The following is a 57,671-nucleotide window of genomic DNA, read 5'->3' on the forward strand; positions in this document are numbered from 1 at the left end:
GCCCCGACCCCAGCAATCGATGCAGCGTGTACGACGTCTGCGGCAAACGCGCGGCGAGTTCGGGCGGCAGGTCGCCCGCGCGCGCGAGCAACGCTTCCTGCATCCGTTGCGCCGCCTTGCCGGTCGGCGCCGCCAGCGCGATGCGCAAATCGGCGCGCGCATCGAGCAGACACGCAAGCACGCCGACCACGGTCGTGGTCTTGCCGGTTCCCGGGCCGCCGCTGACGATCGTCAGCCGCCCCGACAGCGCCATCACGGCCGCGACGCGTTGCCAGTCGACGTCGTCGTCTCGCGGCGGACCGAAGTAGCGCAGCAGGCGTTCGCGCAAAGCGGCGGGGGCGGTGTCCGCGTCGGCCTTCGCGGTGCTCGCCTCGCCCGTCGCATGCGCGACCAGGGCGTGGGCCAGGCGCCGCTCGTAGTCGTAGTAGCGCGCGAGATAGAGACGCCCCTGCGCGTCGATCACGAGCGGGCGCAACGCCGCCGCGCCCGCCGCGTCCGCTGCGCCATCGCTTGCCATGCCGCTCGCGAGCAGCGCCGCGCGCACTTCGGCGCTCGACGCGTCGAAGCGGCGCGCGAGCGTCGCGAGCGGCACGCACACGTGCCCTTCGGCGGTCGCGCGGCTCGCGGCGAACGCGCCGCGCGCGGCCCACTTCACCACCTCGGTCGATGCGCCACCGCGCCGCGCGAGCATGCCGATACGGCGCGCGAACCCTTCGGCGAGTGCGATGCTGAAATCGGCCGGCGCGGGCAGGTTGACGCCGATGTCCTCGAGCCCGAGCGGCGCGGCCGCGCGCTCATCAAGCGTGCCGGGCGTGCTCATGCGCCACCTCCGATCATCGCCGCGTCGAGCAGCGCCACCAGTTCGAACGGCGCACGCCGCCTGTGCACACCGGCGGCACCGTCGACATCGCGCCAGTCGGGCCGCACGCCGCGCACGAACAGATACAGGTAGCCGCCGATATGCGTGTCATATGCATAGTCGCGCACGCGCGTCTTCAGATAGCGATGCAACGCGACCGTATAAAGCAGCGCCTGCAGGTGGTACGCGTGACTCGCCATCGCCGCTTCGAGCGGCGCGGCCGCGTAGTCGGCGGCGGTGTCGCCGAGATGGTTCGACTTCCAGTCGACGATCCAGAAGCGGCCGTCGTGCTCGACGATCATGTCGATAAATCCTTTGACGAACCCGCGCAGCACGCCGGGCTCGAGCGCGACGTCGGGATAGCCGTATTCGATCAGCAGCTCGCGCAGCGCCCGAAAATCCAGCGACGGGGCCGCGAACAGAAACTCGAGTTCGTTCAGGCGCCGACGCGGATCGAGCCGCGCGAGCGTCATGCCCGGCACGAGTTCGGTCGAGACGACGTCGGCGATCAGCCGATGCATCATCGCGGGCAAGCGCACGGCGAGCTCGGGCGCGGCCGGCGCCGGACGCTCGCGCAGCGCGCCGCGGATCGCGTCGGGCCAGGTGCGCGCCTCGGTGAAATCGGCGAGTTCGAACATCCGATGCAGGCAATCGCCGGCCGCCGCGCCGCGCGGGAACGCGAGGATGTCGTCGTCGGCATGCGCCGGGGCGCTCGACGCGGCGAGCGGCGTGAGCAGCGGCGCGGAGGGTAGCGCATCGGCGATTTCATCGTGGTCGGGCCGCACGTCTTCCTGCGGCGCGTGCGCATCCGCGCTCCTGCCGCCGGCCGCGATCAGCCCGCTGAAACTTGCCATGCGCCACTGATCGCGCAACGGCCGCCGATTCGCGCGCGCGTGCAGATGCGCGCCCTGATCCCGCAGACTTTCGAGCGGCACGCGGCGCGTCACTTCGGGCAGCGCCCGCAACGTGACCGGTCCGCCCGCGAGCGCCTGCCAGCTCGCCGCGAGCGCGGCTTCGTCGGGCGGCTCGGCGAGCCAGGCGTCGAACGTGTGGCCGCTGCCGCCGACGAGCCAGTTCAGCACGCTGCGCCGCGACTCCTTCGTCGAGCGCGACGACAGATACGTGCCCGCGACCAGGTAACAGCGATACACCGCGCGCGTGAGCGCCACATAGACGAGCCGCGCGCGTTCCGCCGCCTGCTCGCGCACCGCGTAACGCGAGGCGCGCTCGGCTTCCTCTTCGTCGCAACCGTAGTGCAGCACCGCGTCGCCGCTGTCGTCGTGATACTCGCGCGCATCGGGCAAGCCCGACGAGGGCGGCTCGCGCAAGCCGCCATCGTTCAGGAACGGACAGAACACGACCGCGTATTCGAGTCCCTTCGATTTATGGACCGTGACGATCTGCACGAGATTGCGATCCGACTCGAGCCGCAGTTGGGCCTCGTCACCGCCGCCCTGCTCGCGCTGCGCGGCGAGCCAGCGCAAGGTAGGCGCGATGCCGGGCTGGGTGGCCGCGCGCGCCTGCACGAGCTCGGCGAGATGGTTCACGTTAGTCAGCCGACGCTCGCCGTCGACACCCGCGACGAGCCGCTGCGCGACGCGCAGCTCGCGCACCAGCGTGCGCCACATCACCGCGAAGCCGCGTTCGTGCCACAGCATCCGGTAGCGCGAAAAACGCTCGACCCAGCCCATCGCGTCGGCGGCGTCGAGCGCCGGCGCGGGTTCGTCAACGGCCTCGGCCGCGGGCGCATCGGCGACCTGCGTGAGACGCCACAGCGCGGCGGCATCGAGCCCGAGCCAGTCGGTGGCGAGCGCGGCGCGCAGGCGACGCAGATCGCCGGGCGTGTCGATGGCGGCCAGCACGCGTTCGATCTGCTCGGCGTCGAGCGTCGCGAACACCGACGCCTGCGCAAGCTCCACGCTGCCGACGCCCCACGCCGCGAGCACGCGTTTGACGAGGCTGCCCTGCTTGTGCGTCTGCACGAGCACGGCGATATCGCCCGGTGCGAGCGGCTTGTCGCCGATCGTCACGACACCTTCGCGCGCCCCTCGCAAAAGCCGCACGATCTCGGCCGCGCACGCTTCGCTCGCGGCGCGCTGCGCGCTGCGTTTGTCCAGCGGCGTTGCGCCGCGCGGCAACGTCCAGATGCGGAAATCGCCGCCGCTCGCGTCGGGATCGGTAAACGGCGCGCGGCGCCGCTCGCCCGCACGCACTGGCTGATAGTCGAGCCCGTCGAGCACGAACGCCTGGCGGTTCGCTTCGAAGATCCGGTTGCACGCCTCGACGATCGGTGCGGTCGAACGCTGGTTGACCGCGAGCGTGTAGCACGCGGACGCCGACTCGCGCGCCGCGAGATACGTATGCAGATCCGCCGCGCGAAAACTGTAGATCGCCTGCTTCGGATCGCCGACGAGGAACAGCGGTCCCGCCGGCGCGAAGATGCGGCTGAAGATCGCGAATTGCAGCGGATCGGTGTCCTGGAACTCGTCGATCAGCGCGGCCGGATAGCGGCTACGCAATGCATCGGCGAGCCAGGCATGCGCGGCCAGTGCGCGATACAGATTCGCGAGCAGATCGTCGAACGATACGACGCGGCGCGTGCGCTTGCGCGCCACCAACTCGGCCGGCGCGTAGTCGAGCCATGTCTGCACCAGCGCGAGCCAGCGCGCGCGCTGCGCGGCCTCGGCGGCGACCACGGCCGCGGCCAGCGCGTCGGCATGCTCGAAGAACGGATGCGCGGGCGGCTCGAACTTGACCCTGGTGGCCTTCTTCAACGCCGACGCCGTCAGCTTCAGCGCGGCGCGCGGCGGCGGAGCATGGCAATCGCCCTGCGCGAAGTAGTCGGTCCACGCGGCGATCGCGGCGCTCACGTGATCGGGCTTGTGCGTGGTCTTGCTCAGGCGCTCCTGTGCCTCGGCCAGTAGCGCGACGATCGCGTCGCGTTCGGCCCGCCAGATCGCGCACGCGACATCGAAGCCGGCCTGCGGATCGGCGCTTGCGCCGGCCGCGTCGACGTTGCCCCAGCGCAATTGCGCGAGCGGCTTTTTCAGGCGCCGGGCCAGCTGCTCGTCGAGCGACGCGGGACCGGCGCGCTTGGCCACCAGCCACGCGGCGAACGCCGGATGCGCATGCGCGACCGGCTCGACCTGCTCGCGCCAGAAATCGGCGGCGAGTTCGAAACGCAGCGCCGCGTCGTCGGCTTCCATCTCGAACGCGAATGGCATCGCGGCCGCGAACGGCGCTTCCTGCAAGGCGCGCTGACAGAACGCGTGGATCGTGTGGATCGCGGCCTGATCGAACGTGCGCAGCGCGCGGCGCACGACCTTCAACGCGGCCTCGCGCTCGATACCGCGCTCCGGCGCGAGCGTCGTTTCGAACAGCCGGCGGATGAACGGATCGTCGCCGTCGTCGTCCATCTCGATCGCGCGATGCAGTTCCGCGAGACGGCCGCGTATGCGCTCGTGCAGCTCCGCGGTCGCGGCCTTCGTGAACGTGACGACGAGAATCTGATCCGCGTTCAGGTTCTTTTCGAGCAGCAGCCGCACGTACAGCGCGCAGATGTTCCACGTCTTGCCGGTGCCCGCCGACGCTTCGATCTGGTTCACGCCGTCGAGCGGACATGCGAACACGTCGAGTTCGTCGGCGGCGAGGCTTTGATGGCGCAGCGCGTCGCTCATGAGGCGCTCCGCAAATGCTGGATCAGTGGCTTGAAGACGATCGCGGCGAGGCTGCCGAACGGCTCGTCGAGCGTGAGCGGTGTGCCGCGCAGCGCGATGCGCAACGCGGGGTCGTCGGATTCGCCGCGCACGCGGTCGTTGACCCATACGCCTTGCGCCGCCGATTCGCTTTCGCTGAGCCGCGCCCATGCGCTTTTCGGGAAGAAGCGCAGCGGCAGCCGGCGGCCGGCATTGAAGAGCGCAGCCAACGGCGCGAGTTCGTCGAGCGGAGCCGCGACGGGCGCGAGCTCGAAGCTCTCGCCGCTGCCGTGCCATACGGTGCGGCGCGGCCCGTCCGGCTGCGCCGCGCAATAGACCAGATGCGCGAGCCACGCGGACAGATAGTCTCGCGCGCTGGCTTTGGCATAACGAAAGATCACTTGTCCCGTTCCGGTCAGCAGGTTCAAGGTGCCGCGCAAATGCAGCGGCGTTTCGGCGGACTCGCGCAACAGCGCGTCGTAGTCGCCAAACAGGGAGACGGCGCTGTCGGCGCCAGCGCCGCCTTGCGGCCAGCGCGGCGAGACGTCGAGCACGAACGGCAAACGCTCGACGCCCGCGGCCACTTCGCGCCGCACGCTTTGCGCCAACTGCCGCAGCGCGGACAGCTCGCGCGCGCGCCAGACCGCGCCGGTCGCGCCGCCGGGCAACTCGGGGCTCGCCTCGGCGACGCGCTGCACGCGGCTATAGATCACCTCGTCGTCGGTGCCGGCGTCTAGCAGGACCGGCAGCAGGCGCTCGGCGAGTGCGTCGCGGCCCGCATAGTCGAGATCGAACGGCTCGGTGTCGAGCAACTCGCCCTGCGCATCCGACAACGCGATACCGAGCCGGTCGCGCAGCAGTGCGCGCGCCGGATGACGCCAGAAGCGCACGAAGTCGTCGAACGCCACCTCGTGCATATCTTCCGGCGGCAGCGGTTGATCGAAGAACGGCGTGGCGGCGGCATGCTGCGGTTCGGCAAGCAGCGTGGCCAGTTCGGCGCGATCGGCGTCGTAGGTGAACAGATCGGGCTTCGCCGCGAAGTAGTCCGACGCGAACGCCTGCAACGGATGCTCGACGATGAACTCGCGCCGCGCGCTGTCGACCTCGGCCGGACTCGCGTCCTCGCCCGCCGACACCTGCGCGAGATGATCGAGCAGTTCATCGACGAGCGCGGCCGGCGGCAGCGGCGCGTTATCGCGAATGCTGCGGCCCGTGTAGGCGATGAAGAGCCGCTCGCGCGCGGCGAGCAGCAGATCGAGGAACAGATTGCGCTCGTCGTCGCGGCGCTGACGATCGCCGGCCTTACCGAACGCGGCCATCAGATCGAACTCGTCGGCACGCGCGAGCGACGGCAGCACGCCGTCGTCCATGCCGAGCAGGCAGACCACGCGGAACGGCAAACCGCGCAAGCTCGTCAGCGAAGAAAACGTCACGCTGCCCCACGGCACGCCGCCTCGTGCGGGGTCGTCGAGCGCTTCGGTGAGCGCGGTGCGCACCACCGACGCCGGCAGCAACACATCAGGCGCGCCGGCCTGCATCGCGGCGCTCATCGCATCGAGCGCGTCGCGCACGGCCGCGAGCGAATCGGCGAACTCGACGCCGCCGTCGAAGCACTGCCCGAGCGTTTCGAGCAGCAGTTGCGACCAGTCGGACGGCGTGCGCTCGATCGCGCAGCTCGCCGCGAAGCTGTCGATGTCGTCGACGAAACGCGACAGACGGCCGAGCAGTTCAGCATCGGAACCGCCCGCGCCTTCGACCGGCAGCCACGCATCGACCGGCTCGCCGCCTGCCGGCATCGCGTAGCCAAGGTACAGGCGCGTCAGCGCATCGGCGAACGTATGACGCGCGACCGGCACGTGTTCAGCCAACGGTTCGAGCGGCGCGAGCCCGCGCCGCGCGCCGGCGGCCGCGAGCCATTCCTGCGCGGCTTCGAGCGAATTCGCATCGATGCCGTAGCGCACCGCGACCGCATCGACGCGCAGCCATTCGATCAGATCCGGCGCGCCGACGCTGCGCTCGGGCAGCGCGAGCCAGTCGAGCAACAGACGCGCGACTGGATTGGCCTGCGACGGCGGCAAGCCGGTAATGCGGTACGGAATGCGGCGCGTGTCGCCGGCGGGCGTGGTGCCGAACACCGCATCGATCAGCGGACCGGCCGCCGCGAGATCGGACACCGCGACCAGCACGTCGGACGGCTGCAGATCGTCGAATTCGTCGAACCAGCCGAGCAGGCGATCGTGCAGCACTTCGAGCTGCCGGGACAGGCTATGACAGACGTGCACCTCGATACCGCGCTCGATAGGCAACTCGTCGGCATCGGCCTCATTGCGCAAAGCGAGGATGCCGTTCTGCACGGCGGCGAGCCAGCTCGGCTCCGGGTTTTCGGTGAAGTCGCCGGTCTCGGCCGATGCGGCGCTTTCGGTCAGCTCGTGCAGCATATGCAGCTGCGCCTGAGTCTGGCGGCCCCATTCGGCGAGCAGCGGATGACCGACTTCCTGATAGTCGAGCCGCCCCGCCGCGTCGAGTGCCTGCACGCGCCCTTCGCTGACCACGTCGAACCAGAACTCGCGGCACGGGTTCATCACGTACAGACGCACGTCGATCCAGCGCGACAGCGCGCGCAGCAACGCGATATGCAGCGGCGGCATGGTCGGCAGCGCGAACACGCTGACCGCCTCGGGCCATCGCGCGTTCGAGATCGCCTCGAGATCGAGCGCCGCGATTTCATCGAGGAACCGATACGCGGGCGGCAGCGCGGCCGCAGATGAGTGCGCATGACCGCCGGCTTGCGCGAGCTCGGCGAGCACCGCGCGCCACAGCGCCGCCTGCCAGCGCTCGTCCTCGCGCGCCGCGTCGCTCGCGCCGGTCAGACGCGGACCGGTGTCGTCAGCCGCGCCGCTCGCGAAGATCGAGCCCCCCTTGTGCCATTGCAGCAGCCATTCGGGGCGATAAGTCAGATAGTGATCGAGCACGGTCGCGACGCGCCGCGCGAGTTCGTAGCGCATCGACGCGTCGGCCGCATCGAGATAGGTGCGCAGACGCGGCGACGCGTTCCACGGCAGCGCTTCGTCTGAGTCGTCGAGCAGCCGGTAGCAGCGCCACACGAGCCGGTCCGGCGCGAACGGCGAATGCTTCGGCACCTCGATCACGCCGCCGATCTGCGCCCACAGCCATTGCGCGAGATAACCAAAGTTAACGTTCGCGCAGATGCCTTGGCGCGCGGCGATATCGAGCTCGAGCCGCCGGCGCACGGCCGCGCTCGGCACGATCACGGGCCGCGCGGTCCACGGGTCGGACGGCGCTTGCGCGAGGTCGCCGAGCAGCGCGCCCACCAGCGTCTCGTAGCGGTTCGAGTAGAAGAGCTGAAGCATGGATTCCAGATCACGTTTGGCACGCTGATGGCCCGCGAGCGATGCGCGCGAGCCATGGCGGACATTGAAGCGACAGCATAACAAACCCATCCCCAGGGCATAACCTGGCCGAATGGACGAGGTCAGAACGCGCGCAAAATCAGTTAGACTCGACGGCAGTTTCGCGCTGTCTTTCCAACTGCGGCTTTCTCAGTGAATGGATTCAGGTAGTCGATGCGCTATTCGGTCGAAATAAGAAAATTCCTTTATAGCCAGTACTTTTATGGCGGCCTGCGCATCGCGGTCGGCGTGTCGTTACCGGCCATCCTGTGCCTGATCGTGTTTCACAATCGTGACCTCGGCTTCACGATCGCGACCGGCGCGCTCGGCGCCTGCGTCGTCGACATGCCGGGCCCGCTCAAGTACAAGCACAACGAGATGCTGGCCTGCTCGGTGATCGGCTTTCTGTCCGCGCTCGCCACCGGCCTCGCCACCGTCAATCCGCTCGCGCTGTGGTGCACGGTCGTGCCGCTCACGTTCGTGCTGTCGCTGATCGTCGTGTACGGCAATCGCTGGCCGCAGATCAGCTTCGCGACGCTGTTCATGATGATCATGACGCTGGAGGAGCACTTCACGCCCTTGCAGGCGCTCGTCAACGCGTCGTGGATCCTGCTCGGCGGTCTCTGGTACACGTACTGGTCGACCTTCGTGAGCCGCTGGATGATGCATCGGATCGAGCAGCAGGCGCTCGCCGAAAGCGTGTTCGCGTGCGCGGACTATCTGCTCGCGCGCGCCGCCTTCTACGATCTCGACAACGATCTCGACGAGTGCTATCGCAACCTCGTCGACAAGCAGATCTCCGCGGTCGATCGCCAGGACGCCGCGCGCGACATGGTGCTGCGCAATCTGCCCAAGTTGAAGCGCGGCAAGCTCGAACCACGCCGCGCGATGCTCTACAACCTGTTCATCAATAGCGTCGATCTGCACGAGCTGTTCGTCGGCGCGCAAACCGATTACACGCTCGTGCGCAGCACGTTCGGCGGCTCCGATCTGCTGGTGTTCTATCGCGATCTGATCCGCAAGGCGGCCGAAGATCTCGAGGAGATCGGCCTCGCGGTGCTGCAGAACCAGGCGCCGCGCATGCGCGTGAACGTGAAGGCGGAATTGCGCGCGATCGAGTATGAAATCGAACTGATGCGCAAGCAGGAGCTGCCGACGCAGAACCCGGAGGCGTATTCGGCCGTGTCGTCGAATTTCCGCCGCATCTGGAGCGCCACGCGGCTGATCGACAAGATGCGCCGAAGCCTTACCACCGAGCCGAGCCCGACCGAAACCGAACTGCGCATCGACCAGGCGCTGAGCCGTTTCGTGTCGAGCCGGCGCGTGCCGTTCGGGCAGATCCTGTCGAATCTGACGATGGCCTCGCCGAGCTTTCGACACGCGTTGCGCGTGACGATCGCGGTCGCCGTGGGCTTCTGGCTCGGCCGCCTGCTGCCGCTCACGAACGCGTACTGGATCGTGATGACCACCGTGATCATTCTGAAGCCCGGCTACTCGCTGACCAAGCAGCGCAATGGGCAGCGGATCATCGGCACGCTGATCGGCTGCGCGGCGAGCATCACGCTGATCATCTTCGTGAAGGAGCCGCACATCCTGATGGTCGTGATGTTCGCGTCGATGGTGATGAGCTACAGCCTGCTGCTGTTCAACTACACGGCGAGCGTCGTGTTCACGTCATCGTATGTGCTGCTGCTGTTCCATCTGCTCGCGCCGGGCAGCATGCGCATCATCGGCGAGCGCGCGATCGACACCGTAGTCGGCTGCGCGATCGCGATCGCGGCGAGCCACCTGTTCCCGTACTGGGAGTACCGCTTGATGGGCAAGCTCGTCAACAACATGATCAGCGCGACGCGGCAGTATCTCGAAGCGAGCTGGTGGTGGAGCGGCAAACCGGCCGCGGCGGTGGTCGCGGCCGTGACCGAAGCCGGCGCGCGCGCGCCGGCGGCGGCGATGGCGGATCCGGCGATCGGCTTTGGCGGCCCGGCGCTCGCCGGCGCCGGAGCCGGTGCCGGTGCCGGTGCCGGTGCCGAAGTGGCGGGTGGCGTCGGTGCGCGCGGCGCTGGGCGTGCCGGCGTGGCACAGCCGGTCGCCGACGCCAATGCCGAGGCGAACGCGGGCGAGGTCAGTCATGACACCACCACGATCCGCAACGCGACCGCGCGGCCGGCAAGCGGTGCATCGGTCGCCGCTGCCGCCGCGGCGACCGCGCTCGACCGCGATTACCGTTATCGGCTCGCGCGCAAGAACGTTCACGTTGCGTTCGCGAATCTCGGTCAGGCGTTCCAGCGGATGATGCTCGAACCGAAGTCCGCGCAGAAGTTCGTGCCGGAGTTGAACGGTCTGCTGGTGCGCAGCCATGTGCTCGCGTCGCAGATCACGGCCGCCGCGCCACTGTTGCGCACTTCCGCGCAACAGCAGCACCAGGTCGAGGATATCTCGCTACAGCCGCTGCAGCGCGCTTTGAGCCTCGTGCGCGACAACCTGAGCGCCGCCGAAGCCGGCACCGCGTTGCCCGCCGAGCAGGGCGAGCAGATCAAACTGATGAGTCGCGAACTCGATGCGATGGTCGTCGAAACGGAGAAATCGCCGGACTATACGGCCGATGCCGTGCATGACACGAAGCTGCTCTCGCATCAATGCAAGCAGATGCTCGCGGCGTCCGCGCAGATTCGCAAGGACGCGAGCATGATCCGGCTGCCGGAGGAGTGAAGCAGGAAGCGCGCGGGCGTTATTGCGCGGCGCCGCTCGCCGGTTTCATCGCGGTGGCCGCCGCGGCTGCCTGCGAAGCCACTGGCGACACCTGCGTGGACTGGCTGTCGAACTCGTGCTTTTCGCGGATCGCGTTATAGAACAGCGTGGCAATCACCAGCAGGATCGCCACCACGATAAAGACGGAGATGCCAAAGGTCGGATTCTTCTTGCGCGGCGGTCTGGTCATGAAGCGGGCTCGGTTCGCGACGCAGTCGCGGATGGGTCGGAGAAGGCGGCATTCTACGCCCCGTGGGCTTGCACGCGGCTTGCAGCCGGGGGAGCAGTATGGATGCGCTGTGGCGCGTTTGCTGTCGAGGCAGCAAGCGGCGCTCCTGACGGCACCCGGTCTGCCTCGTGTCGCTGCTGGTGATTTTGGTCTGTGCTCTCCCGTCGCCTTAAATGCATCGACCACGTCGCCATCGTAGCGAACCCGTGTTCCGTTCGTTCGTCACCGCCCCATCGCATGTCGCGCGTTAGCCGTTATTTGTGACAGTCACAACCGGCCGCACCGGCAACGCCGTCGAATACTTGATCTGCTCCATCGCAAAGCTCGAACTCACGTCGTACAGCGGCACGGCCGTGATCAACTGTTTGTAGATCCGGTCGTAGTCGTCGATATCGGAGACCACCACGCGCAGCAGATAGTCGGTCTCGCCGCTCATCCGGTAGACCTCGACCACTTCCGGAATATCGCGCACCGCCTGCGTAAATGCGGCGGCCCATGTCTCCGTGTGCTGATTCGTCCGCACCGCCACGAACACCGTGGTTCCGACCCCGAGCTTGCGCGCGTCGCACAGCGCCACCTGCGCGCGAATCACGCCCGCCTCCTTCAGGCGCTGCAGCCGCTTCCAGCAAGGCGTCTGTGACAGGTTCACGCGCTGCGCGAGTTCGGCGATCGGCATCGTCGCGTCTGCCTGCAGCAATTCGAGCAGCTTCCGATCGATGATATCCATACTCATACCACCACCCCTCATAGGAAATTATTCTACTTTTCTGACGGTCGAGGGAATTATATGGAAACTCTTTCTCCGGGAAAACCGGTATAAATATCGATACCGAAAATTGCCGAACAGCAGCGCCCGCGCTGCAATAAAACCATGAGCGACGACCTTCGCGCCACCGCTTTCGAGCACCTTCCCGATTACCTGAAGTCGCTGCCGGACCCGGCCCGACTTGAAGCGGCCGCGTTACCGACACAAACGCTGGGCGAGATCGGGCGCACACCGCTCGAGCGCCTGTGCGACACACTCGACGCGATGTTCGAAGCCTGCGCGAAATTTCCGGAACCGTCGCATTCGACGTTCTTCGCGCGCACCATGCGGCTCGCGCTCGCCGAGGCGGCCGCGGACCCGGCGCTGCTCGCACCGATGCAACGCGAAGGTTCCGCCGAGACCTATCGGCGCCATCTGCTCATCGCCGACCCGCAGGGCCGCTATGCGATTGCCGCGCTGGTCTGGCAGCCCGGCCAGGCGAGCCCCGTGCACGCGCATCACACCTGGTGCGGTTACGCGGTGGTCGAGGGCAAGCTCAGCGAAACGGTCTTCGAATGGGACGACGCGCATCAATGCGCGAGCGCGCTGCGCGCTCAGACGCGCAAACGCGGCGCAGTGTCGTTCGTGCGCGGCGGCCGTGCTGCGATTCATCGGCTTGGCAACAGCAGTGATGCGCCGGCAGTGTCGCTGCATATCTATGGCGTCGAAGGCGCGCGGATCGGCACGCACGTGAACGACATCGTGCGCATGGACGACGCGGCGGAGATGGTTTGACGGTTGCACGGCCCCAAACACACTCCCGCCTCAATTCTTCCCACCCACATCACCCGCCGTCGGAATCTGCGGCGGAATCGGCGAGGTCTGTCCGGTCGTCGGCGGCGCCGGACGCGGTTCGTGCGACACGTCACGGGCGGGCGCAAGCGGCACCTGTGTCGACGCGCGCGCCGACGGGCCAACGACGCCCACCTCATACTCAGCTTCGCGCGGATACTCGTGCGCCGCTTCGCGGTCTCTTTCACGAGTGGGTTCATGCGCCCTTTGATGGGTTTTGCCGCGCTCGCCGTCCCGCGCCGGCTGCTGCGCCTCGCCATGCGCATGCCGGCTGTCATCGGCACCGGCATTCACAGGCGCGACGAACCCGGTCATCTCATCGTCGCGCAGCGGCTCGCCCTCGCTATCTTTCGACGACGTGTACACCCGCATCTGCGCGACCGGAATCTCGATGCCGGCCTCGTCCATCTTGCGCTTGAGCCGCAAATTGAACGCGCGCGCGACGCTCCATTGCTGCAGCGGCCGCGTCTTGATCTGCCCTTTGACGACCATCCAGTTCGGATCGAAGCGGTCGAGGCCCCACACCTCGATCGGCCCGAGCATCTCGCGCCGGTAGCGGAAGTCGGCCATCAGCTCCGCGCCGACTTCGCGAATCAGCTGCGTGATCTCGTCGACATCGGTCGAGAACGACATGCGCACCTCGAACACCGCGTACGCGAAATCGCGCGACAGGTTCTTCACGATCTTGATCTGCGAGAACGGAATCGCGTGGATCGCGCCCTGCCCGTCGCGCAGCCGCACGGTGCGGATCGACAGATGCTCGACCGTGCCCGCATGCCCGCCATCGACGTCGATCCAGTCGCCGACCGAGATCGTGTCCTCGATGATGATGAAGAGCCCGGTGATCAGGTCGGTCACCAGCGACTGCGCGCCGAAACCGATCGCCAGACCGATCACGCCCGCGCCCGCGAGCAGCGGCGTCACGTTGATGCCGAGGTTCGCGGCGGTGACGATCCCACCGATCGTCATGATCGTGACGAGCAACACGTTGCGCACCAGCGGCAACATCGTGCGGGCGCGCATGCTCGGGCTGCGTGCCTTGTTGCGCGGGCTGCCCGGATTGAGCGTCTCGGTGATCGCGGTGTCGACCAGAATCCACAGCAGCCACGCGATGAACACGGTGGCGACGATCGCCGTCATCGCATGCGCGACGCCGCGCGCCGCCACGTTCCTCTCGATCACCGCGGCCAGCGACACGCCCCACAGACGCGCCGCGGATTCGAAGAAAAACAGCCAGATGAACAATGTCAGCAACGTGCCGCAAAAGCGCAGCAGCCGCGTCAGATACGGCGAGCGGCGCCGCGCGCGGGCGCTGCGCGGCCGCGTCATGCGCAGCACGATCGCCGACAGGAAGAACGCCAGCACCAGCAGCAGCGCGGTGACGATCGAGATCTGCAGCACGTTTTCGCTGGAGCCGGAGCCGCCGAGCGTCGCGACCACCGACGCGGCCGCGAGCACCAGCACCGGCACGTGCCACAGCGCGGCGAGCACCTCGAACGCATCGGTCGCGGCCTTGTGGTCGTTGCGCTGTTCGTACGGCCGGTTGCGGATCAGATGCGCGACCGGCCGGCGAAACGCGAGCGCGAAATAGCCGGTCAGCACGGCGGCCGTCATGTTGGCCGCGGTCGAAATCAGCGCGGCGAGGTTGGTGCCGAGCTGATGCTCGACGTCGTAATTGACGGCTGCGTCGCCGAGCGCGCCGCACACGCCGATCACGAACAGCACGCGGCGCGCGTGATCGATCAAGAGGCGCACCGCGACGCGGCGGTGGCCCGAGCCGAACAACGAAAACATGATCAGACAGATCGCGGAAAACACCGCGCCCGCGACGATCGCATACGCGACCACCATGCCGAGCGTGCGGCCGAGCGAATCGGGCATCGCGCGCATGAACAGCAGCGCCGCGATGAACGCGATGATCCACGGACCGACGCGGCGCAACGCGAAGATCAGCAGCTCGCGCGTGGTGGGATTGGGCCGCAGCACCAGCTCGACACCGAAGCGCCGGTGCAGCCGTTGCTGCAGATAGATCAGCGCGCCGGCACAGGCGCCCCAGCCGGCCAGCATCCCCAGCATCGCCAACAGGATCGTGCCGACACCCTCGTGTCCCTGGCCCGAGACGATCGTGTACAGCTCGTTGCCGGCCGCGGTCACGCGCCCGCTCCAGTAGCGCACCGGCGTGCGGCCCTGATGCACGTCGGATTCGAACGACGCGATGCCCGAGGCGATCGCGCCGAGCAGGCCCGGGCTAGGTTGCGCGGACGCGGGCGCGGGTGGCCCGACGGTTTGCGCGGCGCTTTGCGACACGTCGCGCAGCTTTTTAAGCTGGGCAACGAGCGCGCTGCGCTGGCGGTCGTTGTCGAGCGTGGCGATCACGCTGTCGAGCGAACGCGCCAGCTCCGCCTGGCTCGCGGGCGACGGCGCCGACGCCGCCTCGGGCGCCGACGCCCCCGATGCCGCGGACGCCGGCGTCGCGTTCACCGTCGCGCTGTTGATCAGGCTCTGCAATGCCGGGATCACCGGCGTGCCGCCGCCGACCGCGGGGCCCGCGGCCTGCGCCATGCGCGGCAGCGCGCCGAGGCACAGAATCAGCGCGGCGCACAGCAGCGCGGCAAACCAACCGACGGCATCTGTGCTCGCGCGCGGGCGGGCGTCGCCGCTGGCAGTATCGCGAGCGGTGTGAGCGGAGGAGAGATGGGGGGCGCTGAGAATCGCCGGCTGCTGCCCGCCGCCAGACGGCGCAGCCTCGGACTCACGCCGCGACGGGCATGACTGCATGGCAATCCGTGAGAAAACGGCAGACGCCAGTGTAGCCGCAGTTTCGCCCGGCGCGGCCGAACATGCGTAACCGAATGTTAGTACGCTTGCGCGGCCGGCGAATTCGAACCGCCGCTCGTCAGTACGCGACCGTCGCGATCTGGCGGATGAAGCGGCCCTGCTCCAGTTCGTCGACGAACGCGATCGCGTAGTCTTCGGCCGAAATGCGGCTGTTGCCGTCCGCGTCCGCAATCAGCGTGTTCGCGCCCGTGCGGAACTTGCCGGTGCGCTCGCCCGGCGCGATCAGCGCGGCTGGCGCGAAGAACGTCCAGTCGAGATCGGTCACGCCGCGGTAGTACTCGAAGGCGTCGCGGTGCGCGAGTGCAATACCCTTGTACGCGTCCGGAAAGCCGTCGGTATCGACCAGTTGTTTGCCCGGTGCGACTTCGAGTGAGCCCGCGCCGCCTACCACGACGACGCGCTTCAGCCCCGCCGCGCGCACCCCCTCGACCAGCGCGCGTGTCGCTTGCGTCAGCGTGGCGAGATCGCCCTGCGGCGGCGCATACGCGCTTGCGACCACGTCGTGACCGCGCACCGCCGCGCCGACGCTCGCGGCGTCGAGCAGATCGGCCTGCGCCGCATGCAGATTCGCGACGCCAGCCGGCACGCCCGCCGGATCGCGCACCAGCGCCGTCACCTGATGCCCGCGACGCGCGGCTTCCGCGGCGATGCGCGAACCGATCATGCCAGTCGCGCCAAACAGGGCGATCTTCAGTTGCTTGCTCATATCAGCGTACTCCTCAGGTTGTCTTATATGTAACTTTTATAGTTACATATAACGAGAAAAAAAGCGGGGCGCTCACCCCGTTCCTTTGTTTGGCACGCGTGCCGGAATAGTTCGACCCGCGCCCTACGACACTGCGCTTCTATCGTTCGCCGCCGCCGAGTCTTGCGCGCGAAGACACGCTCAAGCACGGCGCTTGCGCTCGCGCTGCTTCTCCGAGCGGACCACGTCGGCAGTCGCGTCGGCGAGCGTGCGCGCGGCCAGCGTCGCTTCCATTGCCTGCTGCGCTTCGTCGATGATCCCGCTCAACACGCTCTGGATATTGCGCCCCACCATGCACGCTGGATTTGGCTCCTCGCGATGCAACGCGAACAACTGTGCGTCTTCCACCGCGCGATAGACCTCGAGCAACGTGATCCGTTCCGGCCGCCGCGCAAGCAACGCGCCGCCACCGGCGCCCATCTGCGAGGTGGTGAGGCCGGCGTCGGAGAGCATGCTCAGAAGCCGGCGAATGAGCGCGGGATTGGTGTTCACGCTGCCCGCGATCATCTCCGACGACAACGGCACGCCGCCCTGTAGCGACAACAGCGCGAGCACATGCACGGCAAAGGCAAACCGGCTACTCGTGTTCACGGCAGATCCGTCCCGAAACGACAATGTGTAACCATCGTAATTACATATGACGCTAATGTCAAACGGCGAAACCGGATCGAACGGCGCGAGTCATTTATCCATCTGCTTCTGCGCGTCGGCGGAATCGGTCGATGCAGTCGACGAAGCCGACGCGCCCGCATTCTGCGCCGACCACGCCTGCAGCTTGCGCCCCGCCGTTTCGAGGCCCTGGCCCGTGATCGACGCGGCCTTGCCGAGCTGCGCGTTGGCCGCGCTCGCCGCGTTCTGCAGGTTGGCCTGCGCGCTCGACGCGAGCGCGGCCGGGTCGATCTTGAGCGACGGCGCGGAGGCCGAGTCGAGGTTCTGTTGCGCGGCGTCCTTGGTCGCGTCGACCTGTTGGCCGACGTAGCTCGCGGCCTGATCGAGCTTCTGACCGGCAAGCTGCGCGGCGTCGTTCAGCTTGCCCGCGACCTGGCCGGCCGACGCGTCGTTCTTCTGACACGCGGCCAGCGCGCCGAATACGAGGGCCACGACCGCCGCGCGGCGCAATAACGATGAGGAAAGAGATGAAATCATGATCTGGAAGGAGCCGCGTCGGGCGGCTCGCACATGCGAAGACGTGCCCATGATACCGCCGTTGCGCCGCGCGGCCGCTTCGGATCGCCCCGGCGAGTTGGTCGCGGTTCTGCCGAACCTGATGGAGCTGATGTCCGCGCGATTCAAAAGGCGACCCTTTCCTCAACGATCGTCCTCGGCGCGCGCCTCTTGCCGCGGCAGTATTGCGAAGCCCCAATTAGCAAATAAAAGTTGATTATGTCGCCAATCATGTACGGCTAGTTTGTGTCAATCGCCGAGCTTACGATGGCATCACTTCATCACACACGTAGGAGAGACATCATGGCTAACGTTCAACAGGGTGGTTTCAAGCGGGTATGGTTCATCACCGGCGCATCGCGAGGCATCGGCGCATTGATAGCTGAAGCCGCGCTCGCGGACGGCAACGCGGTGGTGGCCGCTGGACGCAAGGTCGCGGCGATCAGCGAGCGTCTTGGCGAGTCGGCTGCGTTGCTGCCGGTGGAGCTGGACGTGACCAACGAGGCCCAGGCAAAGGCGGCGGTGCAGGCCGCGATTGAAAAATTCGGCCGCATCGACGTGTTGGTCAACAACGCCGGGTTCGGTCTCCTTGGCGCGGTGGAAGAATCCGCCGACGACGAGGTGCGTCGCATCTACGACACGAATGTCTTCGGCTTGCTCAACGTCACGCGCGCTGTATTGCCGACCATGCGCGCGAACCGCTCGGGCCACGTGATCAATGTTTCATCGATTGGCGGCTATCGTGCCGCGGCGGGCTTTGGCGTGTATTCGTCGACGAAGTTCGCCGTCGAAGGCATCACAGAAGCGTTGCATGCCGAGTTGAGACCGCTGGGCATTCGCGCGACAGTCGTCGAGCCGGGGTATTTTCGTACCGACTTTCTCGATGCGTCCTCGCTGGTCGTGGCGCCCGAGGTGATCGACGATTACGACGAAACCTCGGGTGCGGTTCGCCGCAAGGCCATGCAATTGAATCACAACCAGCCTGGCGACCCGACCAGGCTGGCGGCCGCGATGATCGCGCTGGTCGACGCGGCGTCCCCGCCGTTGCGCCTGCCGCTTGGGACGGACACGCTGGCCGCCATCGCTGCGAAAAACGCTTATGTGACGCAGGAAACGGAAACGTGGAAACAGCTGTCGTCTTCAACCGACTTCGCTGCCTGAGCGAGGAAAGCGGCGGTTCGGCATGGGTTGAGCCGCTGTTCTGGCATTGCGCCCGAACCCTGCGAGGATTGATGCAATCTGGCGAGCACATCGATGTACTCGCAGCTGGGCGGCACGCGGATCGCGCACCGAGCCCCGAGGCCAGGTGCAGCGACGAGCGTCGACTTGCAGCGGCGCTCGCCTCAACATCGTTCAACATCGCCCCACAATTCAGAATCTTCCGACAGTTGCAGGCGAAACACCTCCCTATAGTCGCGGCTCCTTTTGGGGAGTGCTGTTTCGATGAAACTGATCGACTGGATCGTCACCCTCGTCATCATGCTGATGGCGATCGTTTTTTTCTGCGCGCGCCGGCTGCCCACCTGGTCGCACGACACCCGCGCTCGGCATATGAAAGGGACCCGTTTGCTGATGCAGGCCGCGTGTGCACTGTGGGCGGCGCTGCTCGGTGTCACGCACGGCCTGTTTGCCGTCGAGGGTCTTGCCGGCATTCGGCCAACACCGGCCGAAACGTTCGCCGGCATCGCCGTGCTGCTGGCATGCGGTTGCTACTGGTCGGTGCGCGGCAGAAGACTGCTGAAGCCGCGGCGGATTTTCGCCGGTTGATGCGCGGGCGAGCGCCATCCGCGCCGCACGATCGAGCGCCCCCTACCGCGTGCTGATTCCTCGCACCGCGTCGATCGAACGCGCGGACGACCCGCCGCCTGCGCCCAAGCCTGGTCCCGCAGCGCCCGGCACACTCTCACGCGCACCGCGCGCCGCCGGAGCCGGACCCGCCGCGGCGAGCGCAGCCGCGCCAGCCGCGGCCGGTTTCGCGCCCGCAGCACCCGCCTCTGGCAGCGACAGATAGAACGTCGTGCCCACCCCCTCCTTCGATTCCGCCCACACGCGGCCGCCATGTCGCTCGACCATCCGCCGCACGAGCGCGAGGCCGATGCCCTCGCCGGCCGCGGCATTGCCGTGCAGCCGCTGGAACGCGGTGAACAGGCGCGGCAGCGCGATCGCCGGGATACCGAGGCCGTTGTCGCGCACGTAGAAGATCCGCAGCGAATGCACGCCCGGCGGCGCAGGCGTCGTGCCAATTTCGACGCGGCCCTCGCGCGCCGGGTCCAGATAGTTGACTGCGTTGCCAATCAGGTTTGCGAAGATCTGTTCGAGCGCGGTCGGATCGCCCCATACCGCGGGCAGTTCGCCGACCGTCACGCGGGCGCGCCGCGCACGGATCGAGCCCTGCATCGCATCGACGACACGTTGCACGATGTCGCGCACATCGACATTCTGGCGCCGGTACTCGACCCGCCCGACCCGCGACAGCCGCAGCAGCGCGTCGATGATGTGCGACGCGCGCAGCACCGCGGTCTGCAGATAGTGCAGCGCCTCGCCGATGTCCTCGTCGACGAGGCGCTCGATCCGCTCGCGCGTGCTGATCGCGAGCGACGAACCGCGCACCGCGTCGCGCAACTCGTCGCTTGCGCGAATCAGCTCCCTGGAAAATCCCTGCAGGTTCACGAGCGGCGCGCGCAGGTCGTGCGACACGCTGTAGATGAACATTTCGTTTTCCTGGGTCTGCTGGCGCAGCGTCTCGTTGCTGCGCGCGAGCTCGGCGGCGCGCCGCTCGAGGTCCGCGTGAAAGCGAGCTTCGATGCGCTCGGCTTCGAGCAGTCGGCGGCTCGTCTCGTGCAAGGTCAGATCGAGCCGCGCGATTTCATCGCTACCCGCGCCGAGCGGCGCGAGCGGCTCGTTGCCGGCGAGCCGGCCCGCGTTGTCGGACAGCAGCGCGAGCCGGCCGCGCACACCGCGCGTGAACATCCAGACGGCGAGCGCGACGAACACCAGCGAGCCCAACGCGGCCGCGACGATCAGCGTCTGTTCCCGTTCGCGCACGGCGGCGACGGCATTCGAGCGCGAGCTATCGAGACGGCGCTCCTCGGCCTGGAACGCGGTCACCTCCACACGGAAATGATCGAGCACGTCGGCCTGGGCGAGATCGTGGAAGCGCGCGAGAATCTCGCCGCGCCGCCCGGCGTGCAGCATGTCCTGGATCCGGTCGGACCACTGGCGGTACGTCTGCACCGCCTGGCGCACCTCGGCCACGCGCTTGACCTGCGCCGGATCGTCCGCGACGAGTTCGGCGAGCTCGTCGATGCGCCGGTCGACGTCTATCCATACCGTGATCGGGGTGGTGAAATGCGCGTCGTTGGCGAGCACCGCGCCCCGCAGCGCGACCGATTCGGCCAGCACCGGATCGAGAATCTCCGTGGTCTGGCGCAACACCTTCTCGCTATGGATCGCCCAGCGCTCGGCCATCGTCGCATCGGTCTGGGCCTTCACGACACCGGTGAGCAGCGCGAGTTCGAAAACGGCCGGGATCGCGATCAGAAGCAGGCCTTTAGTGGTCAGTCTCATGCGTGCCCATGGGAGGGGTTGGCCGGCGGATCGTGCACGGAGTCGGCACATTATGTCGGCGTTTGCGCGGGAAAAGAAAGAGGGGCACGAACGCGTCGACGGTAGCTTCTGCCGTTCGCGCACAGTGCGCCAGAAATGGGCATCGACGCGCCCGACCAGCATCTTGCTGCGTCAGGATTTCGAATCAAAATGTAATTTACATCGGATATTTCGCCCTCCTCTGGGTCAATCTGCGCAAGGGCGTCGATTTATGCACTTTTCTTGTGCTATTCCTCTCTGTTCAGGTGCATGACGCGCTCGGGCGGCGCATGGCTCAAAATCCATCGGATGCCCATCCCGGTGCCCGATTGCACCGTGTCGACGCGACCAGCACAGCTTTGGCCCGCTTCTTGCTGACATAGCGCACTTTTTTGGCATAAGCGGGACATATCGATGGAAAGTCTGAAATACGGCGCCGATACCGAGTTTCTTTTGATGGGCGCTGCCATGGTGCTGGCGATGCACGCGGGATTCGCCTTCCTGGAGCTTGGCACCGTGCGCAAGAAGAATCAGGTGAATGCGCTGGTCAAAATTCTGGTGGACTTCGCGGTCTCGACGATCGCGTACTTCTTCATCGGCTACACGATCGCATACGGCGTGCAGTTTTTCGACAGCGCGGCGACGCTCGCCCAGCACAACGGCTATGCGCTCGTGCGCTTTTTCTTCCTGCTGACGTTCGCCGCCGCGATCCCCGCGATCGTGTCGGGTGGCATCGCCGAGCGCTCCAAGTTCAATCCGCAGCTGTTCGCGACGTTCGTGCTGGTCGGTTTCATCTATCCGTTCTTCGAAGGCATCGCGTGGAATGGCCGCTTCGGCATCCAGGACTGGCTCACGCAGGCTTTCGGCGCGCCGTTCCATGACTTCGCGGGCTCGGTGGTGGTGCACGCGTTCGGCGGCTGGGTCGCGCTGCCGGCCGTGCTGCTGCTCGGCGCGCGCCACGGTCGCTATCACCGCGACGGCGGCATCGCCGCGCATCCGCCGTCGAACATTCCGTTTCTCGCGCTCGGCGCATGGGTGCTGACGGTCGGCTGGTTCGGCTTCAACGTGATGAGCTCGCAGACGCTCGACAGGATCAGCGGCCTCGTCGCGGTCAATTCGCTGATGGCGATGGTCGGCGGCACGCTGAGCGCGTGGTTCGCGGGCCGCAACGACCCGGGCTTCACGTACAACGGCCCGCTCGCCGGGCTCGTCGCGGTGTGCGCGGGCTCGGACATCATGCATCCGCTCGGCGCGCTGGTCACGGGCGGTATCGCCGGCGTGCTGTTCGTCTACATGTTCACCTGCGTGCAGAACCGCTGGCGCATCGACGACGTGCTCGGCGTGTGGCCGCTGCACGGGCTGTGCGGCGCATGGGGCGGCATCGCGGCCGGGATCTTCGGCATCCATTCGCTCGGCGGGCTGGGCGGCGTGTCGTTCGCCTCGCAGGTCATCGGCACGCTCGGCGGAATCGTCGTGTCGGGGCTCGGCGGCACGGTCGTGTACGGCGTGATCCGCATGACGGTCGGGCTGCGCCTCGACCAGGAAGAGGAATACAACGGCGCCGATCTGTCGATTCACAAGATTTCGGCAACGCCGGAGTGAACGAAGGCGGCGCTCGCGGGAAACGGGAGAGGCGCGACTCACGCGCCTGTCCCCAGATGCGCGCGCCGATGTTAGACTTCGCGGCTGGAGATGGCATTCTCCATTAACCGCCCTTGGGGCTGATGATGCCTGCTACGCCCGGTTATGCGGACGCGGCATCAACTCGCCCGCTTCAACCGGTCTGTCGACATTCCGGTTTCGATCCTCTTCCATGTATTGGTCTTTTCTCGCTGTCGCGATTGGCGGCGCACTCGGCTCGCTGTTTCGCTGGTTCCTCGGCATTCGACTTAACCCGGTCTTTAGCGACCTGCCGCTCGGCACGCTCGCCGCCAACGTGATCGCCGGCTACATCATCGGCGTGGCGGTCGCGGGCTTCGCGCGAGTGCCCCAGCTCACGCCGGAATGGCGGCTGTTCGTCATCACCGGTCTGATGGGCGGGCTGTCGACGTTCTCGACGTTCTCCGCGGAGGTCGTGCAGCGTCTGCAGGACGGCCGGTTCGGCTGGGCGGCGGGCGAAGTGGCGATTCACCTGAGCACTTCGCTGATCATGACGATTCTCGGCATCGCGACGGTTTCGTTGCTGGCGCGCTGAGTCGAACACGTTGACGAGGATCACGGACGCGGGCCCGAGCCGTCGGCAATCGGGCTAGCGCCCGTTTGCATCTGAGCTCGGTGCGAGCCAGCTCGACGATCTCGTCGCCGCGTCCGTTCAATATCGCACGCAGCATATAAAGGCTGAATCCCTTCGCATGGGCAAGTTCCACCTTCGGAGGCATGGCAAGCTCATGCTTCGATGTGACCACATCGACGAGTGCGGGACCGGGATGCGCAAACGCCTGCACCTGGCCGGCAGCGCGTCTCACTGTGTCTTCGGCACCGACGTCGCAGGCAGCGGCGCGGGCCGCGCTGCGTCCCAGCGACTCTTCAGCACGCGGCGCAGCCTGGTCCTGAGCGGCACCACGACCCGCTCCTGAAACAGCACCGACGCCACCAGCACCAGGATCAGATAGACCGGATAGGCGGAAAAATGCACGGGCACCTGGCTTGCCGCCGCCCGGCAAACATGCGGTCGATGCACGCATGACAACAGCGAATACGGAATGCCAAGCAGCTTCTGCACTTTGAGAAAGCCGATAAATAGCGGGTATTGCAGCGCGAAGATCGACAACGAAGCGTTGCCGAGCCGTCTCGTCCAGGCGCCCACGCGCGGCGACGCGTTTTGCAGTGCGCTCGCGCAAACAAAAATCACCGCGACTTGCGCGGGCAAGAGTGCGCCGTTGTGAAGAAGTACTTCCCACGAACGCATTCCCGCCGTAAACAGAAAAGTAGCGCCGATGAAAAGTGCCCCTGTAGCAGCGAATATGATCCATCGGCAACTCGCGATCATGCCGGTAATGCTTTCGACGTTCGCCTCGAATATCCCGTAAGCGAGAATACCCGCCAGAAACTCCGGAAGCCGCACCAGCGGATTGGTATGCAACACACCGATCGGCCACACCTGATACCAGCCGCCTGCAACGACGATCACGGCCGGCAACAGGCTGGCGCCCCACATCGCCATCAGCATCGTGGACTTCCAGCGCATCGACAGCAGGCGTGGCGCGAGCGCCGGAAACAATAAATAGAAAAAAAACAGCGTCGACAACGACCACGACGGAATGTTGAATGACAGATAAAAGGGATTCCAGGCCTGCAATAACAGGATCTGTAAAACCGCATTGACCGCCACTTCCGCACCGCTCATGGTGTGCACAATCGGTGTTGCTGAATCGAGGTTGCTCAGTTCGGTGTCGAAGGGATGGGAATTCACAGCCATTAATGCAACGCTCAGCGCTAACGTAATGATGTGAATGGGATAAATATTGCTAAAACGGTTGATAAAAAACTTCGATGCCGAAACCGTCATCGCTTCGCCAGTTTTCTTTTCCACCGAAACGTGCGATAGAATGAATCCTGACAGAATAAAGAAGATACTCGTCGCGCAGCCGCCGAATTTGAAGAAGTCGGCCATTGGCATCGCCCTCGCCTCGGGGTAAATGACGAGCGTGTGGAAGACGACCAGATAGCAGGCCAGCAGGAACCGCAGGACGTCCAGCCCCGGGAGCATCGCCTTCATTTTGTTTTCCTTTTTCTTACGTGGAAATATCTCTTCATTGCGTTTCCTTTCATTTTTATATTCTTTAATTTTTAAATTGAAAGAATTTACGCGGCTCGATATGCGGAGCATGATTCATGGAGGCGCGGCAACCGGTATGTGCGCTTCCGCACCAATTGCAGCTGCAAAAAAACCACTGTGTGCGAAGATCGCCCGAAACCAGCGCGCGCGTCTCCGCCCCATCCCGTTAATGAGAAAACGGTGACAAAATAAATGCGCAGAGCTGCGATGTAAAAAAACGCAACCAATAGGCGTGTCTCAGAACACGGTGGACGGAGCTTGGGCAATGCCGGTGAAGAGACGCCACGCTTCAAATCGCGCGGCGAGCTGTTTGCGATAGAGCGAGGCGCTCAGAAGATGACTGCGTGCGTTCGGACAAGCGAAACCCTCGCATCCGGCGCTCGCGTTCACGCGTGGGTTGATGGCTGTTTTCAGCGCGGTTGTTCGCGCGCGCAGGCCTTGACGAACACGTGCTTCACATTCGCCAGTTCAGGGATCTCTGTTTTCGCGGGCCATGTGCTGCCCGGCTTGCGACGGGCAGTCCTGACCTGATGCGCAAAACTGGCGCCGAACTTGTCCGTCCACCGCCGGATCGATTCGGCTGACAACCACGCCGCGCTCGAACAGTAGCTCCTCGATGTTGCGACGGCTGAGTTGAAAGCGGAAATACCTCCGAACCGCGTGGCTGATGACTGACGCCGGGAATCGATGGTCATGGTAGAGCGATTTCGTCTTCTTCATCACGTCATCGTAGCTGACCAGCGCGCGAACGTGACAACGCCCGGCGAACCAATCCTCACGCCCCGTTCGGAATCCCTTCAATCGGACACTCCGGCGTCCCTGGCGTCGGGCGCGTGAGTGCTTCGACGCGGCGGCGCGTGCCGTCGGGGTCTTCGATCCAGTCGCGATAGAACCCAAACGGACAGGCCGCCACGCCGTTCGCGCCGTCGCCCGAATTGATCGTGCCCGTGTACCCGCGGTGCAGAAGTTTGTATAGATGGTTCTGCGACTGCATCGTGCGCCGCGCGTCGCGGATCATGCTCAGCGAGAGCTCCGCGTACTGCACGCCCATCTCCTCCTCGCCGCACTCGCCGAGCGTGCGCCCGTCGAAACCCACGATCGCCGAGTGACCGAAGTACGAATACACGCCGTCCCAGCCCGTGGCATTCGCCACGGCGACGTAAGTGTTATTCATCCACGCCATTGCCTTAGCCACCATCACCTGCTGCTCCTTGGCCGGATACATGTAGCCCTGGCAGCGCACGATCAATTCCGCGCCGTTCATCGCGCAGTCGCGCCAGATCTCGGGATAGTTGCCGTCATCGCAGATGATCAGGCTGATCTTCAGACCCTTCGGCCCATCCGTCACGTAGGTACGATCGCCCGGATACCAGCCTTCGATCGGCGTCCAAGGCATGATCTTGCGATACTTCTGCACGATCTCGCCGCGATTGTCGATCAGCACGAGCGTGTTGTACGGCACCTTACGCGGATGTTCTTCGTGACGCTCTCCCGTGATCGAGAACACCCCCCAGACGTTGGCCTGGCGGCACGCCGCCGCAAATATTTCCGTCTCCTCGCCCGGCACCGTCGACGCCGTATCGAACATCTCCTGCCGGTCGTACATGATGCCGTGCGTCGAATACTCGGGAAACACGACGAGATCCATGCCAGGCAAGCCCTGTTTCATGCCGATCACCATGCCGGCGATGCGGCGCGCGTTGTCGAGCACCTCCGCCTTCGTATGCAGACGCGGCATCTTGTAGTTGACCACCGCGACGCCCACGCAATCGTTGCTGCTCGAAATATCGCCATGTCGCATGACATATCCTCCTTAAGTCCCTCAGATCGCAGGCGGACTTCGGTCCGCCCGCTCCGCTTCAGCACACACTCACTAGTGGCTGATCATCCATGGTCGTCCTTCCGGCCGTTTGAGTCCGTCCGAAGCCGATCCCGCGAGCTTCGCGCTGCCACCCGAGCAGCAACTGCATCCTGCCCGATGACGCAACGGCGCCCCGTCACCGGACTGGCGCGGCGCGTGCTGCGCGCGCTCGTTCGTTGCGTACGCGGAGCGCCGTGTATTCGCCATCAAGGCTAGCGACGGCGCGCTGATCACTCGGCCACTCTCCCCTCCGCACTCGGGACAGCGGCAAGGCTTTTCGCGGTCCGCCATGCGCCGCATGACGGAAAAGGGACCGCAACTCACGCATTCGAAGTCGTAGATCGGCATGACAAGCTCTCCTGGTAGCGTTGGCTCAGACGTTCGCCAGATCCGGCGAGCATGGCAAATCCACACCACCCTTGATGTGCTGGATGGGCCCATCGGCATTTGGGCGAATGTCGAAGTCGAAAATCTGTGTCGGCAGCCACAAGGTCGCGCACGCATTGGGAATATCGACCACGCCGCTGATGTGCCCCTGCACCGGCGCACAACCGAGCAACGAATACGCCTGCGCGCCCGAATAGCCGAACTTCTTCAGATACTCGATCGCGTTCAGACAAGCCTGCCGATACGCGACCGTCACGTCGAGATAATGCTGAGCGCCCTGCTCGTCGACCGAAATGCCTTCGAAAATGAGGTAATCGTTGTAATTCGGCGTGATAGGACTCGGCTGGAATACCGGATTGCGAATTCCGTATTTCGCCATGCCACCCTTGATCAGATTCACGCGCATGTGTACCCAGCCCGCCATTTCGATCGCGCCGCAAAACGTGATCTCGCCGTCGCCCTGGCTGAAGTGCAGATCGCCGACGGAAAGTCCTGCGCCATCCACGTAGACGGGGAAGAACACCTTCGAGCCGCGCGACAGATCCTTGATGTCGCAATTACCGCCGTGCTCCCGCGGCGGCACGGTGCGCGCCCCTTGCGCCGCCGCCTTGTCACGCGCGTCGCCCGTGAGTTGCCCCATATGCGCGGTCGCGGCGAACGGCGGATTCGCCAGTGGCGGCACGCGCTCCGGCGCGGTCGCGATCAGGCCGGTTTCGCGTGCGTTCCACGTTTCTAGCAGTTTCGGATCAGGCAGGCATCCGATCAGGCCGGGGTGAATCAGACCCGCGAAATTCACGCCCGGAATGTGGCGCGAGTTCGTGTAGACGCCGTGAAAATCCCAGATCGACTTCTGCGCGGCGGGAAAATGGTCGGTGAGAAAACCGCCGCCATTGGACTTCGAGAAAAATCCGTTGAAGCCCCACTGGCTCTCGGACTTCGCACCGATGTCGAGCAGGTCCACGACCAGCAGATCGCCGGGTTCCGCGCCATGCACGCCGACCGGGCCGGACAGAAAATGGACGATCGACAGATCGATGTCGCGCACGTCGTCGGCGCTGTCATCGTTCTTGATGAAGCCGCCGGTCCAGTCGTAGGTTTCGAGGATGAAGTCGTCGCCGGGCTTGACCCAGCAAGCCATCGGAATATCCGGGTGCCAGCGGTTGTGCACCTGCGTGTTTTCGTAGGCCGGCTGGTTCAGATCCACCTTGATGAGAGTTTCGGGCATTGCGTTCGCTCCATGATTCGAGGGTCAGTAAATGCGGTTCGGTGCGCCGCACTCATACCGAGAGGTATTCGCGGATGCGGTCGGTGTCGCCTGCATCGCGGGTGCTTTGATGTACGAAGCGGCCGCCTTCGATCACGAAGAGCCGGTCGGCGACGTCGAGCGCGAAGCTCAACACCTGCTCGGACACCACGATGGCGATGTTGCGGCTCGTGCGAATCTGATTGAGTGCCTTCGCGATGTCCTTGATGACGGACGGCTGAATGCCCTCGGTAGGCTCGTCGAGCAGCAACACCTTCGGATCGGTCGCGAGCGCGCGCGCAATCGCGAGCTGCTGTTGCTGGCCGCCCGAGAGGTTGCCGCCCTTGCGCCGTCGCATGTCGAACAGCACGGGAAAGAGCGCGTAGAGATCGTCGGGCACGAGCTGGCTGCGCGCCTTTTCGAGGCCCGTCTGGATGTTCTCCTCGACGCTCAGCGACGCGAAGATCTGCCGGCCTTGCGGCACGTAGCCGATGCCTTTCGCCACGCGCCGGTAGCTCTCGTCTTTGGACACGTCGGCGCCGCCCACCCGCACCGTGCCGCGATTGGCGGGCAGCATGCCGATTAGCGCCTTGAAAAGCGTCGTCTTGCCCATGCCGTTGCGGCCCATCACCGCGACGCTTTCGCCGTTCGCCACGGAAAATCCGATGCCGTGCAGCACCTCGCTCTGGCCGTAGCTGACCACGAGATCGTCGACTTCCAGCATGATGTGTTCTCCGTGTAAATTCAGTGGCCGAGATAGACATCGATCACGCGAGGATCGGATTGCACCTGCGCCATCGGCCCTTCCGCGAGGATCTTGCCTTGATGCATGACCGTGACCTTGTGCGCGATCCGCTCGACGAAGGCCATGTCGTGCTCGATCACGATCATCGAGCGATTGCGGCAAATGTGATCGAGCAGTTCCGCCGTGACTTCCCGTTCGCGCGCGCTCATGCCTGCAATCGGTTCGTCCAGCATCAGGAGTTCGGGGTCCTGCATCAGTAACATGCCGATTTCCAGCCACTGCTTCTGGCCGTGCGACAGCAGCCCGGCTTCGAGATCGAGCGAAGCGGCAAGACCGATCTCATCGGCTACCGCACGCACCCGGTCGGCCACTTCGGCATCCTCGCGATAGGCGAGCGCGCCGAACACGCTGCGTCCGCGCGGAAACGACACTTCGAGGTTTTGCGCGACGCTCAGGTTTTCGTAGATCGACGGCGTCTGGAACTTGCGGCCGATGCCCTTGCGCACCCGCCGGAACTCGGCGAGATTTGTGATTTCCTCGTTGCGGAACTTGATGCTGCCGGCGGTTTCCCTGGTCTTGCCGCAAATCAGATCGAGCAGCGTCGTTTTGCCCGCACCGTTCGGGCCGATCACGACGCGCAATTCGCCGCGCTCGAGATAGAGGTTCAACGAATCGATCGCCTTGAAACCGTCGAACGACACGCTCAGATCTTCGATCGCAAGCAGAAAGTCAGTGTTGCTCATGCGTCAGATCTCCTTGTTCGCTGCGCCGAGCCACCGGCGGATACGCGGCCGGGCATGCTCTTCGTAGAGACCCGCGAGCCCGTTCGGAAAGGCCATCACCACGCCGATGAACATCGCCGCCATCAGATAGAGCCAGAGATTAGGCAGGCTCTCCGAGAACCAGCTTTTGCCGAGGTTGACGAGAATCGCGCCATACACCGCGCCCACCAGTGACATGCGCCCGCCGACTGCGGCATAGATCACCATCTCGATCGACGGCACGATGCCGACGAACGACGGTGACATGAAACCCACCTGCAACGTGAACATTGCGCCGCCGACAGCCGCGAGCAGCGCCGCGAGGCAGAACGCGAACACCTTGAACATCGCGACGTCGTAGCCGGAGAAGCGCACGCGGTCCTCCTTGTCGCGCATCGCGAGCAGCAGCGTGCCGAGCTTGCTGCGCTGGACCCAGCGACAGGCGAGCAGCGCGCCGATCAGCAGCACCGCATTGACGAAATAAAGAACCAGCTTCGCATGGTCGGTGCGGATGTCCCAGCCGAGCAGCGTGCGCAGATCGGTGATCCCGTTCACGCCGCCCGTATATCCTTGCTGGCCGATGATCAGCACCGAAAGAATCAAGGCGACCGCCTGCGTGATGATCGCGAAGTACACGCCGCCCACCCGCCGCTTGAACATCGCATAACCGACGACGAACGCGAGAGCCGTAGGCACCACGAGCACGGCGAGGATCGAGAACGGTAGAGAATGAAACGGCCTCCACCACGTAGGCAGCGCGGTGAGCTGATTCCAGTCCATGAAGTCGGGAATGCCGGGCGTGGTCTGCGTGTGGGTGGCGGCCGGGTCGGACGCCTCAAGCTTGAGGAACATCGCCATCGCGTAACCGCCGAGGCCGAAGAACACGCCTTGTCCGAGGCTGAGCACGCCGCCGTAGCCCCACGCGATCACGAGGCCAATCGCCACGAAAGCGTAGGTGAGGTACTTGCCCATCAGGTTCAGGCGAAACGTATCCAGCACAAGCGGAAACACGACAACGATCAGCACCGCGAGTATCGCGATGCCCACGTAACCCGACGCGTCGAGCCGCATCGCGAGCGCGCGCCAGCCTCCCGGCGCGCTGGGACCGGATCGCGGGGAAACGCTCCCCGCCACGGCTTGGATGGGTTCCATGTCCATCTCCTACGAATTAATCGGTGAATGAGCCGTGCACGGCGCCCCGCACTCACACGCGCCGCACCTTCGACGCAAAGAGTCCCTGCGGACGCAGCATCAGGATCACGACGACCGTCAGCAGCGTAAGAACACGTGCAATCGAACCCGACAGGAAAAACTCGCTGATCGACTGCATCTGCGCGATGCCGAACGCCGAGGCCACGGTGCCGAGCAGGCTCGCCGCGCCGCCAAAGGTGACGACAAGAAACGAATCGACGATATAGAGAGAACCGCTGGTGGGTCCGGTCGAGCCGATCGCTGTGAACGCCGCGCCCGCCACCCCCGCAATACCGCAGCCGATCGCGAAGGTCATCCGGTCAGTGCGCCGCGTGTTGATGCCGGCAGCGTTGGCCATGGGCCGGTTGGCAACCGTGGCACGCACGCGCAGGCCCCAGCGCGAGCGGTAGAGCGCGAGCAGCAGTCCACCTGTCATGACCAGCGCGAGTCCCATCACGAACATGCCGCTGACTGGAATATCCAGGCCAGGCGCTGGCTCCCAGGAGCCCATCAGCCAGTCGGGCAGCGCAGGACTCACTTCCTTCGGCCCGAACGTCGAGCGAAACACTTGCTGCATGCCGAGACTCAGACCCCAGGTAGCGAGCAGCGTGTCGAGCGGACGGCGGTATAGATGGCGGATCAATGCCCATTCAGCGAGCCAGCCCGCCGCGAACGCGAGGCCGAACGCCGCGACGATCGCGAAGAAAAAGTACACCGGCGTGAACGCGTGCCAGACGTTCTGCGAGAACCACGAAAACATGTAGACGGTATAAGCGCCGATCGTCATGAATTCACCGTGCGCCATGTTGATCACGCCCATCTGGCCGAAGATCACGGCGAGCCCAAGCCCCATCAGGAGCAGAACGCTGAACAGGCTCAGACCGGCGAAGCCCTGCATCAGCGTGATGTTGAAAATGTCGGTGGCGGACATCGAGCGCTCCTCGCGCGGCGGCGCATTGCGTCGCCGCGCAGCTGCGGTTGACGGATTACATGTAGCCCTTCGGGAACGGATTCGGCTGGATCGGCTGGTCGGACTGCGCGACGACCTTGAATTGGCCGTCTGCCTGGCCCTGGCCGATCAGCGAGCGGCTCCACAGGTGGTGATTCGCATCGACCTTCGCATAGCCCTGCGGCGCATTGGCCACGTCGATGCCCGCCGACGACGCCACCACCTTGTCCACGTCGAAGCTGCCCGCGCGCTCGCAGGCGGCCTTCCAGATCCATGGGCCGAGATACGCGGCCTGGGTCACGTCGCCGATCACGGACTTCTGGCCGTAGCGCGCCTTGAACGCAGCGACGAACTTCTTGTTGTTCTCGTTATCGAGTGCCTCGAAGTATTTCATCGACGAATAGAAGCCCGCGAAGTTGTCGCCGCCGATGCCGAGCACTTCGTCCTCGGTGACCGACAGCGTCAGCAGGAACTGCTTCTGCGGAGTGATACCGGCCGCCTTGAGCTGCTTGTAGAACGCAACGTTCGAGCCGCCCACCACGCTCGCGAAAATGCAGTCCGGCCGCGCGAGCTTGATCTTGTTCATCAGCGACGCAAACTCGGTCGTGCCGAGCGGGTAATACTCCTCGCCGACGACCTTCGCGTGCAGATGCTGCTCGATATGACGGCGCGCGATCTTGTTCGACGTACGCGGCCAGATATAGTCGGAACCAATCAGGAAAAACGTCTTGGCCTTCTTCGTGTTCGACGCCCAGTCGAGCGCCCAGAGAATCTGCTGGGTCGCTTCCTGGCCCGTGTAGAACACGTTCTTCGACTGTTCGAGGCCTTCGTAGAAGGTCGGGTAATAGAGCAGCCCGTTGTCCTTCTCGAACACCGGCAGCACTGCCTTGCGCGAGGCCGAGGTCCAGCAGCCGAACACGGCCGCGACGTGATCGTTCTCGAGCAGCTTCTTCGACTTCTCCGCGAAAGTCGGCCAGTCGGAGGCGCCGTCTTCCTGAATGATCTGGATCTTGCGCCCGAGCACGCCGCCCATTGCGTTGATCTGCTCGATCGCGAGGCGTTCGGCCTGGATCGAACCGGTTTCGGAAATCGCCATCGTGCCGGTCGCCGAATGCAACTGGCCGACTGTCACCGTGGTATCGGTCACCGCGAGTCCGGTGGTGTTCACCTTCGCGGTGGGCGGCGTTTGAGCAAATGAAGTACGAGGCAGCCCCAGCGCCATCAACGGCGCGGCGGCGAGGCCGCCGATCAGTTTCCGGCGCAACGGCGACGGTGTGCGAGCATCATCATCGATTCGATCGTCTGCGGACATCACATTCTCCTTATCGGTCGCCCTGCGCTTCTTGCGAGAGCTGGTTCGAGGTTGGACGCAATGTAGAAAGCCAAATTGGCAACCGGAATACGTCGATTGACGTATTCCCCGCAGTCGCACTGGAATGTAATTTGCATCAGACACCGATCCGATCGTTTCCGCACCAATCCAGATCATCTCCATGCCCCAGAGTCACCCGTCAGTGGGCACGCCCAGTACCCAACGCATCGTCAAGGTGCGGCGCGACTACAATGCGTGGGTCGGCGACGAAACGCTCGAGGATTACGCGTTGCGCTTCACGCCGCGTTCGTTTCGACGCTGGTCGGAACTGCGCGTCGCCAACACGGCAATCGGCGCCGTGTCTTTTCTGGTGCTCGAAGCGATCGGCGGCAGTCTCGTCGTCAACTATGGCTTTACGAACGCGGTCTGGGCGATCGCGGTCGTATCGGTGCTCATCTGGCTCACCAGTCTGCCGATCAGCTTTTACGCCGCGCGCCATGGCGTCGACATGGATCTGCTGACGCGCGGCGCGGGCTTCGGCTATATCGGCTCGACGCTCACGTCGCTGCTCTATGCCGTCTTCACGTTTATTTTCTTCGCGCTCGAAGCGGCCATCATGTCGCTCGCGTTGCAACTCTATTTTCATATCTCGCTGGCGATCGCCTATGTACTGAGCTCGCTCGTCGTGATTCCGATCGTGATGTTCGGCATCACGCTGATCAATCGGCTGCAAAGCTGGACTCAGCCGCTGTGGCTGGTACTGTTCGCGCTGCCCTATGCGGCTGTGCTGTGGCACCATCCGGGTCTGGTGCACGAATGGACGACCTTTGCCGGCTTCGCTGCGCAAGGCCGCGCGTTCAGCGTGATCGCGTTCGGGCAGGCCTCGACCGTGGTGTTTGCATTGATCGTGCAGGTCGGCGAGCAGGTGGATTACTTGCGCTTCCTGCCGCCGCTGACTGCAAAGAACCACACGCGCTGGTGGCTCGCGCTGCTGTCGGCGGGACCAGGCTGGATCGTGCCCGGCGCGCTCAAGATGCTCGGCGGCGCATTCCTCGCCTTCGTCGCGATCCAGTATGAAGTCAGTCCGGCGGAGGCCACGCAGCCCACCCAGATGTACCTCGTCGCCTATCACTTGCTGCTCGATCCGTTTGGGCTCGCGAGCTGGGCGCTGCCCGCGATGACGCTGTTCGTGATCGTTTCGCAGTTGAAGATCAACGTGACGAATGCGTACGCGGGCTCGCTCGCGTGGTCGAATTTTTTTGCCCGTCTGACGCATAGCCATCCGGGGCGGGTGGTGTGGCTCGTGTTCAATGTGATGATCGCGCTGCTGCTCGTGGAAATGGGTGTATTCGATGCGATCGCCAAGGTGCTGTCGCTCTACGCAAACATCGCGATCGCGTGGATCGGCGCACTGTTCGCCGATCTCGTCATCAACAAGCCGCTTGGGCTTAGCCCGCGTCATATCGAATTCAAACGCGCACATCTGTACGACGTGAATCCCGTCGGCGTAGGCGCGATGCTGATCGCCGCCGCCGCCGCGATGCTCGCGCAGAGCGGCATGTTCGGCTTGCTGGCACAAGCCATGTCGTCGTTCATCGCGTTCGGCGTGGCAGTCGCCTGTGCTCCGGTGCTCGCGATCGTCACGCGCGGACGCTACTACATCGCGCGCGCCGCCCAACCCACGGGCAACGCCACTTCGCTTCGCTGCGCGATCTGCGAGAACGCGTTCGAACCGGAAGACACAGCCTTCTGCCCTGCCTACGGCGGCACGATCTGCTCGCTGTGCTGTTCGCTCGATTCGCGCTGCCACGATCGCTGCAAGCCGCACGCACGCTTCGCGTCGCAAGCCGATCGCGCGCTACATCGCGTGTTTCCCCGCGTGCGGCTCGGCCCAGCCGCGCTGCGTCTCATGCACTATGCCAGCCTCATGTGCGCGATACTCGCGGTGCTCGCGAGCGTGCTCTATCTGATCTGGTCACAGAGTGTGACCTCGCTCGCCGTCGACGGATCGTCGATCGACAGCGCGATCGGCCACAGTTTTCTGAAGATATTCTTCGCGCTTTCTCTCGTCGGCTGCATAGCGGCGTGGTGGTTCGTGCTGGAGCGCGAAAGCCGTCGCGTCACGCAGGAAGAATCGCAACGGCAAAACGAATTGCTGATGCAGGAAATCGACGCGCACCAGAAAACCGACGCCGCGCTCAAGCGCGCGACGGCCGCCGCCGAATCGGCGAATCAGGCGAAAAGCCGCTATGTGTCCGGTTTGAGCCACGAGTTGCGCACACCGCTGAACAGCATTCTCGGCTACGCACAGTTGCTTTTGCAGGCGAAAGAGGAGTTTTCGCCGACGCGCTACAGTGCCGTGCGAACGATTCACCGCAGCGGCGAACATCTGCTTGCGCTCGTCGATGGGCTGCTCGACGTCGCGCGTATCGAGGCGGGCAAGCTGGAACTGAACATCGCACGCGTGTCACTGGTGGATTTCGTCGCGCACGTCACCTCAATGCTGCGCCCGCAGGCGCTCGAGAAAACGCTCGCTTTCGACGTGCAGACCGTAGGCCGCCTGCCCGCCACCGTGCGTACCGACCAGAAATGCATGGGTCAGATTTTGACCAACCTGATCGGCAACGCGATTCGCTTCACGTCCACGGGTACTGTGACGCTGCGTGTGAGTCACGTGCTCGACACGTTGAAGTTCGAAGTAGTCGACACCGGCCCCGGAATTCCTCCGGCCGAGATGGAGCGCCTGTTCCTGCCGTTCGAGCGAGGCGAAGCGGCGCATGCGCACGATCACGGCGCGGGACTGGGGCTCACGATCTGCCGGCTTCTCACGCAGGCACTCGGTGGCAGTCTGGAAGTGGACAGCGAGGTCGGGCGCGGCACCCGCTTCATCGTGCGACTGTTCGCGCCAGCAGTGAACAGCGCAGCCGACGCGCGCACTGAACTCGCGGCGATCCGCGGCTATACCGGGCCGAAGCGCGCGATTCTCGTCGTCGACGATCTCGCGGATCAGCGCGGCATCGTCGTGCAACTGCTGACGCCGCTCGGCTTCGACGTCGCCGAGGCGGAGAGCGGCCCCGACGCGTTGCGCTGGCTGGCGACACACAGCGTCGACGTGATCATCATGGACATCTCAATGCCGCTGATGGACGGCTACGAAGCCAGCCGGCTGATCCGCGAAAACCAGTTGTCGAACGCCCCGATCGTGCTGCTTTCGGCCAATGCATTTGCCGACGATCGGGAACGCGCGAGCGCGACCGGATGCGCCGGATATCTCGTGAAGCCGCTCCAGATCAATTTGTTGCTCGACAAGCTCGCGCAGTTACTCGTGCTCGACTGGATCGCATCCGAGCCGTCCACGTCCACGCAAGCCACGCCGCCCGTCAGGCACGCGTCACTGGATGTCGCGTGGCCGAAAGCGATGCTCGAGCGGCTGCGCGCACACCTCGAAGTCGGCTACCTGCAAGGCGTGATCGAACAACTCGACTCGGCGCGCGCGACATGGCCCGCGCTACAGGAGCAGATCGACGTGTTGCGCGCTTTGGCGGAACGCTTTCAGCTAAGGGAGCTTGAGCATGAACTCGACCGACTGTCTCGCGCCGCGGACGTCTGACGCGCGCGCGATGAACTCCACCGATGCGTCGCCCGAGTGGCTGCGCGAGCGTCCCGTCGTGTTGATTGTCGACGACACGCCGGACAACCTCGCATTTCTCTCCGATACGCTTCAGGCACATGGTTACGCGGTGCTGGTCGCGCTCTCGGGCGAAGATGCGCTCAAGCGCCTCGCACGCGTGACGCCCGACGTCGTGTTGCTCGACGCGATGATGCCTGGCATGGACGGCTTCGAGACCTGCAGCCACCTGAAGCAGGACGTTCGCCACGAACATCTGCCCGTGATCTTCATGACGGCATTAACGGAAAGCGAGCATGTGGTGCGCGCGTTTCGCGTCGGCGGCATCGACTATGTGACGAAACCCGTGCGTCCCGAGGAGGTTTGCGCGCGCATTGGCGCACACGTGCAGCGCTCACGTGCGCAACTCTATGCGCACGCGGCACTGTCGCTCGATGCGCGGGCGGCGCTGATCGTCGGCGCCGATGGCGCGATCCGCTGGCAGAGTCCGCAAGCGGCACGGCAAATTTCTGCCTACCGGGCCAGCCACGCCGATGACCTCGTGCAAGCGGTTGCGCACCCCATGTTGCCGCCGCTGTTGCGCGACTGGTTTGCGGACTGGCTCGGGCGCGGGAGTCCGACCGGCGCCGTCCTCGAATTCACCGCAGGACACGTGCGGCGTTCTGCGAGCGCAACCTCCGCTCCCGATCCTGGAGAGTGGATCCTCACCCTCAAGGAGACCGATGACACTGTGCACAGCAGCGCACTCGCGGCGCGCTTCAATTTGACGGCGCGCGAGGCCGAAGTGCTGCTCTGGGTCTCTCGCGGCAAGACGAATCGCGATATCGGCGACATTCTCGGCATGGCGCCGCGCACGGTGAACAAGCACCTCGAACATCTGTTCCGTAAGCTGCACGTCGAGACGCGCGCGGCTGGCGCTGCGCTTGCGATCAAGGCGCTGGACAGGGCCTGAAATAGCTGAACGGTCGCGCAAGCGATGACGGAAACTACGGGAGCCACACGAGTTGCGGGAGTTGCAGCGCAAGAGGCCCGATGAACGCTGTAGCCACGGCGTTGCGCGCGGTGTACACGGAAAGCAGAGGAAGCGGCCTGAATGTCACTTTCGAGCGTCCAACAGGTGACGCTTTAGTTTGAGGTTGCAACGAGCATGTAGCCGAGGCCCCACACTGTGCGGATATGTCGCGGCGAGGTTGCCTCTGTCTCAATCACCTGTCGTAAGCGAAGAACTTGCACGTCAACGCTGCGGGCGCTCGCCTCATATTGCGACCCGCGCGCGCGCTCTATCAGATTTGCGCGGCTTACGGGACGGTTTGGCGTCTCCGCAAGCGCACACAGGAGACGCATTTCAGCTGCGCCGAGTTCGACGATGCCCGCTTCGTCCGACATCAATTCTCTACGCCGAACGTCCAGCCTGAAGGCGCCGAACCGCAAGCATTGCGACTCGCCTGCGAGCAGCACCTCGCCCCGCACGTTTTGCAGGCGCACCTGAAACTGCTGCCGACGTAACATCGCCCGAACCCGCGCTATCAGCTCGCTCGGCAGAAACGGTTTCGCGAGATAGTCGTCGGCGCCAATCTCCAAACCTACGACCTTGTCCGCGGGATCGCCACGCGCTGTCAGCATGAGGATGGGGATCGTCTCTCTCCGAGCACGCAACCGACGGCAGATGGACAGGCCGTCTTCGCCTGGCATCATGATATCGAGAATCAACAGGTCGAACGGGTAGCGCTCGATCAATACGTCCAACTCAATGCCTGTCTTCACCGCGCGCACCGAGAAACCTTGTGCCGTCAGAAAGCGTTGCAGCATATTGCGGATTTCAACATCATCGTCAAGCACGATGATGCGACCGGTTGGCAGATCATCTGACATATGATTAAGCAGACACCTCTAATAAAGCCTGTCTTTTAGTTCCTGTTTCCGATGCTACGCGGCGAACCGCTTAGCTTTGCTACAGCCGTCACGTGCCTCGGTGGGCGGCGACAATCTCGTCGAAGCGGGCTGCGCCGGGCGGCCTGCCGGCCTGCAGTTGCGCCTGCACTGCTTACCAATCCGCTTGATGTCTGCGGCGATACGTTGCACCTCAGACAGTGCCAGTGCGGCATGCAGTTCCGTAGCGGCATCCAATGCCTCCTTTGGCAAGAAAACGGACTTGCAATCCGCTAACACCTTCGCATGCATCTGCATGCCACAGGAAGTTCCGTATGGTTCGACGAACGGAATATACAAGGATCTCCGCACTGGATGTGTTGGAAAGGTATGTCAAAAGATGTCATCGATTGTGCTGGCCACAACACTGACTGGCGAAAGCCCACGACCGGCCGGCGCCACCCGTATGTACCGGGCATGCCATCCTGACTGCTCATATTACATCTGTCGCTCGTGGTCAGCGAGAAAGCGAGTGCACCCGTGCATTTGCGGACAGAAAAACAGGCCCCGTCGATGACATTTCTTGACATGATTTGCTAACACCTGGCGTTATGAAATTCGCCTACATTTCTTCGATCGATCGTGTGCTGCAGCTTCTGCGGTGCGCTCGCATTGCGGTTAGTCGCGGCCCCGGTCATCACTCGTTTGTGATCGTTATTCTCTTCCTATGTCAGCTCAGATTCTTCTAATCGACGACGACGCCGAATTGTGTGATGCGACTCGCCGCTACCTGGTAAGGTGGGGTTTCGACGTGTCAGTGCTACATGATGCGCGTTCGCTCGAACACCGGCTCAAACACGAACGCCCGGACCTGATAGTGCTCGATCTTATGATGCCGGGAGTCGACGGCTTGACGGCACTACGTAGGTTGCGCGCATCAGGCGACGACATTCCAGTCTTGATGCTCACCGCCCGCGCCAACGAAGAGGACCGCATCGCTGGCCTTGAATTGGGTGCCGATGACTATCTCCGCAAACCGTTTAACCCGCGTGAGCTGGTAGCACGGATTCAGTCAGTGCTGCGGCGCCAGCGCGCCGTACCCGATGCGGGCATTCCCCAACGACGGCAACCTTACACATTCGGCGCGTTCACGCTGGACTTTCAGTCGCGCACTCTGAATAGCGGAGAGACGTCTCTTACCTTATCTGCCAGTGAGTTTGCGCTGCTGCAGATTTTCGTTAATTCTCCCATGTGCACACTCACCCGCCGGCGTCTGCTCAAGTCACTTCATGGCGCGGAATCCGAGTCCGCCGATCGCGGCATCGACGTTCAGGTCTATCGTCTGCGCCGCATCGTGGAAACTGACCCGTCGACACCACGATTCATCCAGACCGTTCGCGGGTGCGGATACGTCTTCGTGCCGGACCTCGAAGAGCATGCTGCCGGCACATCGACTCACCATTCGCATAACTGAGGTCTCTGGTCGCCCTCATGCTGCTGTTGCGCCTTTCGCGGAATATGCGCTTATTGCTTCGAGCGCGACCAGTCGCCAAACTACTATACGGTAGCAGCGGCCAAGTGGTGACCACCGCGAACGCCATGGCAAGGGTAATCGAAGATAAGTCGAGGGCCGGCTCACTGACTCACTCAGATATACACGATTTTTGAGCGGCCGTTATATCCTGGTCGCTATCCGTGAACTGGACGCAGTTGCGCATCGTCCCTGCGGCGAGCTTCGGACAGGATGCAAAGCGGCCGCTATGCATCCCGCCCGCCCACGGGGCGGACACGAATAGACTCAGGTCAATAGTACGCGGGAGCGACGATCAGTGGCGGTCGAGGGACTACAACCAGTGGCCGAGCCATTATTGGACGACCCACCGGAACGACTACACAGCCGCTAAGCACCGCGGCACTCATGCAAAAACCGGCAGCAAGCGCAAAGCGACAAAGAACACGCGCATCAGGCATTATTTCAACTCCTTTCAATTGAGGCTCAGCGACTGGCATTAGGGATGCGTTCAGGCATTACCGCTGGGGACGAAGGCCCGCAGAACTTCTAGCTATCGGCTTGCGCATGGCGGGTTGTTAGCGTCGGGTTACCGGAGCGCGCAGCAGCCCCATCATTCGACGTGATGAGGCGACCCGATGGGACATATTCAATACACGGTTGAACCAGCCGAGGGTATTGAAGCTTGCCTTGCAAGCGCTTACTGCCGATGCTGCGCAGCGAACTGCTCGATCTGCTCAAGCGTCACGTACCCTTGATGCGTAGTATCGATCTCATCGAAATGGGCTGCGACGCGCGGCATACCTGCCTCCGCCTGTTCTTTCGTGAGCTTGCCGTCATGAGTTGCATTCGCGGCAGTAAAGCGCGCTTCCAACATCTGCTGCATGCTGCTCTGCGCGAACGCAGACGACACAGCGAACGTTGCAGCCAGAATAATGAATAAACGTTTCATCAAAGATTCCTTTAAGAAAATGAATGACGTGCACGGAATAGCCAGGGGACGAAGCTCGACCCAAGTTTCCAGCCGGCAGAATTCCAGGTCAAGCCATGCCACGACCATATGAGCGAAATCAGTACGGTGCGTAGTAGTAAGGTGGGGGGGCGCCATAGATTACGGCGCGGGGCGGCACGGGGCGTACAGGCACGACGATCGCTGCCGGACGAGGTGTTTCGATCGTATCTCCCTTTGCCGTGATGCATTGCGCGTACGCGTTGTCGTATTGCTGCTGCAACGACGCTTCGGTCTGATTGTGCTGCGCCGAGCCCATCATGCTGCCGAGCAGCAGTCCGGCACCCGCACCGATTGCGGCGCCGGCACCGGCGTTGCCCGCCCCGGCGCCGATCAGAGCCCCCGCCGCGGCGCCTCCAGCCGTGCCGACGGCGGTAGCAGCAAGTCCGGAGGTTGCCGGCTGATGCGAGGCCGCCGCCGGATTCACGACCTGCGTCGCGTATGTGCGGCAGCCATAGTCGTCCTGCTGGAACTGGTTGAGGGTCTTGCCGTTCGCTGGGACCGCCATGACGGTAGGCGCACTGGGCGGCGTAACCGCACACCCCGCCATGCCCAACCCAATAGCGAGGCTGACAAGCAGTGGCGCGATACGAGTCGATGTCAGATTCTGGTTCATTGATAGTTCTCTCACGATGATGCAGCGCGAAGTGAGCGCTCAGAAGTGGTAAGCAGCGCCCACCGATCCAAATACAGCCGCGCGTCGTTCAACGATCGGACTGTTCGCGGCATCGCCGAGCAAGGAACCGACGCCTAAGGCGCTTTGCAGTGACCACTGCTGGTTCAGCCGATGATCCCAGTCGACCTTGAGGTCGACTCGCGAAAAGCCAGCTGAGGGGTGATACGGCGAGAGGCCGGCCGTGCTGGACGCAGCCTGCTCGCTGTCGATACCGAACCGCGTCTGCTGCGAAGGTCCGTTGGACCACACGGCGTCGGCGGACACCGACACCCGGTCTACGGGCTTCTGGACCAGCGCATAGGACGCGCTCAGCGTGACACGATTGCCATAGCCGGCATGCGCGGACTGAAGGAAGCGCAGACCCGCGCTCGCTGGACCATAGTGCCAGCGAGCGAACGCACCGAAGTCGAAGGACGTTGCGATATCTCCGGTGCCGTTGAGCACCGCGGCATCGTCCTGGTTGCGGCCCAGTTGAACGCCGATCAGCGGGCCCACCGCAACACTCGGCCCCAACGGGTAGGCGACGCCGCCGGTGAGCCCCTGCACGAAGATTGCCCCGTTCAACAGCGACAGCAGGGGCAACGGCAGCACACGATAGGACTTGCTGCCTTCATAGTGGGGCAATGCGGTCACGTTGATGCCCACGCTATTGCCCGGCGACGACTGCGCCAACGCCGGTGAGTAATGCAGGCACTCAGTGGCGATGACGACGAGCGCGCCCAGCCACCGTCGTGCGCGGCCTCGCTTGAGAACCGCGGCGACAAAGCGATAGTCATGCATGTTCAAGCCCATCTATCGATGGTTGTCCGGCGAACCGCAACGCCCACGCTGATATCAATCGCCAGGGACCCCGCAGGCCCCGCAGGCGCCTTGCCGACAGCCATAGAAATTGCCGCACTGGCAGCAGACACGAGAACGATTTTAAATTTCACTGCACACTCTCCATGTGATGGATTCGCCCCACTGGCGAACCCCGCATGACACAGCCGCCAATGTAGAGAACCTGTGCGCTACATGTTGTTGGAAATGTGTTGCATGTCATGTCAAGCCACGTCGCGGGGAAGCGATACCGCACGAGTGGACGTAACAGGGCCTTGCACGCAGTTCGAGACGCGGACTTTGAAAAACGGTCGTGGGCGCTACCGGACTCTGGACCGCGCAGATCGGCAGACGACGTCACAACGGCGCGCCCGCCATCATGGGATCGAGCCTAACTCCTCGACGACATCCAGCCGCCGCCGAGGTTCTTCACCAGCCCAACGCCGCTTTTCGCCAGTGCCCCCTGCGTGTCGTTCAGGTTCTGTCTGGCCGTCAGTAGCGTCACTTGCTGAGTCAAATCGGACTGCTCGCTCGCGGTTCCGGCCGTCAGTTGCGCGGCGACGCTCTCAAGCAATTGCCGGTTGCGCTGGTAAATGTCGGCAAACGCGTGCTCCTGCTGGCGCAGATGGTTCAGCGACGACAGGCTGTCTTCCACGTTCTGGAACGCCGTGAGCACGGCTTCGCGGTAAGATGCGACGTCTTCGTCATAGGTCGCCTGCGCCTTGTGCACGGCGGCCACGCGGGCACCACCGTCAAACAGCGTGGCGGCAAGTGAGGGACCGAGCGACCACATCCGGGTCGGCAATGAGAACAGCGTCGCGAAGGTGTTGTGTTGCACGAGACCCTGTGCCGATAGATCGAGGTCCGGAAAGAATGCCGCCTTCTCTACCCCGATGAGCGCGTTCGCAGCAGCAGCGGTGCGTTCCGCGCTGACCACGTCAGGCCGTCTTTCCAGCAACGCAGACGGCAGCACGGATGGCACCTCGGGCTGGCGAAACACATAGTCGAGCCGCGGTGCAATCGACAACGAAGCCGGCGGCACACCGGTGAGCGCCGCGATTGCGTGTTCGTCCTGCTCGCGCGAGGTCTGTGAAATTTGCAGGTTCGCGACAACCGCCTCCTGCGTGTCCTGCGCATACAGCAGATCGACTTGCGACGCGGTCCCCTGTGCCAGCGCTGTGCGCGTGATCGCGAGAATCCGCCCGTTGACCGCCTCCTGCTGCCGCAACAGGTCGATGTCGATATCGAGCTGGCGGATGTCGAAATAGTCGGTCGCCAGCGTCGCGGCAATCGACAAGCGCTCGCCGGCAAGCGTCGCATCCGCGCTCTGCGCGTTCGCCTTGCCGGACTCGATCTGCCGGCGCACGGCGCCCCACAGATCGACTTCCCAACTCGCGTAGGCCTTCGCGTATTGCGACGTCGTGGCCGAGCTGTGCGAGGCCGACGCGTCGACACCGAGCGTCGGAAACAGGCTCGCCCGGTCTGCAGCGACGGTGGCCTGCGCGAGCCGATAGGCGGCCGCCGCGCCTGCAATCGACTGATTCGACTGCAGCGCTGCGTCGACGAGCCGGGACAGCTCGGGATCGTCGTACGCGTCCCACCACCGGGTTGAGAGCGATGCCTGCGGGTTGGGCGCCGCAAGTCGCCACTGTGTGCCCGCTTCCTTGAACTGCGTTGGAATCGCTACGGCCGGCTGGTGATAGTCCGGGCCGACCGCGCAGCCCGAAAGCCAAAGCGTGGCGCCGAGCGCACAGGCGCAGCAGCGCATGCCGACCGACACGGCCGACAGGAATCCGAGGGGCGATTTCATGCGTGTTTCCTTCGGCGCCGCAACCACTGCGACGCCCGATCGAGCCAGAGATAGATGACGGGGGTGGTATAGAGCGTGATGACCTGGCTGAACACCAGACCGCCGATGATCGAGATGCCGAGTGGCTTGCGGAATTCGGATCCGTAGCCTGACCCCAGCACGAGCGGTAGCGCGCCGAAAATGGCGGCGACCGTCGTCATCATGATCGGACGGAAGCGGATCAGGCCCGCGCGCACGATCGCCTCCTCCGGCGGCAGCGCATGCTGACGCCCTTCGGCAATCGCGAAGTCGATCATCATGATCGCGTTCTTCTTCACGATGCCGATCAGCATCAGCACGCCGATCAACGCGATGATCGACAGCTCCGTGTGAGTGAGCAGCAGCGCGATCAAAGCGCCGACGCCCGCGGAAGGCAGCGTCGAGAGAATCGTCAAAGGATGAACCAGATTCTCGTACAGCATGCCGAGCACGACGTACACCGACAACAGCGCGGCGAGGATCAGCAGCGGCTCGCTCGCCATCGACTCACGAAACGCTGCTGCCGTGCCCGCGAACGCGCCGGAGATACTCGCCGGCATTCTGAGCGCAGCGACGGCCTGGCTGATCTGCTGCGTCACGGGTCCGATCGATGCACCGGGGCGCAGGTTGAACGATACGGTAATGGCGGGGAACGTAGCCTGGTGATTGATCGAAATGGCGCTGGGGTCGGTCGAGAACCGGGCCATCGCGGCGAGCGGCACCAGCGCTGAACCGTTCGCCTGGGCCGCGGCCGACGGCGTAGCGGCGCTTGCGCCGGTTGCCCCCCCGGCGGCGGTCGTTGACGCGCCGCTCGTGGCGAGCGTCGGGCTCGCCGGAACATGGATGTCCTTCAGTACCGAAGGACTTGTCCAGTACTCGGGCGCCACCTCCATCACGACGTGATATTGATTCGCGCTCCCGTAGATGGCCGAGACCTGCCGTTCGCCGAACGCGTCATAAAGCGCCTCGTCGATATCCTTGAAGCTCACGCCCATTCGCGCGGCGGAGTCGCGGTCGACGTCGACACCGACCTGCATGCTCTTGTCCTGCTGGTCGGTGTTGATGTCGGCCAGCGCTGGCATCTTGTGCATCTGCGCGACTAACTTCGGCACCCATTGATCGAGTGTCGCCTGATCGTCCGCGGTAAGGGTGTACTGGTACTGCGCGGCGCTCTGTCGGCCACCGGCCGCGAGGTCCTGCAACGACTGCAGATAGAGCTGTGCCCCCGGCGTATCGGCAAGCCGTCGGCGCACCTGAGCGATCACCTGATCGGCCGACGCGCGACGCTCACCCAGGGGCTTGAGCGTGACGAACAGCAGCGCGTTGTTGAGCGCGTTCGCTCCCCCCACGAAGCCACCCACGAACGCGACGTTCGGATTCTCCTGCACCGCCTTGTTGATCACCTTGAACTGATGCTGCATCTCGTGCCAGGAAATGCTTTGCGATGCCTGCAGCGTGCCAAGCAGCAGCCCCGTGTCTTCCTCCGGGAAGAAGCCTTTCGGAACCACGGTGAACAGCCAGAGGTTCAGCACGAACACCAGCACCGTCACGCCACCCATCAATAGCGGATGCCGGATGACCCATCGCAACGACGTGCCGTACAGGCGAGAAAATCCGCTCTCGTGATGGTCGTCGCCGTTCCCGGCTTGCGGTCCTCCGCGCAGGAAAATGCTCGCCAGCATCGGCGTGACGGTGAGCGAAATCAGCATCGACATCACGATCGCAACGGAAAGCGACACCGAGAATTCACGCAGCAGCCGGCCCATCAGGCCACCCATGAACAGCAGCGGGACGAATACCGCGATCAGCGAAACGCTGATCGAAAACACCGTGAAGCCCACTTCCTGCGCCCCTGCGAGTGCCGCCTCGATGGGCTTCTTGCCGCGCGCCAGATGCCGCATGATGTTTTCGACGACGACGATTGCATCGTCGACCACGAAACCGGTCGAAATGGTCAAGGCCATCAGCGAGAGGTTGTTCAGGCTGTAGCCAAGGAAATACATGACCCCGAACGTACCGAGCAGCGACAGCGGTACGACGATCGCTGGAATGAGCGTCGCGCGCCAGCTGCGGAAGAACGCGAACGTGACGGCCGTCACGAGCACGATCGATACGAGCAGGGTGATCTCGACGTCGAGCAGCGAGCCGCGGATCGTCTTCGTGCGGTCCACCGAAATCGCCAGCTTGATGGTCGACGGGATCGCCGCTTCGAGCGCCGGCAGTTCGGCCTTCACGTTGTCGACGGCGTCGATCACGTTGGCGCCCGGTTGCTTGTAGAGGACCAGCAACACGGCCGGCTTGCCGTTCGACAGGCCGTAGTTCTCAAGCTTCTCGACATCCTGACGTACATAGCCGAGGTCCGACACACGCACGATGTTGCCGTTGTTCTGCCTGACGATCAGCCGTCCGTAGTCGGCGGGCGAATACAGCATGTCGTTCGCGCCGATCGAATAGTTCTGCCCGCTCGCCGACATCGATCCCTTGGGCAAATCGACATTCGCATTCCCGATCGTGCTGCGGATCTGTTCGAGACTGATCCCGTAGTGGCTTACCCGGTCCGGATTCAGTTCAACCCGCACAGCCGGTAGCGCGGCGCCGCCCACCACCACGTTGCCGACACCGGTTGTCTGCATCAGCTTCTGTTGCAGCACCGTCGAAGCAGTATCGTAAAGCTGGGCCGGCGTGGCCGTGTCGGAGGTCAGACTGATCACCAGGATGGGCGAATCCGCGGGATTGACCTTGCGATACGTCGGGTTGCCGTCCATATTGGGCGACAGGTTGGTTTGCGCGGCGTTGATTGCAGCCTGCACATCGCGCGCCGCGCCGTCGATATTCCGGCTCAGGGCGAACTGCAACGTGATCTGCGTCTGCCCGCGCGAGCTGACCGACGTCATCTGGGTGAGGCCCGCAATATGGCCGAACTGCCGCTCGAGCGGCGTGGTGACCGAGGTGGCCACCGTCGTCGGATCGGCGCCGGGCAGTTGCCCCTGCACCAGGATCGTAGGAAAGTCGATTTCGGGCAGTGGCGCGACCGGCAGCAGCCTGAATGCCAGGATACCGAACAGCGCAAGGGCGACCGCCAGCAACGTCGTCGCGATGGGCCGCCTGACGAATGGGCCAGACAGGTTCATTGCACATACTCCGCTGCGATCGGCTCGTCCGCGGCAAAGCGTCTTTCCAGACGATGCATCGCCAGATAGATCACCGGCGTCGAGAACAAGGTCAGCAACTGGCTGACGCACAGGCCGCCGATAATCGCGATGCCAAGTGGATGCCTCAACTCGGAGCCCATGCCGGAGCCGAACGCGAGCGGCAGTGCGCCGAACAGCGACGCCATCGTCGTCATCAGGATCGGACGGAAGCGCTGTTCAGCCGCACGCCGGATCGCATCGTGTGCGGACAGGCCGTGGTTGCGCTGCCCGTCCAGCGCGAAGTCGATCATCATGATCGCGTTCTTCATCACGATGCCGATCAGCAGCACGATTCCGATCAGCCCCATGATGTCGAACTGGGTTCCGGTCATCAGCAGCGCCAGCAGCGCGCCAAGCGCCGCCGAGGGGAGCGTGGACAGGATCGTGACCGGATGAATGAAACTCTCATACAGGATGCCGAGCATCAGATAGACCACGATCACGGCAGCGGCGACCAGATACCCTTCGCTCGCCAGCGACGACTGAAAGGTCGCGGCCGATCCTTCCAGCGACACCTGGACGGACTGCGGCAACCCTATCTGCTCCTTGACCCGCTCAAGACGGGCGATCGCCGTGCCGAGGCTGTATCCGGGAGCGAGGTTGAACGACACGTCCGCATACGGGAACTGGCCGTTGCGATCGATCCTCAGCGGCGCGGGCATTACCTTCATCGTCGCCATCGACGCGAGCGGCGCGAGGCTGCCCGACGACGTATCGACATAGAGTCCTGAAAGCAGATGCGCAAGGTCGTCGGCGTTGTTTCTCGCGACCAGCACCACGTGATACTGGTTCAACTGCGTGTAGATCGTCGACACCTGGCGCTGACCAAACGCGTCGTACAGCACGTCGTCGATCGCCTGCGGCGTGATGCCGAGGCGCGACGCGGTATCGCGGTCGAACGTCAGTTGCACCTGATTGCCTGACTGCATCGCCTCGCTCTGCACGTCGGCGAACGCCGGATCGCCGCGCAACGCGCCAACCAGCGCGCCCGTCCAGCGAGTCAGCAACGCCGGATCGGTCGACTGTACGCCCAGCCGGTAGCTCGTCGTCGACACGGTGTCGTCGAGCGTCAGATCCTGCACCGGATGCAGAAACAGGCGCACGCCCGCGAGGTCTGCGGTGTCATCGGTCAGGCGGCGGATCACCTTGTCGATGCGCGCTCGCTCGCCCTTGTCCTTCAGATTGATCAACAGCGTGCCCTGATTGATCGTCGGTCTCGTCTGGTCGATGCCGACGAACGACGAGAGACTTGCGACTGCCGGATCGCGTGCGATCCGGTCGACGACCTGCTGCTGTTGGCCGATCATGCGCTGGAACGAAATGGTCGGTTCGGCCTGCACGACACCTGCGATCAGACCTGTGTCCTGCTCGGGAAAGAAGCCCTTCGGCATCAGCATCAGCACGACGAACGTCAGCGTGGCCGTCAACACCACCGATGCGATCGTCAGGCGCCGATGCGACAACACCCAGTCGAGACCGCGTATGTACCTGCTGTTGAGCCGGTCGAAGAAATCGACCCGATGCGAGTGTCGCTGCGCTTTTAACATGCGCGAGCACATCATCGGCGTAAGCGTCAGCGATACAAACGCCGAAAGGACGATCGCGACCGACAGCGTCAGCGCGAACTCGCGGAACAGGCGCCCGACCACGTCGCCCATGAACAGCAACGGGATCATGACCGCAATCAGCGACACGGACAACGAGACGATCGTAAAGCCGATCTCCTTCGCACCCTTGATCGCGGCCCTCAGGGGCGTTTCCCCGGCCTCGATGTAGCGCGTAATGTTCTCGATCATTACGATCGCGTCGTCGACGACAAAGCCTGTCGCGACAGTCAGCGACATCAACGTGAGGTTATTCAGCGAAAAGCCGAGCCCATACGCGACCGCGAGCGTGCCAACGAGCGACAGCGGCACGGTGACTGCGGGAATCACGGTAGCGGGCACATTGCGCAGGAATACGAAGATCACCATCACGACGAGCGCCACGGCGATTGCCAACTCCGTTTCGACGTCGGCAACCGACGCGCGGATCGTCTTCGTGCGATCCGTCAGCACGGCGACCTTCACCGATGCGGGCAAGCTCGCCCGCAGTTGCGGCAACAGCTTCTGCACGCTATCGACCACATCGATCACGTTGGCGCCCGGCTGCCGCTGGATGTTCAGCACGATAGACGGCGTGCTGTTGGTCCACGCCGCCTGTTGCAAATTCTCGGCGCTGTCGATCGACCTGGCGATCTGCGCCAGCCGAACCGGTGCGCCTTGCCGGTACGCGATGATCAGGTCGCGATAGTCCGCCGCCGATTGCAGCTGGTCGTTCGCGCCGATCGAATACGACTGGTATTTCCCGTCGAGACTGCCCTTCGCCTGGTCAACGTTGGCATTGCCGAGCGCGGTGCGCACGTCGTCGATCGACATGCCGAGTGCGTTGAGCGCGCCGGTATCGGTCTGCACCCGCACGGCCGGCCGCTGACCGCCGCTGATCGTGACGAGGCCCACGCCTGAAATCTGCGAGATCTTCTGCGCAAGCCGGGTATCGGCCAGGTCCTCGATCTTCGTCAGCGGCAGCACGTCGGATGTCAGCGACAGCGTGAGCACCGGGGGGTCGGCAGGGTTGACCTTGCTGTAGACAGGCGGATACGGCAGATTAGCCGGCAGAAAGCTCGAGGACGCATTGATCGCGGCCTGCACTTCCTGCTCGGCGACGTCGAGCGAAAACGACAGATCGAACTGCAACGTGATCACCGACGTGCCATTCGAGCTCGTCGAGTTCATCGCCTTCAACCCCGACATCTGGCCGAGCTGTCTTTCGAGCGGCGAGGTAATCGACGAACTGACCACATCCGGGCTTGCGCCGGGATACTGCGTGTAGACCTGGATCGTCGGATAGTCGATTTCCGGTAGCGCCGAAACAGGCAGCAGGATGTATCCCAGCACCCCGGCCAGAAACAACGCGATCATCAACAGCGCGGTCGCAATGGGCCGCTCGATAAAGATTCGTGAAGCGTTCATCGTCAGCTCCGCTCAGTGCGCCACGACTTTCACGATCGAGCCGGTATCAAGCCTGTCTGCACCGTCGGTCGCGACCCTCTCTCCTGCCTTCACACCACCATCGAGAATCGCCGTGTCGTCGCCTTTTACCGGTCCGGTCTTCACGTTGCGCAATGCCACTGCGCCCGCGCCGCCGATCACGAAAACGAAATCGCCGTTCGCGCCATGCTGGATTGCCGTAGTCGGCACGACCGGAATCCGGTGCAGCGTGTCGACCTGCATACGCACATTCACGAATTCGTTCGGGAACAGCGCGTTGCCGGAATCGGGGAAGACGGCCTTGACGTTGATCGTGCCGGCACTCGTATTGACGAGGTTGTCGACCGCAAGCAGCGAGCCCTTTGCGAGCAACGATTTGCCGTCACGGTCATAGGCCAGCACCTGAACCTCCCCCTGCGACATCGCCCGCCGGATCTGCCCCAGGTAGTCTTCCGGCACCGAGTAAATCACGGTCGCCGGCTGCAGTTGCGTGACGACCGCGATACCGGTCGTGCTGGTGCTGCTCACGTAGTTGCCGGGGTCGACCTGGCGCAGACCCACCACGCCGTCCACGGGAGACGTGATGGTGCAATAGCCGACCTGAACCTGCAGATTGTTCACGTTGCCCGTGTCCGCCAGCACGGTGCCTTCGTCCTCCTGGACGGCAGCAACTTGCGTATCGAGCGTCTGCTGCGTAATCGAGCCCGCTTTGATCAGCTGCTGATAACGTTGCAGGTCCAGTTTCGCGTTTGCGAGTACAGCCTGGTCATGGCGCAGCGTACCCTGTGCCTGCAGCAACTGCGCTTCGAGCGCCCGCGAATCGATGCGTGCAATCACCTGTCCTTTCCTGACCGTCTGCCCCTCGTTGAAATCGACGGAACGCAGTATCCCGTTGACCTGCGTGATGACCGTGACGGTGCGTGTCGGTGTCACGGTGCCGAGCGAATCGATGTAGACAGGAACATCGGTAACCGAAGCCGCAACCGCGCTCACGGGTATCGGATCTGGTGCGACAGCCGTCTGACGGTGACCGTGAGCCTGGTGGAACCACCCAACGGCCACGACGCCGGCCACGAATATACTAAGTAGCGCAAAGTATCTTGTAAGGTTTTTCATCATACAACCTGAAAAATGGCCATCTCATCAAATGCTCACGCTGCCCTGCCAGACCCTTTGGGCGGGGCTCGAGCGTCACATTAAGTCGAAGGCCGTGCGACACACCGCGACGACGGCGCAGTCATCGCGCCGACAAGTGCCCGTTAAGGAATGGGAATTTGCACCACGGCCTTGAGTCCGGACGGCGCATTCTGGAAGAGATCGAGCGTGCCGCCATGCTGCTGTGCGACGTGCTCCGCTATCGCGAGGCCGAGGCCGCTCCCGCCCTTTCGATCCGCCTCTGAGCCGCGCCGGAATGGTTGCTTGATCAACGACAGAAGCTCTTGAGGCAGGCCCGGCCCCCGATCCTCAACCGCAATCGTGACACTTCGCGCGTCCACGGCAGTCCGGACTGCGAGCCCGACCTGACCGTACACGACCGCGTTCTGCATCAGGTTCATCAACAGGCGCTGCATGCCGACCGGTCGGAACGCAACAGGTGGCAATTCCGCGAGCGACAGTTCGAACGTGCGACCGAGACCTGCATAGTCGGCGGCGAGCTGTTCGATCAGCGCGTTCAGATCGCCGTGCGTCGCCGGTTCGCTATCCCACCCACGGGCGAAATCGATAAACTGCTGGACGATCGTGTCGATCTCCTCGACAAAACGTTCCGCGCTGGCGGCCGGGGCCTCGAACGACTCCGGCGCGAAGATGGCCATGCGCAGCTTGGTCAGCGGCGTGCGGATATCATGCGATATGCCCGCAAGCATTTCGGCGCGCGTCGCTTCGAGATCTTCGAGCGTCGACGCCATCCGGTTGAACGCCTCCGCTACTGTTGCCAGCTCGCGCGGCCCGCTCACGGGAACCGCTTCGGGCCAAACGCCACGCTCGATGGTGCCGGCAGCGCGCGCCAGCCGGCGCAGCGCCTGTTCGACCGGCCGGTGGATCAGATAGGCCCCAAGAGCAGGAAGGGTAGCCGCACTTAACAACAGGCCGATCAGCGCCCAAGGCAGCGTACTGCTCATGGCCGACGTTCCACGCAGCGCCACCCAGTACCGCACGTCCTGCACATGTAGACGCACCCAGATCCGGTGCCCGTCGCGCTCCCAGCGAAGCTGTTCGTCCGGGGCAAGTTCCGATGCCAGTCGACCGAAAAAGCGGTGCGCCATGTAGTCGGGAGGCAACCCGTCGCGAGCCTGTGGCGGCGGCAGTTCACCTTGGGGCGCTCCGTTCATTTCGAGCAGTTGCCGGTTTCGCTCGTCGTCCGGTAGGACTGACAACAGCCGGTCCAGGATCCGGATCTGCGATGCCACGAGCGCTGCGCCATCGTCAACTCTTGGCTTCTGGATAAAGTTCAGATAGACGGCAAAGACCAGGATCTGACTTGTCAGCATCAGTACAATCAACAGCAATACGTTGCGCGCGAAAAGGGAACCCCGCCATACCGACATACCGCTTCCTTTCATCTCGCTCTCTCGATGACCTGCTACGCAGGTATACATAAAACAGTCAGATGCCTTTTGCATTCGATTGACCGGTCCCGGGATCGCAGTGGGTCCCCTGCATCCTTGCCCGGGAAAGGCACTCATCCACTTGCGCGGTCATGCCGTACAGCGCGTCCAAAAGGATGGCGGACGAATTGCCATAGCGTCGCGCGAGCTCCGCCAGGTTCATTAGCGCCGCATACGGCACTGTGCATTTCGATGCCAAGCTGTTAAACGATGGTGAATTTTCGCTGCGGGGGACAATCGTTTGGGTGCACGTCCATTCAGCCTCATGCACCCTCCAACCGTAAGTGCACCGAGGACGCCCAGCAGCACAAAGTCGGCAACCAGCAGACCGCGGCGAGCAGCGTTGGCGCCGAAGCGATGTGCAACATGGCATTGCTGCTTTGATGGACCGGGGTGATGTATCGCACGAGACGGGTTCGGCGCAGAGATTTCACAACCAGTGACCGGCCACCCAAACCCCACCTACCCAGTGACCAGGCATCCAGACGCGACTCGGCACCGTAACTACATGCATCACAGGACGACGCGGCATGACGACGACCGCCATGGGAGGTGGGGGCGCTGGCGCAACCGTCACAACCGGTGCGACTGCCGCCGGCACGGCGGCGGCTGCGTAACCGTTTTGCACGACCACGGTCGGCGGCGCATAGACAGGTGTCGCCGGAACGACAGCGACGGGAGCCGGCACGGCGATACCGACGACCACGCCGGCGAATGCGGAAGCAGTCATGGATGTGAGCAAAGCCCCACCCACCAGCATGGCAAACGTTCGAGTTTTCATGAGCATCCTCCTTTACATAGAGGGCGCACGAAGCGGATCGCGCGCCGAGAAGAGAATGTACAGAGATCGCGACCTCAAATCTGTTGGAAAGGTGTGTCAAAAGATGTCACTTTGGCACTAGAAGTGGCGCCGAGAATTCGGAGAGGTCGGTAAGTGGAAAAGCCGGGACGTGAGTCGGTCACAATGGCCGGCAACAAGGAACCAGAAGATGACGAAACGCAACCGACGGACACACTCACCGGCGTTCAAGGCAAAGGTGGCACTCGCGGCGCTCAAGGGCGACAAGACGCTGGCCGAGCTGGCCCAGCAGTTTGATGTGCATCCGAACCGGATCACGGACTGGAAGAAGCAACTGCAAGAGCGTGTTGCCGAAGTGTTCGAGACGGGCCAGACATCGGCCGAGCCCCCGGTCGATGTGAAGGTGTTGCACGCGAAGATCGGGCAATTGACTCGTAAGCGGCTCAGCTGGGCCGTTCGTCCCGTTCGTCCATTCGCGCGCGTGTGAGGCATGATGGCGAACTGGAGCTGGCGGTCAACATGCGGATCAGCCTGAACTCGCTGACAACCTCGTGCCCCTGCGCCTGCCGGACAGCCAGTTGCTCGCGCACGACGAAAGCTCGGTCGACGTCGACGCGATCTGAACGCGTTGCTTCGATCCGGATGCCTGATCAATATCTCTGGGGCTCGGAAACCACGCATTCGGCGCTCGCGCGTCGGCTGATGACTGCTTTGCGCGGTTGTTGACACGAGCGCGCGCCTTGACGAACACATGCCTGAGGTTCGCCAGTTCGGGGATATTGGCCTTCGCCGCCGGATAGCTGCCGTGAACACGGCTAGCGGAATTTACGAACATCAACACCGGCCGATGGCAAAGGCCAGCTCACCGGCCCCTCGGCGTTATGCGGTTTTCGATTGCCCCCGGCCTTGCCTCTGCGCTCAGCCGTGCTGCTGAGCCACCGTCGCTTGCCAGCCAGTGCGCGCTTCCACCCACTCCGCCAACATCAGCAAATCCCGGTCGCCGTGAGCGGCGCCCACCAGTTGTGCGCCAAGCGGCAAGCCCGCCGGCCCGAATCCCACCGGAACGGTCACGGCCGGTACACCGAGGAACGTCCACGGTGCGCAGAACGATGCGTCGCCCGTATAGTCGAGTCCGCGCGGCGGCTCGCCCGTGGCCGGCGCGACCAGCAGCGCATCGAGCGCCATCGTGCGCGTCAGCCAGTCGTGAAAGCGATGCGCCATCGGCATCTGCGCCGCCTTGATCCTGGCGTAGGCGGTGACGGGCAGCTTGCGTCCCTCGTCGACGAGACCGCGCATTGCCTGGCTCACGAGCTCGGGCGTGCGGTCTACAAGTTCGCCGTGCGTGATGGCCGCTTCCACGGACATCAGTTTCAACGCATGCGCGGGCGTTTCGAAGATCTCGACAGGCAGATCGACTGAGACTATCTCGGCACCGTCTCGCGCGAGCTGGGCCGCGAGCCTGTCCAGCGCGGCCTGCTGCGCCGGCTCGACTTCGCCGCCGACCTGTTTCGACAGCACGCCGATGCGCCGCGTCCCAGTGCCGCGCGTCGTCGCGGCAGTGTGCGGAACGTGCGAGACGTGCGGATCGGCTGCATCGGCCCCAGTGACGAGCGCCAGTGTGTAAGCTACATCGGCGACGCGCGTCGCGAACATGCCGACGTGATCGAGCGACCACGCCAGCGGCAACACGCCCGTGCGCGCGATCGCGCCATAAGTCGGCTTGAACCCGACGATGCCGCAGTACGCCGCAGGCCGGATCACCGAGCCCTGGGTCTGCGTGCCGAGCGCGAGCGGCACGATGCCCGCCGCCACCGCCGCCGCGGAGCCACTCGACGAACCACCCGGTGTGAACCCGCCATTCCACGGGTTGACGGTCGCGCCCGGCTGACGCCAGGCGAATTCGGTGGTCACGGTCTTGCCGATAATCGACGCGCCCGCCGCACGCAGACGCGCCACCACCCACGCATCGTGCTCAGGGCGTCGGCCCTTGTAGGCGGGTGAGTTGAATTCGGTCGGCATGTCGGCGGTATCCAGAACGTCCTTCACCGCGACAGGCACGCCCGCCAACGGCGCCGTCGCATCGACGGCATTGACCGGCGCGATCTCCGGCAAATAGCAGAACGCATGCAATGACGCCTGCGATTCGCACGCGGCATCGTAGGCGCGCACGACGTACTGCGCGACGTCTGCATTGCCCGAGGCGACCTCGGCGCGAATCCGGGCGATAGTGGGAATCGGGGCGACGGTGGAAGAAGCAGGGAACATGGTCATGGAAGCGTCGGCAAACGGTGTCATTTCGCGGCAAGCGCCGGCTGGATGTAACTCTGAACGATGAACCTATCGTAGCTGGGTTGCTGCTTCAGGTTGCCGAGCGCGATCTGCGTGTCCATCGCGACGGTCAGCGCTTTCGGCGTGATGCCGACGTTCTTCGGATACACGCCTTCGTCCAGCATGCGCTTGACGGCTGCATCGACCACCACGGGATCGAGCGTCGGGAATTCCTTGCGAGCGATCGCCGCGGTTTCCGCAGGATGGCCCTGCATGAAAACCAGCGCGTTTTGCAGCCCCTTCACGAACCTCGCGGCCGCATCAGGATCGACGCTGCGTTTGGCGGAGATCGACGAGAACGCGTATTCGCCATAGAGTTTCGGAAAGCCGAGCACGACTTTCATGCCCTTCGCGACGGCCTGATCGAGACCCGGCTCATACATCACCGCGATCTTCGACTGACCGGCGACCAGCGGTCCGATCTCCGAGCCGAGCGGCACCTGAACCAGCTTGACGTCACTCTGGGACATGCCGTTCTCCTTCAACAGCTTGAAGAACAGCGACGTGCTCGTAGTCGGCATCTGTCCCGACACGACAACCTGATCCTTCACATCCTTGATGCCGCTGAACTTCACGTCCGGCGCAACCGCGATCCACACCGCCGCACCGTTCACGACGTTGGCGATCACGTCGACATCCGCGCCCTTCTCGGCGGCCACGGCCGTCCACTCCGGCCCGTGCAGCGAGAAATCGGCGCTGCCCGACAGCACGGCGGAGAGCGCCGCGCTCGGGCTACCCGCCGTCTGCTTGCTAACGTCGAGTCCCTGCTTCTCGAAGAAGCCTCCGTCGATCGCTACATAGAGCGGCAAATACAGCATCGACTGGAACGCCTGCGAAATAGTCACTTTCTTGCCTGCGGCAAGCGCCGGCGTCGAAACAGCTGCAACGCTCACTGTTAAAGCGATGCTCAGCGCGCTCAGCGCCTTTCTTGCGGTTAGTGCCATCGTCTGTCCTGAGATGAAGTGGTTGGACTGCCGGAAATGGGTTAAACCTTGAGCGTGGTGGTATTCGACGCCTGCCGCCACGGCAGCAGCTTGCGCTCGAGCAGGTCGATCAAAAAGTACAGAACGAAGCCGATCGCCATCAGTACGAACAGGCCCGCCCACACGGTGTTGAGGTCATACAGGCTCGACGCTGTGAAGATCATGTGCCCGAGGCCCTTCTCTGACGAGATGAATTCGCCCACCACCGCGCCAACCAGACCGAAGCCGACGTTGATGCGAAAGGTGGAGATCACATAGGGTAGAGTGAACGGCACCACCACTTTCATGAAGACATCGTT

41 protein-coding genes, 4 pseudogenes and 1 riboswitch (1 of these 46 running past the window's edge) are annotated in these 57,671 nt (G+C 64.0%); of the genes and pseudogenes, 10 read left to right on the forward strand and 35 right to left on the reverse strand.

Going from position 1 to position 57,671, the window contains the following annotated elements; genetic code table 11:
* The 3 genes from F6X39_RS28715 to recC form a co-directional block, all read right to left on the reverse strand.
* Nucleotides 1-820 (reverse strand): AAA family ATPase (locus F6X39_RS28715; RefSeq protein ID WP_187619061.1); only part of this gene is annotated, 820 nt, incomplete at its 3' end.
* Nucleotides 817-4,536, reverse strand: coding sequence for an exodeoxyribonuclease V subunit beta (gene recB, locus F6X39_RS28720; protein WP_187619062.1), 3,720 nt, complete (start codon nt 4,534-4,536; stop codon nt 817-819). The genes F6X39_RS28715 and recB, both read right to left, overlap by 4 nt.
* Complete coding sequence (gene recC / locus F6X39_RS28725) at nt 4,533-7,925, reverse strand: exodeoxyribonuclease V subunit gamma (RefSeq protein ID WP_187619063.1); 3,393 nt, start codon at nt 7,923-7,925, stop codon at nt 4,533-4,535. The genes recB and recC overlap by 4 nt, the downstream gene beginning before the upstream one ends.
* A gap of 213 nt (nt 7,926-8,138) precedes the next feature.
* Between recC and F6X39_RS28730 the strand changes: the two genes are divergently transcribed.
* The gene (locus tag F6X39_RS28730; RefSeq protein ID WP_187619064.1) at nt 8,139-10,673 is read left to right on the forward strand and encodes an FUSC family protein; all 2,535 of its coding nucleotides are present in this window, start codon (nt 8,139-8,141) and stop codon (nt 10,671-10,673) included.
* 19 nt (nt 10,674-10,692) lie between these two features.
* Here F6X39_RS28730 and F6X39_RS28735 read toward each other — a convergent pair whose 3' ends face one another.
* Nucleotides 10,693-10,902, reverse strand: coding sequence for a hypothetical protein (locus F6X39_RS28735; protein ID WP_187619065.1), 210 nt, complete (start codon nt 10,900-10,902; stop codon nt 10,693-10,695).
* A 286-nt stretch (nt 10,903-11,188) separates the two neighbouring features.
* Nucleotides 11,189-11,674: an Lrp/AsnC family transcriptional regulator gene (locus tag F6X39_RS28740; protein WP_184044147.1), complete on the reverse strand. Its 486-nt coding sequence runs from the start codon at nt 11,672-11,674 to the stop codon at nt 11,189-11,191.
* 138 nt (nt 11,675-11,812) lie between these two features.
* On the opposite strand from F6X39_RS28740, the gene F6X39_RS28745 reads away from it, so the two are divergent.
* Nucleotides 11,813-12,481 carry a cysteine dioxygenase family protein gene (locus F6X39_RS28745; RefSeq protein ID WP_187619066.1) on the forward strand — a complete coding sequence of 223 codons (669 nt, stop codon included), beginning with the start codon at nt 11,813-11,815 and terminating at the stop codon, nt 12,479-12,481.
* 30 nt (nt 12,482-12,511) lie between these two features.
* On the opposite strand, the gene F6X39_RS28750 is transcribed toward F6X39_RS28745, so the two are convergent.
* The 4 genes from F6X39_RS28750 to F6X39_RS28765 form a co-directional block, all read right to left on the reverse strand.
* Nucleotides 12,512-15,316, reverse strand: coding sequence for a mechanosensitive ion channel family protein (locus tag F6X39_RS28750; protein ID WP_187619067.1), 2,805 nt, complete (start codon nt 15,314-15,316; stop codon nt 12,512-12,514).
* A 118-nt stretch (nt 15,317-15,434) separates the two neighbouring features.
* Nucleotides 15,435-16,082 (reverse strand): NAD(P)-dependent oxidoreductase, encoded by a 648-nt coding sequence (locus F6X39_RS28755; RefSeq protein WP_187619068.1) that lies wholly within the window; start codon nt 16,080-16,082, stop codon nt 15,435-15,437.
* Nucleotides 16,083-16,262: 180 nt separating this feature from the next.
* Nucleotides 16,263-16,712, reverse strand: coding sequence for an Rrf2 family transcriptional regulator (locus F6X39_RS28760; RefSeq protein ID WP_184029975.1), 450 nt, complete (start codon nt 16,710-16,712; stop codon nt 16,263-16,265).
* A gap of 90 nt (nt 16,713-16,802) precedes the next feature.
* Nucleotides 16,803-17,267, reverse strand: coding sequence for a hypothetical protein (locus tag F6X39_RS28765; protein WP_184066942.1), 465 nt, complete (start codon nt 17,265-17,267; stop codon nt 16,803-16,805).
* 321 nt (nt 17,268-17,588) lie between these two features.
* Between F6X39_RS28765 and F6X39_RS28770 the strand changes: the two genes are divergently transcribed.
* Together F6X39_RS28770 and F6X39_RS28775 are read left to right on the forward strand one after the other, a co-directional pair.
* The gene (locus tag F6X39_RS28770) at nt 17,589-18,446 is read left to right on the forward strand and encodes an oxidoreductase (RefSeq protein ID WP_187619069.1); all 858 of its coding nucleotides are present in this window, start codon (nt 17,589-17,591) and stop codon (nt 18,444-18,446) included.
* Nucleotides 18,447-18,728: 282 nt separating this feature from the next.
* Nucleotides 18,729-19,052, forward strand: coding sequence for a hypothetical protein (locus F6X39_RS28775; RefSeq protein WP_090804088.1), 324 nt, complete (start codon nt 18,729-18,731; stop codon nt 19,050-19,052).
* Nucleotides 19,053-19,094: 42 nt separating this feature from the next.
* On the opposite strand, the gene F6X39_RS28780 is transcribed toward F6X39_RS28775, so the two are convergent.
* Complete coding sequence (locus F6X39_RS28780; protein WP_187619070.1) at nt 19,095-20,852, reverse strand: sensor histidine kinase; 1,758 nt, start codon at nt 20,850-20,852, stop codon at nt 19,095-19,097.
* A gap of 432 nt (nt 20,853-21,284) precedes the next feature.
* Between F6X39_RS28780 and F6X39_RS28785 the strand changes: the two genes are divergently transcribed.
* Entirely contained in the window at nt 21,285-22,472 is a 1,188-nt protein-coding gene (locus F6X39_RS28785; protein ID WP_187619071.1) for an ammonium transporter, read from the forward strand.
* A 77-nt stretch (nt 22,473-22,549) separates the two neighbouring features.
* Nucleotides 22,550-22,611, forward strand: a riboswitch (Fluoride riboswitch).
* Nucleotides 22,612-22,683: 72 nt separating this feature from the next.
* Nucleotides 22,684-23,064, forward strand: coding sequence for a fluoride efflux transporter CrcB (gene crcB / locus F6X39_RS28790; protein ID WP_184071198.1), 381 nt, complete (start codon nt 22,684-22,686; stop codon nt 23,062-23,064).
* Between the two features lie 70 nt (nt 23,065-23,134).
* Here the strand turns inward: crcB and F6X39_RS28795 are convergent.
* The 11 genes and pseudogenes from F6X39_RS28795 to urtA all read right to left on the reverse strand — a co-directional run.
* Nucleotides 23,135-23,308 (reverse strand): annotated as a pseudogene (locus F6X39_RS28795) (ubiquinone-dependent pyruvate dehydrogenase); the annotation flags it as partial.
* Nucleotides 23,309-23,331: 23 nt separating this feature from the next.
* The gene (locus F6X39_RS28800) at nt 23,332-24,588 is read right to left on the reverse strand and encodes an acyltransferase family protein (RefSeq protein WP_187619072.1); all 1,257 of its coding nucleotides are present in this window, start codon (nt 24,586-24,588) and stop codon (nt 23,332-23,334) included.
* Nucleotides 24,589-25,180: 592 nt separating this feature from the next.
* Nucleotides 25,181-25,368, reverse strand: a pseudogene (locus tag F6X39_RS37075) (IS6 family transposase); the annotation flags it as partial.
* A 55-nt stretch (nt 25,369-25,423) separates the two neighbouring features.
* Nucleotides 25,424-26,449: an aliphatic amidase gene (locus F6X39_RS28810; protein WP_184039871.1), complete on the reverse strand. Its 1,026-nt coding sequence runs from the start codon at nt 26,447-26,449 to the stop codon at nt 25,424-25,426.
* A gap of 72 nt (nt 26,450-26,521) precedes the next feature.
* Nucleotides 26,522-26,857, reverse strand: coding sequence for an FmdB family zinc ribbon protein (locus F6X39_RS28815; RefSeq protein ID WP_187619073.1), 336 nt, complete (start codon nt 26,855-26,857; stop codon nt 26,522-26,524).
* A 25-nt stretch (nt 26,858-26,882) separates the two neighbouring features.
* The gene (gene fmdA / locus F6X39_RS28820; RefSeq protein ID WP_184039865.1) at nt 26,883-28,121 is read right to left on the reverse strand and encodes a formamidase; all 1,239 of its coding nucleotides are present in this window, start codon (nt 28,119-28,121) and stop codon (nt 26,883-26,885) included.
* A 52-nt stretch (nt 28,122-28,173) separates the two neighbouring features.
* Nucleotides 28,174-28,863: an urea ABC transporter ATP-binding subunit UrtE gene (urtE, locus tag F6X39_RS28825; protein ID WP_187619074.1), complete on the reverse strand. Its 690-nt coding sequence runs from the start codon at nt 28,861-28,863 to the stop codon at nt 28,174-28,176.
* Between the two features lie 20 nt (nt 28,864-28,883).
* Entirely contained in the window at nt 28,884-29,627 is a 744-nt protein-coding gene (urtD, locus tag F6X39_RS28830) for an urea ABC transporter ATP-binding protein UrtD (RefSeq protein WP_090804072.1), read from the reverse strand.
* A 3-nt stretch (nt 29,628-29,630) separates the two neighbouring features.
* Complete coding sequence (urtC, locus tag F6X39_RS28835) at nt 29,631-30,797, reverse strand: urea ABC transporter permease subunit UrtC (RefSeq protein ID WP_184039859.1); 1,167 nt, start codon at nt 30,795-30,797, stop codon at nt 29,631-29,633.
* 52 nt (nt 30,798-30,849) lie between these two features.
* Complete coding sequence (gene urtB / locus F6X39_RS28840) at nt 30,850-31,767, reverse strand: urea ABC transporter permease subunit UrtB (protein WP_090804070.1); 918 nt, start codon at nt 31,765-31,767, stop codon at nt 30,850-30,852.
* 55 nt (nt 31,768-31,822) lie between these two features.
* Nucleotides 31,823-33,097 (reverse strand): urea ABC transporter substrate-binding protein, encoded by a 1,275-nt coding sequence (urtA, locus tag F6X39_RS28845; RefSeq protein ID WP_090804068.1) that lies wholly within the window; start codon nt 33,095-33,097, stop codon nt 31,823-31,825.
* Nucleotides 33,098-33,278: 181 nt separating this feature from the next.
* On the opposite strand from urtA, the gene F6X39_RS28850 reads away from it, so the two are divergent.
* Nucleotides 33,279-36,707 carry an ATP-binding protein gene (locus F6X39_RS28850; protein ID WP_187619075.1) on the forward strand — a complete coding sequence of 1,143 codons (3,429 nt, stop codon included), beginning with the start codon at nt 33,279-33,281 and terminating at the stop codon, nt 36,705-36,707.
* A 10-nt stretch (nt 36,708-36,717) separates the two neighbouring features.
* Complete coding sequence (locus tag F6X39_RS28855) at nt 36,718-37,677, forward strand: response regulator transcription factor (RefSeq protein ID WP_316251734.1); 960 nt, start codon at nt 36,718-36,720, stop codon at nt 37,675-37,677.
* Nucleotides 37,678-37,850: 173 nt separating this feature from the next.
* Here F6X39_RS28855 and F6X39_RS28860 read toward each other — a convergent pair whose 3' ends face one another.
* A complete protein-coding gene (locus F6X39_RS28860; RefSeq protein ID WP_187619077.1) occupies nt 37,851-38,597 on the reverse strand; it encodes a response regulator in 747 nt (248 codons plus the stop codon).
* Between the two features lie 724 nt (nt 38,598-39,321).
* On the opposite strand from F6X39_RS28860, the gene F6X39_RS28865 reads away from it, so the two are divergent.
* Nucleotides 39,322-40,068, forward strand: a complete 747-nt coding sequence (locus tag F6X39_RS28865; RefSeq protein ID WP_187619078.1) for a response regulator — start codon at nt 39,322-39,324, stop codon at nt 40,066-40,068.
* Between the two features lie 736 nt (nt 40,069-40,804).
* Here F6X39_RS28865 and F6X39_RS28870 read toward each other — a convergent pair.
* From F6X39_RS28870 to F6X39_RS28910, 9 genes are all read right to left on the reverse strand, one after another.
* On the reverse strand, nt 40,805-41,056 hold the full coding sequence (locus F6X39_RS28870; protein WP_184062163.1) for an EF-hand domain-containing protein: 252 nt from the start codon (nt 41,054-41,056) through the stop codon (nt 40,805-40,807).
* A 118-nt stretch (nt 41,057-41,174) separates the two neighbouring features.
* The gene (locus F6X39_RS28875) at nt 41,175-41,621 is read right to left on the reverse strand and encodes a glycine zipper domain-containing protein (RefSeq protein ID WP_187619079.1); all 447 of its coding nucleotides are present in this window, start codon (nt 41,619-41,621) and stop codon (nt 41,175-41,177) included.
* A 147-nt stretch (nt 41,622-41,768) separates the two neighbouring features.
* Nucleotides 41,769-42,569 carry a MipA/OmpV family protein gene (locus F6X39_RS28880; protein WP_262414846.1) on the reverse strand — a complete coding sequence of 267 codons (801 nt, stop codon included), beginning with the start codon at nt 42,567-42,569 and terminating at the stop codon, nt 41,769-41,771.
* 430 nt (nt 42,570-42,999) lie between these two features.
* Nucleotides 43,000-44,418, reverse strand: a complete 1,419-nt coding sequence (locus F6X39_RS28885; RefSeq protein ID WP_187619081.1) for an efflux transporter outer membrane subunit — start codon at nt 44,416-44,418, stop codon at nt 43,000-43,002.
* Nucleotides 44,415-47,567, reverse strand: a complete 3,153-nt coding sequence (locus F6X39_RS28890) for an efflux RND transporter permease subunit (RefSeq protein ID WP_187619082.1) — start codon at nt 47,565-47,567, stop codon at nt 44,415-44,417. Before F6X39_RS28890 ends, F6X39_RS28885 begins: the two co-directional genes overlap by 4 nt.
* Nucleotides 47,564-50,638 carry an efflux RND transporter permease subunit gene (locus F6X39_RS28895; protein ID WP_187619083.1) on the reverse strand — a complete coding sequence of 1,025 codons (3,075 nt, stop codon included), beginning with the start codon at nt 50,636-50,638 and terminating at the stop codon, nt 47,564-47,566. Before F6X39_RS28895 ends, F6X39_RS28890 begins: the two co-directional genes overlap by 4 nt.
* A 12-nt stretch (nt 50,639-50,650) precedes the next feature.
* Nucleotides 50,651-51,649 carry an efflux RND transporter periplasmic adaptor subunit gene (locus tag F6X39_RS28900; RefSeq protein WP_187619084.1) on the reverse strand — a complete coding sequence of 333 codons (999 nt, stop codon included), beginning with the start codon at nt 51,647-51,649 and terminating at the stop codon, nt 50,651-50,653.
* A 266-nt stretch (nt 51,650-51,915) separates the two neighbouring features.
* Nucleotides 51,916-53,217, reverse strand: a complete 1,302-nt coding sequence (locus tag F6X39_RS28905; RefSeq protein ID WP_262414845.1) for an ATP-binding protein — start codon at nt 53,215-53,217, stop codon at nt 51,916-51,918.
* 475 nt (nt 53,218-53,692) lie between these two features.
* A complete protein-coding gene (locus F6X39_RS28910) occupies nt 53,693-54,043 on the reverse strand; it encodes a hypothetical protein (protein WP_187619085.1) in 351 nt (116 codons plus the stop codon).
* Between the two features lie 208 nt (nt 54,044-54,251).
* On the opposite strand from F6X39_RS28910, the pseudogene F6X39_RS28915 reads away from it, so the two are divergent.
* Nucleotides 54,252-54,494: pseudogene (locus tag F6X39_RS28915) on the forward strand (transposase); the annotation flags it as partial.
* A gap of 227 nt (nt 54,495-54,721) precedes the next feature.
* Here F6X39_RS28915 and F6X39_RS28920 read toward each other — a convergent pair.
* The 4 genes and pseudogenes from F6X39_RS28920 to F6X39_RS28935 all read right to left on the reverse strand — a co-directional run.
* Nucleotides 54,722-54,863, reverse strand: a pseudogene (locus tag F6X39_RS28920) (IS6 family transposase); the annotation flags it as partial.
* A 116-nt stretch (nt 54,864-54,979) separates the two neighbouring features.
* Nucleotides 54,980-56,332: an amidase gene (locus F6X39_RS28925; RefSeq protein ID WP_187619086.1), complete on the reverse strand. Its 1,353-nt coding sequence runs from the start codon at nt 56,330-56,332 to the stop codon at nt 54,980-54,982.
* 20 nt (nt 56,333-56,352) lie between these two features.
* Nucleotides 56,353-57,333, reverse strand: a complete 981-nt coding sequence (locus F6X39_RS28930) for an ABC transporter substrate-binding protein (protein ID WP_187619087.1) — start codon at nt 57,331-57,333, stop codon at nt 56,353-56,355.
* Between the two features lie 41 nt (nt 57,334-57,374).
* Nucleotides 57,375-57,671, reverse strand: the end of a protein-coding gene (locus F6X39_RS28935; RefSeq protein WP_184039818.1) for an ABC transporter permease. It continues 558 nt past the right edge of the window; 297 of the gene's 855 nt are visible here — the last part of the coding sequence; its start codon lies off the right edge, out of view — the gene reads right to left on this strand; the stop codon is at nt 57,375-57,377.

Source organism: Paraburkholderia sp. UCT2 (assembly GCF_014397665.1).
Lineage (GTDB): Bacteria > Pseudomonadota > Gammaproteobacteria > Burkholderiales > Burkholderiaceae > Paraburkholderia > Paraburkholderia tuberum.

Excerpts from the sequence above, each read along its gene's own strand:
- F6X39_RS28885 (WP_187619081.1), bottom strand. The coding sequence starts at position 44,418 with ATGAAATCGCCCCTCGGATTCCTGTCGGCCGTGTCGGTCGGCATGCGC.
- recB (WP_187619062.1), bottom strand. The coding sequence starts at position 4,536 with ATGAGCGACGCGCTGCGCCATCAAAGCCTCGCCGCCGACGAACTCGAC.
- urtE (WP_187619074.1), bottom strand. The coding sequence starts at position 28,863 with ATGCTGGAAGTCGACGATCTCGTGGTCAGCTACGGCCAGAGCGAGGTG.
- urtA (WP_090804068.1), bottom strand. The coding sequence starts at position 33,097 with ATGTCCGCAGACGATCGAATCGATGATGATGCTCGCACACCGTCGCCG.
- urtD (WP_090804072.1), bottom strand. The coding sequence starts at position 29,627 with ATGAGCAACACTGACTTTCTGCTTGCGATCGAAGATCTGAGCGTGTCG.
- F6X39_RS28800 (WP_187619072.1), bottom strand. The coding sequence starts at position 24,588 with ATGAAGGCGATGCTCCCGGGGCTGGACGTCCTGCGGTTCCTGCTGGCC.
- F6X39_RS28910 (WP_187619085.1), bottom strand. The coding sequence starts at position 54,043 with ATGAAAACTCGAACGTTTGCCATGCTGGTGGGTGGGGCTTTGCTCACA.
- F6X39_RS28730 (WP_187619064.1), top strand. The coding sequence starts at position 8,139 with ATGCGCTATTCGGTCGAAATAAGAAAATTCCTTTATAGCCAGTACTTT.
- F6X39_RS28755 (WP_187619068.1), bottom strand. The coding sequence starts at position 16,082 with ATGAGCAAGCAACTGAAGATCGCCCTGTTTGGCGCGACTGGCATGATC.
- F6X39_RS28750 (WP_187619067.1), bottom strand. The coding sequence starts at position 15,316 with ATGCAGTCATGCCCGTCGCGGCGTGAGTCCGAGGCTGCGCCGTCTGGC.
- crcB (WP_184071198.1), top strand. The coding sequence starts at position 22,684 with ATGTATTGGTCTTTTCTCGCTGTCGCGATTGGCGGCGCACTCGGCTCG.
- F6X39_RS28925 (WP_187619086.1), bottom strand. The coding sequence starts at position 56,332 with ATGACCATGTTCCCTGCTTCTTCCACCGTCGCCCCGATTCCCACTATC.
- F6X39_RS28745 (WP_187619066.1), top strand. The coding sequence starts at position 11,813 with ATGAGCGACGACCTTCGCGCCACCGCTTTCGAGCACCTTCCCGATTAC.
- F6X39_RS28890 (WP_187619082.1), bottom strand. The coding sequence starts at position 47,567 with ATGAACCTGTCTGGCCCATTCGTCAGGCGGCCCATCGCGACGACGTTG.
- F6X39_RS28765 (WP_184066942.1), bottom strand. The coding sequence starts at position 17,267 with ATGATTTCATCTCTTTCCTCATCGTTATTGCGCCGCGCGGCGGTCGTG.
- F6X39_RS28880 (WP_262414846.1), bottom strand. The coding sequence starts at position 42,569 with ATGCATGACTATCGCTTTGTCGCCGCGGTTCTCAAGCGAGGCCGCGCA.
- F6X39_RS28855 (WP_316251734.1), top strand. The coding sequence starts at position 36,718 with ATGAACTCCACCGATGCGTCGCCCGAGTGGCTGCGCGAGCGTCCCGTC.
- F6X39_RS28735 (WP_187619065.1), bottom strand. The coding sequence starts at position 10,902 with ATGACCAGACCGCCGCGCAAGAAGAATCCGACCTTTGGCATCTCCGTC.
- F6X39_RS28895 (WP_187619083.1), bottom strand. The coding sequence starts at position 50,638 with ATGAACGCTTCACGAATCTTTATCGAGCGGCCCATTGCGACCGCGCTG.
- F6X39_RS28875 (WP_187619079.1), bottom strand. The coding sequence starts at position 41,621 with ATGGCGGTCCCAGCGAACGGCAAGACCCTCAACCAGTTCCAGCAGGAC.
- F6X39_RS28905 (WP_262414845.1), bottom strand. The coding sequence starts at position 53,217 with ATGAAAGGAAGCGGTATGTCGGTATGGCGGGGTTCCCTTTTCGCGCGC.
- F6X39_RS28930 (WP_187619087.1), bottom strand. The coding sequence starts at position 57,333 with ATGGCACTAACCGCAAGAAAGGCGCTGAGCGCGCTGAGCATCGCTTTA.
- F6X39_RS28865 (WP_187619078.1), top strand. The coding sequence starts at position 39,322 with ATGTCAGCTCAGATTCTTCTAATCGACGACGACGCCGAATTGTGTGAT.
- F6X39_RS28740 (WP_184044147.1), bottom strand. The coding sequence starts at position 11,674 with ATGAGTATGGATATCATCGATCGGAAGCTGCTCGAATTGCTGCAGGCA.
- F6X39_RS28870 (WP_184062163.1), bottom strand. The coding sequence starts at position 41,056 with ATGAAACGTTTATTCATTATTCTGGCTGCAACGTTCGCTGTGTCGTCT.
- F6X39_RS28815 (WP_187619073.1), bottom strand. The coding sequence starts at position 26,857 with ATGCCGATCTACGACTTCGAATGCGTGAGTTGCGGTCCCTTTTCCGTC.
- F6X39_RS28780 (WP_187619070.1), bottom strand. The coding sequence starts at position 20,852 with ATGAGACTGACCACTAAAGGCCTGCTTCTGATCGCGATCCCGGCCGTT.
- recC (WP_187619063.1), bottom strand. The coding sequence starts at position 7,925 with ATGCTTCAGCTCTTCTACTCGAACCGCTACGAGACGCTGGTGGGCGCG.
- F6X39_RS28860 (WP_187619077.1), bottom strand. The coding sequence starts at position 38,597 with ATGTCAGATGATCTGCCAACCGGTCGCATCATCGTGCTTGACGATGAT.
- urtC (WP_184039859.1), bottom strand. The coding sequence starts at position 30,797 with ATGGAACCCATCCAAGCCGTGGCGGGGAGCGTTTCCCCGCGATCCGGT.
- F6X39_RS28775 (WP_090804088.1), top strand. The coding sequence starts at position 18,729 with ATGAAACTGATCGACTGGATCGTCACCCTCGTCATCATGCTGATGGCG.
- F6X39_RS28810 (WP_184039871.1), bottom strand. The coding sequence starts at position 26,449 with ATGCGACATGGCGATATTTCGAGCAGCAACGATTGCGTGGGCGTCGCG.
- F6X39_RS28850 (WP_187619075.1), top strand. The coding sequence starts at position 33,279 with ATGCCCCAGAGTCACCCGTCAGTGGGCACGCCCAGTACCCAACGCATC.
- urtB (WP_090804070.1), bottom strand. The coding sequence starts at position 31,767 with ATGTCCGCCACCGACATTTTCAACATCACGCTGATGCAGGGCTTCGCC.
- fmdA (WP_184039865.1), bottom strand. The coding sequence starts at position 28,121 with ATGCCCGAAACTCTCATCAAGGTGGATCTGAACCAGCCGGCCTACGAA.
- F6X39_RS28770 (WP_187619069.1), top strand. The coding sequence starts at position 17,589 with ATGGCTAACGTTCAACAGGGTGGTTTCAAGCGGGTATGGTTCATCACC.
- F6X39_RS28785 (WP_187619071.1), top strand. The coding sequence starts at position 21,285 with ATGGAAAGTCTGAAATACGGCGCCGATACCGAGTTTCTTTTGATGGGC.